The organism is Sphaerotilus hippei (assembly GCF_003201595.1).
Taxonomy (GTDB): Bacteria; Pseudomonadota; Gammaproteobacteria; order Burkholderiales; family Burkholderiaceae_C; genus Sphaerotilus; species Sphaerotilus hippei.
On sequence record NZ_QJJS01000003.1, the window covers coordinates 105075 to 161734 of the forward strand.

The 56660-nt window shown below is 71.2% G+C and carries 48 protein-coding genes and 2 tRNA genes (1 of these 50 only partly in view); 33 read left to right on the plus strand and 17 right to left on the minus strand.

Annotated features, from left to right (window positions below):
* Window positions 1–267: 267 nt before the first annotated feature.
* A complete protein-coding gene (locus C7444_RS04235) occupies window positions 268–1419 on the minus strand; it encodes an acyltransferase family protein (RefSeq protein WP_170130626.1) in 1152 nt (383 codons plus the stop codon).
* Between the two features lie 186 nt (window positions 1420–1605).
* On the opposite strand from C7444_RS04235, the gene C7444_RS04240 reads away from it, so the two are divergent.
* Together C7444_RS04240 and C7444_RS04245 are read left to right on the plus strand one after the other, a co-directional pair.
* A complete protein-coding gene (locus C7444_RS04240) occupies window positions 1606–2694 on the plus strand; it encodes a patatin-like phospholipase family protein (protein WP_110399592.1) in 1089 nt (362 codons plus the stop codon).
* Between the two features lie 48 nt (window positions 2695–2742).
* Window positions 2743–3687, plus strand: a complete 945-nt coding sequence (locus tag C7444_RS04245; protein ID WP_245909404.1) for an alpha/beta hydrolase — start codon at window positions 2743–2745, stop codon at window positions 3685–3687.
* A gap of 39 nt (window positions 3688–3726) precedes the next feature.
* Here the strand turns inward: C7444_RS04245 and C7444_RS04250 are convergent, their stop codons facing one another.
* The 3 genes from C7444_RS04250 to ygfZ all read right to left on the minus strand — a co-directional run bounded on the left by C7444_RS04250 (window position 3727) and on the right by ygfZ (window position 6067).
* On the minus strand, window positions 3727–4728 hold the full coding sequence (locus tag C7444_RS04250; RefSeq protein ID WP_110399594.1) for an NRDE family protein: 1002 nt from the start codon (window positions 4726–4728) through the stop codon (window positions 3727–3729).
* 69 nt (window positions 4729–4797) lie between these two features.
* Entirely contained in the window at window positions 4798–5112 is a 315-nt protein-coding gene (locus C7444_RS04255) for a DUF4936 family protein (protein ID WP_110399595.1), read from the minus strand.
* A 4-nt stretch (window positions 5113–5116) separates the two neighbouring features.
* A complete protein-coding gene (ygfZ, locus tag C7444_RS04260; RefSeq protein WP_110399596.1) occupies window positions 5117–6067 on the minus strand; it encodes a CAF17-like 4Fe-4S cluster assembly/insertion protein YgfZ in 951 nt (316 codons plus the stop codon).
* A 100-nt stretch (window positions 6068–6167) separates the two neighbouring features.
* Here ygfZ and mltG point away from each other — a divergent pair, with 100 nt between their 5' ends.
* The 17 genes from mltG (at window position 6168) to C7444_RS04345 (ending at window position 28804) form a co-directional block, all read left to right on the plus strand.
* A complete protein-coding gene (gene mltG / locus C7444_RS04265) occupies window positions 6168–7148 on the plus strand; it encodes an endolytic transglycosylase MltG (RefSeq protein ID WP_375136908.1) in 981 nt (326 codons plus the stop codon).
* A gap of 11 nt (window positions 7149–7159) precedes the next feature.
* Complete coding sequence (gene tmk, locus C7444_RS04270; RefSeq protein ID WP_110399597.1) at window positions 7160–7798, plus strand: dTMP kinase; 639 nt, start codon at window positions 7160–7162, stop codon at window positions 7796–7798.
* Complete coding sequence (gene holB / locus C7444_RS04275; RefSeq protein ID WP_110399598.1) at window positions 7792–8877, plus strand: DNA polymerase III subunit delta'; 1086 nt, start codon at window positions 7792–7794, stop codon at window positions 8875–8877. The genes tmk and holB overlap by 7 nt, the downstream gene beginning before the upstream one ends.
* Window positions 8878–8887: 10 nt before the next feature.
* Window positions 8888–9265, plus strand: coding sequence for a PilZ domain-containing protein (locus C7444_RS04280; protein ID WP_110399788.1), 378 nt, complete (start codon window positions 8888–8890; stop codon window positions 9263–9265).
* 14 nt (window positions 9266–9279) lie between these two features.
* Entirely contained in the window at window positions 9280–10059 is a 780-nt protein-coding gene (locus tag C7444_RS04285) for a TatD family hydrolase (protein WP_110399599.1), read from the plus strand.
* 243 nt (window positions 10060–10302) lie between these two features.
* The gene (locus tag C7444_RS04290; RefSeq protein ID WP_110399600.1) at window positions 10303–10527 is read left to right on the plus strand and encodes a hypothetical protein; all 225 of its coding nucleotides are present in this window, start codon (window positions 10303–10305) and stop codon (window positions 10525–10527) included.
* 202 nt (window positions 10528–10729) lie between these two features.
* Complete coding sequence (def, locus tag C7444_RS04295; RefSeq protein ID WP_110399601.1) at window positions 10730–11263, plus strand: peptide deformylase; 534 nt, start codon at window positions 10730–10732, stop codon at window positions 11261–11263.
* 188 nt (window positions 11264–11451) lie between these two features.
* Window positions 11452–13710 carry an arginine/lysine/ornithine decarboxylase gene (locus C7444_RS04300; RefSeq protein WP_110399602.1) on the plus strand — a complete coding sequence of 753 codons (2259 nt, stop codon included), beginning with the start codon at window positions 11452–11454 and terminating at the stop codon, window positions 13708–13710.
* Between the two features lie 140 nt (window positions 13711–13850).
* Window positions 13851–15530 (plus strand): alpha-amylase family glycosyl hydrolase, encoded by a 1680-nt coding sequence (locus C7444_RS04305; RefSeq protein ID WP_110399603.1) that lies wholly within the window; start codon window positions 13851–13853, stop codon window positions 15528–15530.
* A gap of 40 nt (window positions 15531–15570) precedes the next feature.
* The gene (gene glgB, locus C7444_RS04310) at window positions 15571–17865 is read left to right on the plus strand and encodes a 1,4-alpha-glucan branching protein GlgB (protein ID WP_110399604.1); all 2295 of its coding nucleotides are present in this window, start codon (window positions 15571–15573) and stop codon (window positions 17863–17865) included.
* A complete protein-coding gene (glgX, locus tag C7444_RS04315; RefSeq protein ID WP_110399605.1) occupies window positions 17862–20087 on the plus strand; it encodes a glycogen debranching protein GlgX in 2226 nt (741 codons plus the stop codon). The genes glgB and glgX overlap by 4 nt, the downstream gene beginning before the upstream one ends.
* Before the next feature lie 16 nt (window positions 20088–20103).
* Window positions 20104–21741: an alpha-D-glucose phosphate-specific phosphoglucomutase gene (locus C7444_RS04320; protein WP_110399606.1), complete on the plus strand. Its 1638-nt coding sequence runs from the start codon at window positions 20104–20106 to the stop codon at window positions 21739–21741.
* 41 nt (window positions 21742–21782) lie between these two features.
* Window positions 21783–23057: a glucose-1-phosphate adenylyltransferase gene (gene glgC, locus C7444_RS04325; RefSeq protein ID WP_110399607.1), complete on the plus strand. Its 1275-nt coding sequence runs from the start codon at window positions 21783–21785 to the stop codon at window positions 23055–23057.
* A 14-nt stretch (window positions 23058–23071) separates the two neighbouring features.
* The gene (gene glgA, locus C7444_RS04330; protein WP_110399608.1) at window positions 23072–24526 is read left to right on the plus strand and encodes a glycogen synthase GlgA; all 1455 of its coding nucleotides are present in this window, start codon (window positions 23072–23074) and stop codon (window positions 24524–24526) included.
* A 67-nt stretch (window positions 24527–24593) separates the two neighbouring features.
* Window positions 24594–27086, plus strand: coding sequence for a glycogen/starch/alpha-glucan phosphorylase (locus C7444_RS04335; RefSeq protein ID WP_110399609.1), 2493 nt, complete (start codon window positions 24594–24596; stop codon window positions 27084–27086).
* A gap of 95 nt (window positions 27087–27181) precedes the next feature.
* Complete coding sequence (locus tag C7444_RS04340) at window positions 27182–28303, plus strand: hypothetical protein (protein WP_110399610.1); 1122 nt, start codon at window positions 27182–27184, stop codon at window positions 28301–28303.
* Window positions 28304–28360: 57 nt separating this feature from the next.
* Window positions 28361–28804, plus strand: a complete 444-nt coding sequence (locus C7444_RS04345; RefSeq protein WP_110399611.1) for a PaaI family thioesterase — start codon at window positions 28361–28363, stop codon at window positions 28802–28804.
* 8 nt (window positions 28805–28812) lie between these two features.
* On the opposite strand, the gene C7444_RS04350 is transcribed toward C7444_RS04345, so the two are convergent.
* Together C7444_RS04350 and C7444_RS20180 are read right to left on the minus strand one after the other, a co-directional pair.
* On the minus strand, window positions 28813–29394 hold the full coding sequence (locus C7444_RS04350; protein WP_110399612.1) for an EF-hand domain-containing protein: 582 nt from the start codon (window positions 29392–29394) through the stop codon (window positions 28813–28815).
* Between the two features lie 100 nt (window positions 29395–29494).
* Window positions 29495–29932 (minus strand): VanZ family protein, encoded by a 438-nt coding sequence (locus C7444_RS20180; RefSeq protein WP_170130627.1) that lies wholly within the window; start codon window positions 29930–29932, stop codon window positions 29495–29497.
* A 352-nt stretch (window positions 29933–30284) separates the two neighbouring features.
* Here C7444_RS20180 and C7444_RS04360 point away from each other — a divergent pair, with 352 nt between their 5' ends.
* Window positions 30285–34055 carry a PAS domain S-box protein gene (locus tag C7444_RS04360; RefSeq protein ID WP_110399613.1) on the plus strand — a complete coding sequence of 1257 codons (3771 nt, stop codon included), beginning with the start codon at window positions 30285–30287 and terminating at the stop codon, window positions 34053–34055.
* A gap of 34 nt (window positions 34056–34089) precedes the next feature.
* Here C7444_RS04360 and C7444_RS04365 read toward each other — a convergent pair whose 3' ends face one another.
* Window positions 34090–35376, minus strand: a complete 1287-nt coding sequence (locus C7444_RS04365) for a sensor histidine kinase (protein ID WP_375136909.1) — start codon at window positions 35374–35376, stop codon at window positions 34090–34092.
* Window positions 35377–35542: 166 nt separating this feature from the next.
* The gene (gene ompR, locus C7444_RS04370; protein ID WP_110399614.1) at window positions 35543–36277 is read right to left on the minus strand and encodes an osmolarity response regulator transcription factor OmpR; all 735 of its coding nucleotides are present in this window, start codon (window positions 36275–36277) and stop codon (window positions 35543–35545) included.
* 182 nt (window positions 36278–36459) lie between these two features.
* Between ompR and C7444_RS04375 the strand changes: the two genes are divergently transcribed.
* Window positions 36460–37203, plus strand: a complete 744-nt coding sequence (locus C7444_RS04375; RefSeq protein ID WP_245909407.1) for an SIMPL domain-containing protein — start codon at window positions 36460–36462, stop codon at window positions 37201–37203.
* Window positions 37204–37227: 24 nt separating this feature from the next.
* On the opposite strand, the gene C7444_RS04380 is transcribed toward C7444_RS04375, so the two are convergent.
* Window positions 37228–37998 (minus strand): 3-hydroxybutyrate dehydrogenase, encoded by a 771-nt coding sequence (locus C7444_RS04380; RefSeq protein ID WP_110399615.1) that lies wholly within the window; start codon window positions 37996–37998, stop codon window positions 37228–37230.
* Between the two features lie 82 nt (window positions 37999–38080).
* Here C7444_RS04380 and C7444_RS04385 point away from each other — a divergent pair, with 82 nt between their 5' ends.
* From C7444_RS04385 to phaR, 5 genes are all read left to right on the plus strand, one after another.
* Window positions 38081–38983 (plus strand): alpha/beta fold hydrolase, encoded by a 903-nt coding sequence (locus tag C7444_RS04385; protein WP_110399616.1) that lies wholly within the window; start codon window positions 38081–38083, stop codon window positions 38981–38983.
* A gap of 10 nt (window positions 38984–38993) precedes the next feature.
* Window positions 38994–41276 (plus strand): RelA/SpoT family protein, encoded by a 2283-nt coding sequence (locus C7444_RS04390; RefSeq protein WP_110399617.1) that lies wholly within the window; start codon window positions 38994–38996, stop codon window positions 41274–41276.
* Between the two features lie 51 nt (window positions 41277–41327).
* Window positions 41328–41404: transfer RNA gene (locus C7444_RS04395), tRNA-Val, on the plus strand.
* A gap of 11 nt (window positions 41405–41415) precedes the next feature.
* A tRNA-Val gene (locus C7444_RS04400) sits at window positions 41416–41492 on the plus strand.
* 151 nt (window positions 41493–41643) lie between these two features.
* The gene (phaR, locus tag C7444_RS04405; protein ID WP_110399618.1) at window positions 41644–42210 is read left to right on the plus strand and encodes a polyhydroxyalkanoate synthesis repressor PhaR; all 567 of its coding nucleotides are present in this window, start codon (window positions 41644–41646) and stop codon (window positions 42208–42210) included.
* 22 nt (window positions 42211–42232) lie between these two features.
* On the opposite strand, the gene C7444_RS04410 is transcribed toward phaR, so the two are convergent.
* Window positions 42233–42907: an arylesterase gene (locus C7444_RS04410; RefSeq protein ID WP_245909408.1), complete on the minus strand. Its 675-nt coding sequence runs from the start codon at window positions 42905–42907 to the stop codon at window positions 42233–42235.
* Between C7444_RS04410 and C7444_RS04415 the strand changes: the two genes are divergently transcribed.
* Both C7444_RS04415 and rlmB read left to right on the plus strand, forming a co-directional pair.
* On the plus strand, window positions 42906–43574 hold the full coding sequence (locus C7444_RS04415; RefSeq protein WP_110399620.1) for an ABC transporter ATP-binding protein: 669 nt from the start codon (window positions 42906–42908) through the stop codon (window positions 43572–43574). The genes C7444_RS04410 and C7444_RS04415 overlap by 2 nt on opposite strands.
* A gap of 31 nt (window positions 43575–43605) precedes the next feature.
* Window positions 43606–44379 carry a 23S rRNA (guanosine(2251)-2'-O)-methyltransferase RlmB gene (gene rlmB, locus C7444_RS04420; RefSeq protein WP_110399621.1) on the plus strand — a complete coding sequence of 258 codons (774 nt, stop codon included), beginning with the start codon at window positions 43606–43608 and terminating at the stop codon, window positions 44377–44379.
* 21 nt (window positions 44380–44400) lie between these two features.
* On the opposite strand, the gene C7444_RS04425 is transcribed toward rlmB, so the two are convergent.
* From C7444_RS04425 to selD, 3 genes are all read right to left on the minus strand, one after another.
* The gene (locus C7444_RS04425) at window positions 44401–45591 is read right to left on the minus strand and encodes an MFS transporter (RefSeq protein ID WP_110399622.1); all 1191 of its coding nucleotides are present in this window, start codon (window positions 45589–45591) and stop codon (window positions 44401–44403) included.
* Window positions 45588–46598, minus strand: a complete 1011-nt coding sequence (locus C7444_RS04430; protein ID WP_110399623.1) for a D-2-hydroxyacid dehydrogenase family protein — start codon at window positions 46596–46598, stop codon at window positions 45588–45590. Before C7444_RS04430 ends, C7444_RS04425 begins: the two co-directional genes overlap by 4 nt.
* Before the next feature lie 154 nt (window positions 46599–46752).
* A complete protein-coding gene (gene selD, locus C7444_RS04435; RefSeq protein WP_110399624.1) occupies window positions 46753–47820 on the minus strand; it encodes a selenide, water dikinase SelD in 1068 nt (355 codons plus the stop codon).
* 131 nt (window positions 47821–47951) lie between these two features.
* On the opposite strand from selD, the gene C7444_RS04440 reads away from it, so the two are divergent.
* The 5 genes from C7444_RS04440 to C7444_RS04460 all read left to right on the plus strand — a co-directional run bounded on the left by C7444_RS04440 (window position 47952) and on the right by C7444_RS04460 (window position 52321).
* Window positions 47952–48803 carry a putative selenate ABC transporter substrate-binding protein gene (locus C7444_RS04440; RefSeq protein WP_245909409.1) on the plus strand — a complete coding sequence of 284 codons (852 nt, stop codon included), beginning with the start codon at window positions 47952–47954 and terminating at the stop codon, window positions 48801–48803.
* 19 nt (window positions 48804–48822) lie between these two features.
* Entirely contained in the window at window positions 48823–49659 is an 837-nt protein-coding gene (locus C7444_RS04445) for a phosphonate ABC transporter ATP-binding protein (RefSeq protein WP_110399626.1), read from the plus strand.
* Between the two features lie 11 nt (window positions 49660–49670).
* Complete coding sequence (locus C7444_RS04450) at window positions 49671–50498, plus strand: PhnE/PtxC family ABC transporter permease (RefSeq protein ID WP_110399627.1); 828 nt, start codon at window positions 49671–49673, stop codon at window positions 50496–50498.
* On the plus strand, window positions 50495–51316 hold the full coding sequence (phnE, locus tag C7444_RS04455; protein WP_110399628.1) for a phosphonate ABC transporter, permease protein PhnE: 822 nt from the start codon (window positions 50495–50497) through the stop codon (window positions 51314–51316). Before C7444_RS04450 ends, phnE begins: the two co-directional genes overlap by 4 nt.
* 90 nt (window positions 51317–51406) lie before the next feature.
* Window positions 51407–52321 carry a GGDEF domain-containing protein gene (locus C7444_RS04460; protein ID WP_146219349.1) on the plus strand — a complete coding sequence of 305 codons (915 nt, stop codon included), beginning with the start codon at window positions 51407–51409 and terminating at the stop codon, window positions 52319–52321.
* A gap of 27 nt (window positions 52322–52348) precedes the next feature.
* On the opposite strand, the gene C7444_RS04465 is transcribed toward C7444_RS04460, so the two are convergent.
* The 4 genes in view from C7444_RS04465 to C7444_RS04480 are tightly spaced (at most 52 nt apart) and all read right to left on the minus strand, a layout consistent with a single transcriptional unit that may run on beyond the window.
* Complete coding sequence (locus tag C7444_RS04465; protein ID WP_110399630.1) at window positions 52349–53827, minus strand: NAD-dependent succinate-semialdehyde dehydrogenase; 1479 nt, start codon at window positions 53825–53827, stop codon at window positions 52349–52351.
* 52 nt (window positions 53828–53879) lie between these two features.
* Window positions 53880–54821, minus strand: a complete 942-nt coding sequence (gene speB, locus C7444_RS04470; protein ID WP_110399792.1) for an agmatinase — start codon at window positions 54819–54821, stop codon at window positions 53880–53882.
* Complete coding sequence (locus C7444_RS04475) at window positions 54818–55651, minus strand: ABC transporter permease (protein ID WP_110399631.1); 834 nt, start codon at window positions 55649–55651, stop codon at window positions 54818–54820. The genes speB and C7444_RS04475 overlap by 4 nt, the downstream gene beginning before the upstream one ends.
* 10 nt (window positions 55652–55661) lie before the next feature.
* Window positions 55662–56660, minus strand: partial view of an ABC transporter permease gene (locus C7444_RS04480; protein WP_110399632.1) — the 3' portion only. The gene runs 243 nt beyond the window's last position; the window shows 999 of its 1242 coding nt (coding positions 244–1242); its start codon lies beyond the right edge, outside the window; its stop codon occupies window positions 55662–55664.

Below are 56660 nucleotides of genomic sequence, written 5' to 3' on the forward strand. Positions count from 1 at the left end.
CGCAGCAGCCCCATGATCAGGAAACCGCTCAGCACGAAGAAGGTGTAGACCGCCGCATCCCCGATGTACGTGCCCGTCAGCGCCGTGTGGTGCACGATCACCGCCAGCGCGCTGATTCCCCTCAGTCCGTCGAAGCCCTTGATGTGTTGCGCCGGGCCGGTCTTGCTTCCCATCGATGCCTGCCTTTGGAGGTTGCAGTCGCTACCGGCTCGAGATGCAGCACCCCAGGCCGTCCACGGAATCTGTCGGCCTGTGCAGGGTCCGGGATCAACCCGGCGACGATCGAAGCGAATCGGTCGAGGCCCTTGCATCAGCGCTCAGTCTCGCCATGATGCCACCCTTGGCACGCGCGACGGGGCGTTCGATCCAATGCATCGACATCGCGGCGAGCACGGTCGAGCCGATCAGCGTCATGATGAAGTTCGCGCTGGCCAGGTGGCTGTGGATCCAGCCGGTGTGCTCGAGCACATACTGGTTCCACTGGATCAGCGGAAAGTGGAAGACGTAGAGCGCATAGGAGATCTGGCCGGCGTACCGCAGCGGTCGCATTTCCAGCATTCGCACCAGATGAGCGTCCTGGAAGTTGGCGATGGTCCACAGGAATCCGCCATACAGCACGATCGAGGCGACGATCATCAGATTGGCGGGCACCGGCAGATACCGGCTCCACAGGCCGTTGCCGGCCTGCGGCATCAGCGAGGTGACGACGATCACGGCCAGCAGCAGGTAGATCACCGCATTGCCGACGAATCCCGAGGCCGCCGGTGACCGGCTGCGGCGCCCGGCCATGCTGATCAGGCAGCCGCCGAGAATGTAGGCAAACCCGACCATCGGCATGGTGTAGGGGGTGATCTCGCTGTCGGTGTGGGAGAACACGAAGTTGTACGTGATCACGCACGAGACCATCGCGGCCACGATCACGCGCAGGTGGTAGCGGGCCGGCACGGCGAGAAACAGCAGGCCGAAGATCAGGTAGAACTGCTGCTCGACCGCCAGGCTCCAGACATGGGTGAACGATCCCCATTCCTTGCTGACCAGGCCGATGTGGAAATTCTGCAGGTAGGTGGCATACCAGCCCGCATGGGCGGTCAGGTCCTGGTGGATGCCCAGCCCCCAGCCCAGCACCAGCATCACCGCCAGCGCCAGGTAATAGACCGGAAAGATCCGCAGTGCCCGGCCCAGCCAGAATTTCTTCAACTCCGCCATCACGCTCGTCTGCAGGGCCTCGATCTGCATGCGGCTCTTCTGCAGCAGCCCCATGATCAGGAAACCGCTCAGCACGAAGAAGGTGTAGACCGCCGCATCCCCGATGTACGTGCCCGTCAGCGCCGTGTGGTGCACGATCACCGCCAGCGCGCTGATTCCCCTCAGTCCGTCGAAGCCCTTGATGCGCTGGCCGGGGGTGCTCTTGTTTTCCATGAATGCGTGACTTCTGTGCGTTGGGACGGTAGGGCATGGCGTGCCACGCGACATGGTGCGCGGTCAGCACGGGTTCGACAAGTCTGCAGTCGGGGGATCGGCGCATCAGTCGGGTCGATCGGTCTTATCTCTCGCGATCGGGCGCCCGTTCCGTCGTCATCACGCAACCCGCTAGCATGCGCTCCCATGCACGCTTTGCAGATACACGCCGGCCCCCGCGCCCTGGAATCCATCCGCCACCAGGGGCTGCGGCCCCAGGACATCCGGGCCGTGCCCGCGGCGGCAGGCGGCCCGAAGGGGCTGGTCCTGAACCCGCTGGACCGTTACCTGTTCGCCCACTGGCTGCGCGGCCGGGGACCGTCGGTGCATCTGGTCGGGGCCAGCGTGGGCGCCTGGCGCATGGCCTGCGCGATGCTGGACGAGCCGGACGCCGCGCTGCGCCGGCTGGCCGTGGACTACGTCGCCGAAAGCTACGACCCGCCCACCGGCGAGCGCCAGAGCGCCGGCAACATCAGCCGCCGCTTCGCGGTCCTGCTCGAGCGGCATTTCGGCGGACAGCAGGCGCAGGTGCTCCAGCACCCGCGCCTGCGCCTGCATGTGCTGGCCAGCCGGGGCCGGCGCTGCCTGCGCCGCGAGCACCGGCTGCTGATGCCCCTGGGCGGTGCGGCCGCCTGGGTCGCCAACGCCGTGGACCGGCGTCACCTCGGGGGCTGGCTGGAGCGTGTGGTGTTCTCCGATCCCCGCGAGCCCCTGCCCCTGAAGCTCGAGGACCTGCCGACCGAGGAGGTCGCGCTCGAGGCCGCCAACCTGATGCCCGCCATCCTGGCCAGCGGCTCGATCCCGTTCTGGCTGCGTGCGGTGACGTCCATTCCCGGCGCGCCCGACGGTGCCTACTGGGACGGCGGGCTGACCGATTACCAGTTCCACTGGCCCTGGTCGCGCATCGAGGCCAACCGCGACGGCGCCGGCCTGGTGCTGTATCCGCATTTCCAGCCCTCGCTGGTGCCGGGCTGGCTGGACAAGCCGTTCCGGCAGCGGCACCGCATGACGCCGGGGCTGGACAACGTGATCGTGCTCAGCCCGCGGGCGGACTGGATCGCCCGCCTGCCCGGGGGCAAGCTGCCCGACCGGCAGGACTTCAAGCGTTACGCCAGCGCGCCCGCGCAGCGCATGCAGGCCTGGCGCGCCGCCATCCAGGCCAGCGAGCAGCTGGCCGACGAATGGCACGAGTGGCTGCAGCAGGGCTGCCCGCTCGACGACGTGCAGCCGCTCTGAACGGCGCACCTCCCGCTCTTTCCCTCTTCCCCTGCTGTCGATCTGTCCATGCCCACCAGAGAACTGACCCCGGCCATGCGTGAACTGCTGGCGCGCATGCGCCGGGTCCGCCGCCCGGCCTTCCACCAGCTGACGCCGCAACAGGCGCGTGCGGCCTACGAGCTCGCGGCCGAGGTGCTGGAGCCCCCGCGTGCCGCGCTGGCCCGCGTCGAGGATTTCGAGCTGCCGGTCGCGCCCGGCGCGGGCCGCCGGGCGCGTCTGTATGCCCCCGCGAACGGCCCGTTGCCGGTGCTGCTCTACCTGCACGGGGGCGGCTTCACCATCGGCGGGCTGGAGACGCACGACAGCCTGTGCCGCCAGCTGTCGCTGCGCAGCGGGGCGGCGGTGGTCGCGCTCGACTACCGGCTGGCTCCGGAGCACCGCTTTCCGGCGGCCGTCGACGACAGCTGGGCGGCGCTGCACTGGCTGGCGGGGGAGGGGGCGGCCCGGCTGGGCCTGGACGGCGCCCGGCTGGCGGTCGGTGGCGACAGCGCCGGCGGCACGCTGGCCGCGGTCGCCGCCCTGCATGCCCGCGATGTCGGCCTGCCGCTGGCCCTGCAGGTGCTGATCACGCCGGGCACGACGGCGCACGCGGACACGCCCTCGCACGCACGCTACGCCGAGGGCTTCCTGCTCGAGAGCGAGGCGATCCGCTGGTTCTTCGATCACTACATCGACCGCGAGCAGCGCGGCGACTGGCGTTTCGCGCCGCTGCTGGCCGACGACCTGGAGGGCGTGGCCCCGGCCTGGGTCGGCCTGGCCGAATGTGATCCGCTGGTCGACGAAGGCCTGGCCTATGCCGACCGGCTGCGCCTGGCCGGCGTGCCGGTGGCGCTCGAGCTCTGGCGCGGCGTGACCCACGACTTCATCAAGCTCGGCCGGGCGCTGCCCGAGGCCGCCCAGGCCCAGGCTGCCATCGCCCTGGCGCTGCGCGAGGCGCTGGGCCTGGACTGAACGGCCGGCCGCGTGTGGCGTGGCGTGATGTGCTGTCGCTCAGGGGCTGCGCACCCGGGCCGGCTTGATCAGGCTGCGCACCCGCGGGCGCACCAGCCGTGTCGCGGCGCTGCCCGTCGGCTGCGCCGCTGCCCGCGCGGGCGCCGGTGCGGTGTCGCTGGACTCGCTCACCGGGGAGTTGACGCTGCCCGCCGCGGCCGCGACAGGCACGGCGACGGGCTGCACCTCGTAGCGGGGCGGCCAGTCGCGCAGCGTGGCCCGGCGCATCAGCGCCATGCCCGAGTCCGCCGCGAAGGTGCGCTCCCAGACGTGGGTCACCAGCGTGCGGCCGACCCGCTCGGTGACCAGCACGGTCGAGCAGCGTGTGCCGTAGCGGCCGTCGGCGGTGCGAACGAAGACCGGCGCGAGCTCGCGTTCCAGCGCCAGCGGCACCCCGGTGGACGGCAGTTCGTCGTCGGGCGCCCCTTCGCGGCAGGCGAGCGCGGCCAGCAGCCGCATCGCCAGCGCCTCGGCGCCGGGCTCGGCCGGGTCCTCCAGCGCCGCCGCCAGGTCCGCCTTGAGGCGGCGCACCTTGGGCCACGGCTCGTCGAAATGACCGTTGGACAGACCGAACAGGCCCTTGTCCAGCCGCCGCGCGTAACCGTGGCGGTTCGACATCCAGTGGCATTCACCCCGGCTGAAATCCGCGGTGATCAGGTTGAAGCCGTTGTGGCCGCTGAGCGAGGCATGCACCCAATAGCGGTCGGGCGGCTGCTCGCCGGTGAGCCAGCGGGTGACCAGCGAGCCGCGCGTGGGCGCCTTCGGGTCGTTGCGCACCGGGTCGCGGATGTTGGTCAGCAGCGCCAGCCGGCCGCGCGGGCTCAGGCCCAGCCAGGTGCCGCCGGCGGCCAGGTCCCGTCCGGACAGGATCTCAGGGCCCTGCGCCTCGGGGGTCCACCAGCCCAGGCGGGCGGCCGGGCGGTCGAAGAATTCATCACGGTTGGCCGCCAGGACCAGGGGAAAACGGCGGCTGAGGTCCAGTGCAATCGCGGCCAGGCACATCTCGGGGTACGCATCGCTCCAGGGGACAGGGGGCGCCCGCTCGGGGCGGCACGGGCGCCGATTGTGACCTCAGCGCCCGAAACCCTCCAGATGGCGATCCCCGAGCCGGGCCGAGGGCAGCGCCGCCGTGGCCTCGATCAGCGCGGCCAGCCGCAGCGGGTCCAGGCCGTCGGGGTGGCTGTAGATCTCCATCCACGTCAGCGGGGCCCGTTCGTCCGTGGCGGGGCCGGCCGGCCCGATCGGCACGCGCTGCAGCCGGCGGGCGTGCAGCCCGGGCCAGCGCCGCTTCAGCGCCTGCTGCGCCGCATCGACCTCGAGGCCCGCCGCGCTGGCCTGGTCGGCCGGCACGCGGTAGTAGACATAAAGCTCCAGTCCGGTGCCCACCGTCTCAGGTCGCCTGTTCGTGGGGCAGGGCGTAGGGCAGCGGGCGGGTGCTCAGCAGCGGGCCGTCGGCGCTGCCCAGGTGCAGCGTGCCGGAGCCGGTCACCGCGATCTTCAGTTCGGCCAGCGCCAGGTGGCCGCCATCGGGCTGGGGCGCGGACAGCGCGACCACGCCGGCCGGCTGGCCCGGGTCGCCGCTCCAGACCACGTCCTGGCCGGGCTGCATCACGCTGTCGCCGGCGAGCAGGAAGGCGCGGCGCTTGAGCTTGCCCAGGTACTGGCTGCGCGCGACCACCTCCTGGCCGGGGTAGCAGCCCTTCTTGAAGTCGACGCCACCGACCAGCTCGTAGTTCAGCATCTGCGGCACGAACTGGCCGCTGGTGGCCGCGACCACCGGGGCCACGCCGGAGGCCACCTCGAGCCAGCGCCAGTGCGCGGGCTCGAGCGCCGGCAGGCCGGCCAGCACCAGCCCGGCCCGGGCCACCGGTCCGAGCCAGAGCGCCCGGGCCACGCCGGCGGCGTCGGGCAGGCCGATGAGCATGGCGCCATCCTCCAGGTCCAGCTTGCCCCAGGGCGCCAGCGCCTGCGCGCCCAGGTGGGCGAGCGCGTCCGCACCGACGATGCCCAGCGTGGCCAGCTCGGCCGTCGCGTCGTCGAGCCTGGCCTGGGCGCGCATCACGAACATCGACAGGCGCTTGAGCGCGGCGGGCAGCACGTCGGACTGGCAGGACAGCCAGAGCGTTTCCCCGCCTTGCCGGGCGTAGATGAAACTCGCGAGCATGCGGCCCTGCGCACTGCAGTACGCGCCCAGCCGGGCGTGCGACGCATCCAGGCGGCTCACGTCGTTGCTCAGCTGTCCATGCAGGAAGGTGGCGGCGTCGGCCCCCTGGGCACGCAGGACGCTGCGATCGTCGAGACGGCAGGCCCCGCCGGGGCCGGAGTAGGCGATGTGGTTCATGGGCTCATTATCATCACCGGCTGTGCAGCGGTGGCGTGGTCGGGTATCCAGCTTGAAAAGACAGAAAACTCAGAGACGTGGGCGCTGGTGGCGCCGGGCGCTGGTGGCGTCGATCCTGCTGGCGGCCGGCCTGGCCGGGGCCGCGTACTGGTGGCTCGAGCAGCCGCTGGAGCTGGCCGCGCCGACGGTCGAGGTCGACGTGCAACCGGGCCAGACGCCGCGCCAGCTGGCCCAGGCGCTGACGGACGGCGGCGTGCGCACCCGGCCCGTCCTGCTCTACCAGTGGTTCCGCTGGTCGGGGGACGCCCGCCGCATCCGCGCGGGCAGCTATGAATTCGAGCGGGGCATCACGCCCGCGGCGCTGCTGCGCAAGCTGGTGGCCGGTGACGAGACGCTGGCGCGGGTGCGTTTCATCGAAGGCTGGACCTTCCGGCAGATGCGTGCCGAGCTGAACCGCTCGACCGACCTGCGCCCGGAGAGCGCGACGATGGACGACGCCGCGCTGATGGCCGCGCTGGGCTCGCCCGGGCGGCTGCCCGAGGGCCAGTTTTACCCGGATACCTACACCTATTCACGCGGCAGCAGCGACCTGGCCCTGCTGCGCCGGGCCCACGAGGCGATGCGTCGCCGGCTGGCCGAGGCCTGGGCGCAGCGCACCGAGGATCACCCCATCCAGACCGAGCAGGACCTGCTGGTGCTGGCGTCGATCGTCGAGAAGGAGACCGGCCGGGCCGAGGACCGGGGCCGGGTGGCCGCGGTGTTCCTGAACCGGCTGCGCCTGGGCATGCCGCTGCAGACCGATCCGACCGTGATCTACGGCCTGGGCGAGCGCTTCGACGGCAACCTGCGCCGCATCGACCTGCAGACCGACACCCCGTTCAACACCTACACCCGCACCGGCCTGCCGCCCACGCCCATCGCGATGCCCGGCGCGGCCGCGCTGCGCGCGGTCATGCAGCCCGACCGCAGCCGGGCGCTGTACTTCGTCGCCCGGGGCGACGGCAGCAGCGAATTCAGCGACAACCTGGCCGACCACAACCGGGCCGTCGAGCGCTACCAGCGCTCCGGCCGACAACGATGAGCGATGCGAGCATGAACCCCACACCGTCCCCGACCGGTCCCGCCGGCTGCTTCATCACGGTCGAGGGCATCGACGGGGCGGGCAAGACCAGCCATGTCGAGGCGCTGGCGCAGCGCTGGATCACCCGCGGCCTCGAGGTCGTGCGCACCCGCGAGCCCGGAGGCACCGAGCTGGCCGAGGCGTTGCGCGCGCTGGTGCTGGCCCGGCCGATGGATGCGCTGACCGAAGCGCTGCTGGTGTTCGCCGCCCGGCGTGACCACCTGGTCCGGGTGATCGAGCCCGCGCTGGCGCGCGGGGCGGTGGTGCTGTGCGACCGCTACACCGACGCCACCTTCGCCTACCAGGGCGGTGGCCGCGGCTTCGACCTGGCGGTGCTGACGCAGCTGGAGTCCTGGGTGCAGCAGGGCCGCCAGCCCGACCTGACGCTGTGGTTCGACCTGCCCCCGGCGGTGGCCGCGGCCCGCCGCGCCGCCGCGCGGGTGCCCGACCGCTTCGAGGCCGAGCCGCTCGCCTTCTTCGAGGCCGTGGCGGCGGGCTACCAGCGCCGTTTTGCCCAGGCCGGTGCACGCGTGGCCCGGCTGGACGCCTCGCTGACCCCGGGCGAGGTCGCCGCCCAGATCGCCGCGGCGCTGGAGGCCCGGTCATGGTGAGCGCGGTGCGAGCGGTGCGGGCGCCGTCGCTGCCGCCGACCCGCCACGGCCTGCTGCCCTGGCTGCGGCCGGAGCTGTCGCGCGCGCTGCGTGACCAGCAGGGCCATGCGCTGCTGGTGCACGGCCCCGAGGGAGTCGGGCAGATGGAGTTCGCACTGGCGCTGGCGCAGGCCTGGCTGTGCGAGACCGACGCGGCCGCGCGCCCCGATGGCCTGGCCTGCGGGCGGTGCCCGTCGTGCCATCTGGTCGACGAGCGCAGCCACCCCGACCTGAGGCTGATCGTGCCCGACGCGCTGAAGGCCGAGGCCGGGCTGTCGGCCGACGACGGCAGCGACGACGAGGGCCGCAAGCGCAAGCCCAGCCGCGAGATCCGGGTCGAGCAGATCCGCGCCGCGCTGGAGTTCAGCGCGCTGACCGCCGGGCGCTCGCGCCACAAGGTCATGGTGCTGCACCCGGCCGAGGCGCTGAACGCGGTGGCGGCCAACGCGCTGCTGAAGACGCTGGAGGAGCCGCCCGGCGGCCTGCGCTTCGTGCTGAGCTGCGGCGCGCCCGAAGCCCTGCTGCCGACGATCCGCAGCCGCTGCCAGGATCTGCGCCTGCGGGTGCCCGAGCGTGAGGTGGCGCTGGCCTGGCTGCAGGACCAGGGGCTGGAGCAGGCCGCCGTGCTGCTCGATGCCAGCGGCCTGCAGCCGCTGCAGGCCCTGGCGCTGGCCCGTCAGGGCCTGGGCGCCGACGTGTGGCTGGGCTTTCCGGCGGCCGCCCGCGCCGGCGTGCTCGAGGCCACCACCAGCTGGACCGTGCCGCTGCTGATCGACGCGCTGCACAAGCTCTGCCACGACAGCCTGATGGTCACGCTGGGCCAGTCGCCGCGCTTCTTCGCGCATGGCGCGCCGGTGCCGGCGGGCTCGGTCGGGCGCCTGACGGCCTGGTCGGCGCGGCTGCGTGACCGCGCCCGGCAGGCCGAGCACCCGTGGAGCGCCGGCCTGGCGTTCGAGGCGCTGATGATCGAGGCCCGGCAGCAGCTCGGCGGCGTGCCGGCGCGTGGCGGTGGTCAAGCCGGGCCGCGGCCGGGCCGATAAACTCGAAACCATGAACGAACCCATCTCGCGCCTTCCCACGACCTCCAGTGCACGGCCCAGCGTCATCCAGCTGGTGTTCCGCGAGAAGGGGGCGCTCTATGCCGCCTACGTGCCGCTGTTCGCCGAAGGCGGGCTGTTCGTGCCGACCAACCGCGAATACCGCCTCGGCGAGGACCTCTACCTGCTGCTGACCCTGCCCGACGACCCGCAGCGCTATCCGGTGGCGGGCAAGGTGGCGTGGATCACGCCGGCCAATGCCTCGGGCGGGCGCACCCAGGGCGTGGCCGTGCGGTTTCCGGTCGACGAGAAGACCCGCGCGCTGCGCATCCGCATCGAGGAGATGCTCGGCACCTCCATCCAGTCCTCCAAGCCGACCCAGACCATCTGAGCCCGGCGTCCGCCATGTACATCGATTCCCACTGCCACCTCAACTTCCCCGAACTGCAGGCCCGCCTGCCCGAGATCCTGGCCGACATGCAGACCGCCCGGGTCGACCGGGCCATCGTCATCTGCACCACGCTCGAGGAGTGGGAGCCGGTGCGTGACCTGGCCCGCGCGCACGCCAATCTGTGGTCCACGGTGGGGGTGCACCCCGACAACGAAGGGGTGCGGGAGCCGACCGTCGAGGACCTGGTCGAGCGGGGCCGCGAGGCCCGGGTGGTCGCCATCGGCGAGACCGGGCTGGACTACTACCGCCTGGGCGAGCGCAGCATCGCCGACATGGAGTGGCAGCGCGAGCGCCTGCGGGTGCATGTGCGCGCGGCCCGCCTCCTGGGCAAGCCGCTGGTGATCCACACCCGCAGCGCCAGCGCCGACACGCTGGCCATCCTGCGCGAGGAGGGGGCCGAGGCCGTCGGCGGTGTCTTCCACTGCTTCACCGAGACCGCCGAGGTCGCCGCCGCGGCGCTGGACATGGGCTTCCACCTCTCGTTTTCCGGCATCCTGACCTTCCGCAACGCGGTCGACCTGAAGGCGGTGGCCGCCCAGGTGCCGCTCGAGCGCTGCCTGATCGAGACCGACAGCCCCTACCTGGCGCCGGCGCCGCACCGCGGCAAGACCAACACGCCCGCGCTGGTGCCGCTGGTGGCCGCCGAGCTGGCGCGCCTCAAGGGCCTGGATGTGCACGAAGTCGCACGGGTGACCACGGCCAACTGCGAGCGCCTGTTCGGCCTGTCGGCCTGAAGCCGACACCCGGTGTCAGGCGCCGCCTGACACCGGCGGGCGCAGGCAAGTCGATGATTCGTATCGACTTCATTTCGCCTTCGTGTCTGCCCGGGAGGGCGCGCCGGGGTCTGGCAGGGGGTCTGGCGCTGACAGTGTGTCAGACAAAATCTGACAGCTTTTTCCGTTTCAGGCCCACTTCAGTTTCTGGCAGGCGGCTCCTACAGTGCGTCCATCGACAACAAGGACACACGGAGCAGCACCATGAAAACCCAGCAGATCACCAACCCTTTTGCACTGATGATGGACCCGCAGGCCGTGCTGTTCGCGGTGGAGCACTCCGATCGCCTGCAGCGCCTGAAGCGACGTGTCTGCCGCCCGCTCGACAAGCCGATGATCCCGCACGCGCTCAGCGAGATCGAGGCGTTCGACCAGGGCATCGACGAAGAGGTCGGCCAGACCGTCTACGGCGACACGCTGGCGTCCTGATCACCGGATCTCGCGGCCGCGCGCGTTCGCCCCGCGCCAGCTGCGCATCGTCCTGACTTGCCCCGCCCGGATCACCGCCAGCCGTGAAGACGCCGGCTGCGCCCGCGGGGGGATTGCGTGCATCGGCCCCGGCCCCGTGCGTCCAGGCATGGAAGAATGCCGGCGTTCACCCCGCTGCTGGGGGATGCGGAGACCACACCCGATGACGATCAGGACCTTGCTGAAGATGGGCGACCCCCGGCTGCTGCTGCAGGCCCGGCCGGTGCAGCGCTTCGCCACCGACGAGTTGCGCGCCCTGATCACCGACATGGAAGACACGATGGCCGCCGCCGCGGGCGCCGGCCTGGCCGCGCCGCAGATCGGGGTGGATCTGGCCGTGGTGATCTTCGGTGGCGGGACGAGCGCCCGTTACCCCGACGCGCCGCTGGTGCCACGCACCGTACTGATCAACCCGCGCATCGAGCCGCTGTCCGACGCGCAGGAGGACGGCTGGGAAGGCTGCCTGTCCGTGCCCGGCCTGCGTGGTGTCGTGCCGCGCTGGCGGCACATCCGCTACCAGGGGTTCGACGAGCAGGGCCGGCCCGTCGACCGGGAGGCCGAAGGCTTCCACGCCCGGGTGGTGCAGCACGAGTGTGACCACCTGCAGGGAGTGCTCTACCCGATGCGGGTGCGCGACTTCAGCCGCTTCGGCTACACCGACGTGCTGTTCCCCGGCCTGGACGACGCGGACGACTGAGTCCCGCGTCCCGCACCTGCGCGGGCCCGATCCGGTCCGGCCTCCCCATCGGTCTCGCCGCCGCGGGTGGCAGGCGCCTGCGGCCCTGCCGTCGCGGCCACCGGCCGTGCTGACCCGGCACGGACACACGCAAGCCCTACACTTCGCCCTTCGATTTTTTCCGTCCCTCTTTTCCCGGAGCCGCCGCGATGCAGCGCTTTCATTTCCCCATCGTCATCATCGACGAGGACTTCCGCTCGGAGAACACCTCCGGCCTGGGCATCCGCGCACTCGCACAGGCCATCGAGAAAGAGGGCTTCGAGGTGCTGGGGGCGACCAGCTACGGCGACCTGAGCCAGTTCGCCCAGCAGCAGAGCCGCGCCGGCGCCTTCATCCTGTCGATCGACGACGAGGAGTTCACGCCCGGCCCCGAGCTCGACCCGGCGGTGCTGAACCTGCGCAAGTTCATCGAGGAGATCCGCTTCCGCAACACGGACATCCCGATCTACATCTACGGCGAGACGCGCACCTCGCAGCACATCCCCAACGACATCCTGCGCGAGCTGCACGGCTTCATCCACATGTTCGAGGACACGCCGGAGTTCGTGGCGCGCCACATCATCCGCGAGTCCAAGAGCTACCTCGACGGGCTGGCGCCGCCGTTCTTCAAGGAGCTGATGGACTATGCGCAGGACGGCTCCTACAGCTGGCACTGCCCGGGCCACTCCGGCGGCGTCGCGTTCCTGAAGAGCCCGGTGGGCCAGATGTTCCACCAGTTCTTCGGCGAGAACATGCTGCGCGCGGACGTCTGCAATGCCGTGGAAGAACTCGGCCAGCTGCTCGACCACACCGGCCCGGTGGCGCAGAGCGAGCGCAACGCCGCGCGCATCTTCAACGCCGACCACTGCTTCTTCGTCACCAACGGCACGTCCACGTCCAACAAGATGGTCTGGCACCACACGGTGGCGCCGGGCGACGTGGTGGTGGTCGACCGCAACTGCCACAAGTCCATCCTGCACGCGATCATCATGACCGGGGCCATCCCGGTGTTCATGACGCCCACGCGCAACCACTACGGCATCATCGGCCCGATCCCGCAGAGCGAGTTCAGCCGCGAGGCCATCGAGGCCAAGATCGCGCGCAACCCGCTGCTCGCCGGCGTCGACCCCGCGACGGTCAAGCCGCGCATCATGACGCTGACGCAGAGCACCTACGACGGCGTGCTCTACAACACCGAGACGATCAAGGGCATGCTCGACGGCTGGATCGACACGCTGCACTTCGACGAGGCGTGGCTGCCGCACGCGGCCTTCCACAGCTTCTACGGCAGCTACCACGCGATGGGCAAGAACCGCTCGCGGCCGAAGGAGGCGCTGGTCTATGCCACGCAGTCGACCCACAAGCTGCTGGCCGGCCTGAGCCAGGCCTCGCAGGTGCTGGTGCAGGACGCGCAGAACCAGAAGCTCGACCGCCACCTCTTCAACGAGGCCTACCTGATGCACAGCTCCACCAGCCCGCAGTACGCGATCATCGCCTCGTGCGATGTCGCCGCGGCGATGATGGAGCCCCCGGGCGGCACCGCGCTGGTCGAGGAAAGCATCAAGGAGGCGCTCGACTTCCGCCGCGCGATGCGCAAGGTCGAGGACGAGTTCGGCCTGGACTGGTGGTTCAAGGTCTGGGGCCCCGAGGCGCTGGTCAGCGAGGGCATGGGCCGCGCGGACGGCTGGATCCTCGAGGCCAACGAGACCTGGCACGGCTTCGGCGACCTGGCGCCGGGCTTCAACATGCTCGACCCGATCAAGTCGACCATCATCACGCCCGGCCTGAACATGTCGGGGGCCTTCGACAAGACCGGCATCCCGGCGTCCATCGTCACCAAGTTCCTGGCCGAGCATGGCGTGGTGGTCGAGAAGACCGGCCTCTACAGCTTCTTCATCATGTTCACCATCGGCATCACCAAGGGCCGCTGGAACACGATGCTGACCGCGCTGCAGCAGTTCAAGGACGACTACGATCGCAACCAGCCGATCTGGCGCGTGCTGCCGGAGTTCGCGGCCAAGTACCCGGTCTACGAGCGCATGGGGCTGCGTGACCTGTGCCAGTCCATCCACGAGGCCTACGCCGAGGGCGACATCGCCCGCCTGACTACCGACGTCTACCTGTCGGACCTGCAGCCGGCGATGAAGCCCAGCGACGCCTACGCCTACATCGCCCACCGCAAGACCGAGCGCGTGGAGATCGACCAGCTCGAGGGGCGCATCACCACCTCGCTGCTGACGCCGTATCCGCCGGGCATCCCGCTGCTGATCCCGGGCGAGGTGTTCAACAAGCGCATCTGCGACTACCTGCGCTTCACCCGCCAGTTCAACGAGCGTTTCCCGGGCTTCCACACCGACGTGCACGGCCTGGTCGAGGAGGACCTGGGCAACGGCCGGCACCGCTACTACGTGGACTGCGTCAAGCAGTGACACCCGCCCGCAGGCCCCGACCGGGCCGATGAGCCGGCGCCCCTCCATCGAGGGGCGTTTTTGTTTCAGGCTGGCGCGCCGGATGACGGATTCGGTCAGGTTACATGGCACTATCCGTTCAAACTGGAAACGGATGGCGCATGCAGCAGACGAAGGACTGGTGGCGGGGGGCGGTGATCTACCAGATCTATCCGCGCAGTTTCATGGACAGCAACGGTGACGGCATCGGCGACCTGCCGGGCATCACCGCCCGGCTGGAGCATGTGGCCTCGCTCGGGGTGGACGCGATCTGGATCTCGCCCTTCTTCCGCAGTCCGATGAAGGACTTCGGCTACGACGTCTCCGATTACCGCGACGTCGATCCGATCTTCGGCACGCTGGCCGACTTCGACCAGCTGCTGGCGCGGGCGCACCAGCTGGGCCTGCGCATCCTGATCGACCAGGTGCTGTCGCACACCTCGGACCAGCACGCCTGGTTCCAGCAGAGCCGGCTCAGCCGCGACAACCCCAGGAGCGACTGGTACGTCTGGGCCGATGCCCGGCCGGACGGCACGCCGCCCAACAACTGGCTGAGCGTCTTCGGCGGCTCGGCCTGGCAGTGGGACGCACGCCGGCGCCAGTACTACCTGCACAGCTTCCTGGCGAGCCAGCCCGACCTGAACTTCCACTGCCCGGCCGTGCAGGAGGCGCTGCTCGGCGAGGTGCGCTTCTGGTGCGAGAAGGGCGTCGACGGCTTCCGCTTCGATGCCTGCAACCACCAGGTGCACGACGCGCTGCTGCGTGACAACCCGCCGGTCGACGCCAGCGACGGCCCGGTCAGCACCGTGCAGGCCGACAACCCCTACGCGATGCAGCGCCACCTGCACGACAAGAGCCAGCCGGAGAACCTGCTCTTCCTCGAGCGGGTGCGCGCGGTGCTCGACGAGTTCGGCGCCAGCAGCATCGGCGAGGTCGGCGACGAGCAGGCGCCGCCGCTGATGGCGCTCTACACCGAGGCCGGCCGGCGCCTGCACATGGCCTACAGCTTCAGCCTGCTGACCCGCGACGGCTCGGCCGCCCATGTGCGCCGCGAGGTCGGCACGCTCGAGCGCGAGATCGCGCGGACCGGCGGCTGGGGCTGCTGGGCGCTGTCCAACCACGACGTGCCGCGCATCGCCACCCGCTGGTCGGCCGACGGCACGCTCGACGCCCGCCGCAGCCGGCTGCTGCTGGCCATGCTGCTGGGCCTGCGCGGCAGCGTCTGCCTCTACCAGGGCGAGGAGCTCGGCCTGCCGGAGGCGCAGGTGCCCTACGAGCTGCTGCAGGATCCCTACGGCCTGGCCTTCTGGCCCGAGTTCAAGGGCCGCGACGGCTGCCGCACGCCGATGCCCTGGCAGGCGGATGCCGCACAGGCGGGCTTCACCACCGGCCGGCCCTGGCTGCCGGTGAGTGCGGCGCACCAGGCGCTGGCCGTCGACCTGCAGGAGGCCGATCCCGACTCGATGCTGCAGGCCAGCCGCGCGCTGCTGGCCTGGCGACGCAGCCGCCCGGAACTGGTGGGCGGGGCGATGCAGCTGGTCGACCTGCCCGAGCCGCTGCTCGCGCTGGAGCGCTCGGTGCCCCCAGACCAGGACGGCGGCCGGTGCTGGCTGGTGTTCAACCTGGGCGACGAGGCGCGGCAGGTCGCGCTGCCGGCGCCGTGGGCCGGCGAGATCGCCGCCGGTCTGCAGGTCGCGCCGATCTGGCCGGCCGGATGGCCTGAAGCGCAGCAGGGCTGCTGCGACGGCAGCACACTGACGCTGCCACCTCTTGGTGCCTGGCTGGTCACGGTACGCATGTGAAAATGACAATGGGTCCTGGTGGGCCCATGGATGGATGTAGATGGCTACCCAGCGCGATTCAGATTCCGCCGCTTCTCCGGCAACCCGGCCCCCCGTGGTCCATCCCGCCCATGCCACGAGGGCCTGGCTGGACCAGGCGGTGCTGCGTGCGCTGCAGTCCGCGCGCCATGGCGACGCGTTCGCCGTGCTCGGCCTGCAGCGCCTCGTGGCCACCGAGGAGCTCGCCGGCCTGGCGCAGCTGAGGGCGCTGCGCTGTTTCCTGCCCGGCGTGGTGTCGGTGGCCCTGGTCGCGGTCGACGGCACCTGGCTGGCCGACCTGCAGCGCCAGCCCGACAGCGACCTGTTCGTGCTGGTGCTGTCGGACGTGCCCGACGGCTTCGAGTACCGCCTGGCCATCGACTGGGGCGCGGGCCGGACCGCCCCGACGCTGGACCCCTACAGCTGCGCACCGCTGCTCCTCGAGATGGACGTCTGGCTGCTGGCCCAGGGCACGCACCACCGGCCCTACGAGTGGCTGGGGGCGCACCTGGTGCGGGTGCAGGGCGTCGATGGCACCCGCTTCGCCGTCTGGGCGCCGCAGGCCCAGCGGGTGTCGGTGGTGGGCGACTTCAACCAGTGGGACGGCCGGCGCCACCCGATGCGCCTGCGCCACGAGTGTGGCGTCTGGGAGATCTTCCTGCCGCAGGTGGGCGAGGGCGACACCTACCAGTTCGAGGTGCTGGGCTGCGACGACCAGGTCCACCTGAAGTCCGATCCGTTCGCCTTCCGCGCCCAGCTGCGACCGCAGCGGGCCTCGGTGGTGCAGCGCCTGCTGCCCGGCCTGGCCAGCAGCGAGCAGCGCCGCGCGGCCAATGCGCTCGATGCACCGGTCAGCATCTACGAGGTCCACCTGGGCTCGTGGCGGCGTTCGCCCGACGGCGCCTGGCTGGGTTACCGCGAGCTGGCCCGCCAGCTGGTGGCCTATGCGGTCGACATGGGCTTCACCCACCTCGAGCTGCTGCCGCTGCACGAGTACCCGTTCGACGGCTCCTGGGGCTACCAGCCGGTCGGCCTGTACGCGCCGACCTCGCGCTTCGGCAACCCGTGGGAGTTCCGTGCCCTGGTCGAGGCCGCGCATGCCGCCGGCCTGGGCGTGATCCTCGACTGGGTGCCGGCCCATTTCCCCAGCGACGAGCATGGCCTGGCCCGCTTCGACGGCAGCCACCTCTACGAGCACGCCGATCCGCGCGAAGGTTTCCACCAGGACTGGAACACGCTGATCTACAACTACGGCCGCTCCGAGGTGCGCAACTACCTGGTGGGCAATGCGCTGTACTGGATCGAGCGCTTCGGCATCGACGGCCTGCGCGTGGACGCGGTGGCCTCGATGCTCTACCGCGACTACAGCCGCGAGCACGGCCAGTGGATCCCGAACCGCCATGGCGGGCGCGAGAACCTCGAGGCCATCGAGTTCCTGCGCCGCATGAACCATGTCGTGGGCGTGCAGCGCCCCGAGGCGATCACGGTGGCCGAGGAGTCGACCTCCTTCCCGCTGGTGTCGCGTCCGCCCACCCCCGACCTGCAGGCCGGCGGCCTGGGCTTCCACTACAAGTGGAACATGGGCTGGATGAACGACACGCTGGCCTATTTCGCCCGTGACCCGGTGTTCCGCCAGCACCACCACGACCAGATCCGCTTCTCGCTGATGTATGCGTTCAGCGAGAACTTCGTGCTGCCGCTCTCGCACGACGAGGTGGTGCACGGCAAGGGTTCGCTGATCCGCAAGATGCCCGGCGACGACTGGCAGAAGTTCGCCAACCTGCGGGCGATGTACGGCCTGATGTGGGCCCACCCGGGCAAGAAGCTGCTCTTCATGGGCTGCGAGTTCGCCCAGTGGGACGAGTGGAACGCCGACGCCAGCCTGCACTGGCACCTGCTCGAGCAGGCGCCGCACGCGGGCATCCAGCGCCTGGTGCGCGCGCTCAACCACCTGATGCGGCGCACGCCCGCGCTGCACGAGCTCGACACCCAGCCCGCCGGCTTCGAGTGGATCAGCCACGACGATGCCGAGCACTCCGTGCTGGTGTTCCAGCGCCGCGACCGGCAGGGCCGGGCGGTGGTGGTGGTATGCAACCTGACGCCGGTGGTGCGCCACGGCTGGCGCATCGGCGTGCCCGACGAGGGCGCCTGGAGCGAGGCGATCAACACCGATGCCGCCGAGTTCGGCGGCAGCGACGTGCGCAACGGCACGCTCGACAGCGAGGCGCTGAGCTGGCATGGCCAGCCGCACTCGATCGTCATGACGCTGCCCCCGCTGGCCACGGTGGTGCTGGCCCTGGGTGATGGTGCACCATGACCGCGACCTCGACTTGTCGTGCGCCGCAGCGGCCGGCGGGTGTCGGCGCGGCCGAAGTCCTGCCGGCGGGCCGACCGTGGCCACTGGGCGCCAGCCGGCGTGATGGCGGCCTGAACCTCGCGCTGTGGGCGCCCGACGCCACCGGCGCGTGGCTGTGCGTGTTCGATGACGCGGGCCGGACCGAGCAGGCCTGCTGGCGCCTGCAGGCCTGCACCGACGGGGTCTGGCACGGCTGGCTGCCGCTGGACGCCGAGGCCTCGCTGGTCTACGGCTGGCGGGTCGACGGCCCCTGGGATCCTGCGCGGGGCCACCGCCACAACCCCGCCCGCGTGCTGCTCGACCCGCATGCGCACGAGGTGGTCGGCGCCTATGCCGGCGACCTCGAGCGCTCGCTCGGGCACCTGGACATCGATCCGTCCTGCCTCGATCCGCAGGACAACGCCGACGTGGCGCTGAAGGCCCGCGTGCGCCCGCAGGCTCGCGTGCCGGCGCCGATGGGCTCGGGCCCGCGGGTGGCGCGGCCGCTGCACGCCTGGTCCGACACCGTGCTGTGCGAGGTGCACCTGAAAGGCGCCAGCCGGCTGCATCCCGACGTGCCTGCCGAGCTGCAGGGCACCTACCGCGGCCTGTCGCACCCGGCGCTGCTGGCGCACTGGCGTCGCCTGGGCGTGACCACGCTGAGCCTGCTGCCGCTGCACGCGCGCGCCGACGAGGCCCGGCTGCAGCGCCTGGGGCTGAGCAACTACTGGGGCTACAGCAGCATCGGCTTCCTCGCGCCCGAACCCCGTTATGCGAGCCAGCCCGAGCAGGCGCTCGACGAGGTGGTGGCCATGGTCGACGAGCTGCACGCGGGCGGCCTGGAGGTCGTGCTCGACGTCGTCTTCAACCACAGCGCCGAGACCGACGAGGCCGGCCCGACGCTGAGCCTGCGGGGCCTGGCCAACCGCGGCTACTACCGGCTCGATCCGGCCCGCCCGTCGCACTACCTGAACTGGACCGGCTGCGGCAACTGCCTCGACCTGAGCCAGCCGCGCGTGCTGCAGCTGGTGCTCGACTCGCTGCGCCACTGGGTGCAGGTGATCGGCGTCGACGGCTTCCGCTTCGATCTGGCCCCGATCCTGGGCCGGCGCGCCGACGGCGTGTTCGATCCGCACCACGCGTTCTTCGCCGCGGTGCTGGCCGACCCGGTGCTCGCCGGGGTCAAGCTGATCGCCGAGCCCTGGGACCTCGGGCCGGGCGGCTACCAGCTGGGCAGCTTCCCGCCCGGCTGGGCCGAGTGGAACGACCAGTTCCGCGACACGATGCGCAGCTGGTGGCTGCGGGGTGCGGGCGACCGGGGCGTGTTCGTGCACCGCTTCGCCGCGTCGAGCACGCAGTTCCACCACAGCGGCCGCGCGCCCGCGGCCAGCGTCAACTTCATCACCGCGCACGACGGCTTCACGCTGCGGGACCTGGTCAGCTACGACCACAAGCACAACCACCTCAACGGCGAGCACAACCGCGACGGCCACCACCACAACAGCAGCTGGAACTGCGGCGTGGAAGGCCCGACGGTGCGCGCCGACGTGCTCGCGCTGCGCGCCGACCTGCAGCGCGCGCTGCTGGCCTCGCTGCTGCTGTCGCAGGGCACGCCCATGCTGCTGGCCGGCGACGAGCTGGGCCACAGCCAGCACGGCAACAACAACGCCTACTGCCAGGACAACCCGACCACCTGGCTGAACTGGACCGGCGCCGATGCGCCGCTGGGCAGCTTCGTCGCCCGCCTGCTGACGCTGCGCCGTGCCGTGCCGGCGCTGCGCCAGCCCCGCTGGCTGCGCGGCACGCCCGATGCCGACGGTCTGGTCGACGTGTGCTGGTGGCACCCGCAGGGCCGCCCGCTGCACGACGCCGACTGGTCCGACCGCCACGACCGGGCGCTGGGCATCTGGCTGTGCGCGCCCCCGGCCGCCGAGGCCGGTGAGGACGATGACACGCCCGACGGCGTGCTGCTGCTGGTCAACCCCGACGCGCAGCCGCGCGAGTTCCGCCTGCCCGACGGGGCGTGGCATGCCGTGCTGTGCTCGGCTGTGGCGAGCGACACCGACCCGGCGGCGGGCGGTGTCGAGCCCTGTCCGCCCCTGCTGAAGGTGCCGGCACGATGCCTGCAGGTGCTGTCCACGCCCGCGACGGCGCGCCGGCTGGCCCGCTGGCCTGCATGGGCCCATTTTTCCAACGTCTCCTGACTTGCACGAGTCCCGCATGAAGATCCTGAGCGTCCCCACGACCCCGTTTGCCGGACAGCGTCCCGGCACCTCCGGCCTGCGCAAGAAGGTCACCGTCTTCCAGCAGCCGAACTACCTGGAGAACTTCGTCCAGGCGCTGTTCGACGTGCTGCCCGACAAGGCCGGCCAGACGCTGGTGCTCGGTGGCGACGGGCGTTTCCACAACCGGGTCGCGGTGCAGACCATCCTGCGCATGGCCGCGGCCAACGGCTTCGGCAAGGTGCTGGTGGGCCGGGGCGCGCTGATGTCGACCCCGGCGGTCAGCGCGGTGATCCGCAAGCACGGCGCCTATGGCGGCATCGTGCTGTCGGCCAGCCACAACCCGGGCGGCCCGGACGGCGACTTCGGCATCAAGTACAACATCGGCAACGGCGGCCCGGCCCCCGAGGCGGTGACCGAGGCGATCTACGCCCGCACCGGCACGCTGTCGGCCTACCTCACGCTCGAGGGCGCGCCCGAGGTCGATCTCGAGACGCCGGGCGCCGGCACGCTGGGTGGCATGCAGGTCGAGGTGATCGACTCGGTGCTCGATTACGCCGAGCTGATGCAGTCGCTGTTCGACTTTGACGCGATGCGGGCCTGGTTCGCCCGGGGCCACCGCATGCGTTTCGACGCGATGTGCGCCGCGGCCGGCCCCTACGCCCATGCCGTGCTCGAAGGACTGCTGGGGGCCCCGGCCGGCACGGTGGTCAACGGCGTGCCGCTGGAGGACTTCGGCGGCCATCACCCCGATCCGAACCCGGCCCACGCGACCGAGCTGATCGCGGCGATGGAGGCGGCCGACGCTCCCGACTTCGGCGCCGCCTCCGACGGCGATGCCGACCGCAACATGATCCTGGGCCGGCGCTTCGTCGTCACCCCGTCGGACAGCCTGGCGGTGATGGCCGCCCACGCGACCCGGGTGCCCGGCTACCGCGCGGGCCTGGCCGGCATCGCGCGTTCGATGCCGACCTCCTGCGCGGCCGACGCGGTCGCGAAGGCGCTGGGCGTGCCCTGCTTCGAGACGCCCACCGGCTGGAAATTCTTCGGCAACCTGCTCGATGCCGGCAAGGTCACCCTCTGCGGCGAAGAGAGCTATGGCACCGGCTCGACCCATGTGCGAGAGAAGGACGGCCTGTGGGCCGTGCTGTACTGGCTCAACCTGCTGGCCGTCACCGGCGAGTCGGTCGAACAGCTGGTGCGCTCGCACTGGGCCCGTTTCGGCCGCCACTACTATTCGCGCCACGACTGGGAGGGCGTGCCCGTCGAGCGGGCCGATGCGCTGATGGCCGCGCTGCGCGAGCAGCTGCCGGCGCTGGCCGGGCGCACGCTGGCCCCGGGCCTGGTGCTGAGCCAGGCCGACGATTTCGCCTACACCGATCCGGTCGATGGCTCGGTCTCCGCGCGCCAGGGCGTGCGGCTGATCTTCGAGGGCGGCTCGCGCATCGTCCTGCGCCTGTCGGGCACCGGCACCGAAGGCGCCACGCTGCGGGTCTACCTCGAACGCTACGAGGCCGATCCCGCCCGCCACGACCTGCCGGCCCAGGATGCGCTGGCCGATCTGATCCGCGTCGCCGACGAGGTGGCGCGCATCCGCGAGCTCAGCGGCCTGGAACGCCCGGCCGTCATCACCTGATTTCCCGCCGCACGCCGACAACATCCGAAAAAGGAGACCTCATGAACTACGCACAACCCGCGCAGAGCCGTGCACTGGCCCGCCGCACCCTGGCCCTCGTGCTGGCCGGGGGCCGAGGTTCCCGCCTGAAGGACCTGACCGATCGCCGCGCCAAGCCCGCGGTGCACTTCGGCGGCAAGTTCCGCATCATCGACTTCGCGCTGTCGAACTGCCTGAACTCGGGCATGCGCCGCATCGGCGTCATCACCCAGTACAAGTCGCACTCGTTGCTGCGCCACATCCAGCGTGGCTGGAGCTTCATGCGCAACGAGCTCAACGAGTTCGTCGACCTGCTGCCGGCCCAGCAGCGCGTGGATGAAGAAAGCTGGTACCGCGGCACGGCCGACGCGATCTACCAGAACCTCGACATCATCCGCAACTCGCGCCCGCCCGAGTACATCGTCGTGCTGGCCGGCGACCACATCTACAAGATGGACTACTCCATCATGCTGGCCGACCACGTCGCCAGCGGCCGGGGCGTGACGGTGGGCTGCATCGAGGTGCCGCGCCAGGAGGCCCACGCCTTCGGCGTGATGGCCGTCGACGAGAACCGCCACATCACCGCCTTCGTCGAGAAGCCGGCCGACCCGCCGGCGATGATCGACGACCCGGAGATGTCGCTCGCCAGCATGGGCATCTACGTGTTCACGGCCGACTACCTCTACCAGCTGCTCGAGGAGGACGCCAACGATCCCGAGTCCGAGCACGACTTCGGCAAGAACCTGATCCCGCGGGCCGTGTCCACCGGACAGGCGCTGGCCCACCCGTTCTCGATGTCGGCCATCGCCAACCCGCCGTACTCGCGCGCCTACTGGCGCGACGTGGGCACGGTCGATGCGTACTGGGCTGCCAACCTCGATCTCGCGTCGACCACGCCCGAGCTCAACATGTACGACCGCGACTGGCCGATCTGGACCTACCAGGAACAGCTGGCGCCGGCCAAGTTCGTGCATGACGAAGAAGGGCGCCGGGGCGAGGCGATCAACAGCCTGGTCTCGGGCGGCTGCATCGTCTCCGGAGCGACGGTGCGCAACTCGGTGCTGTTCTCCAACGTGCTGGTGCGCTCCTACTCCGAGGTCGAGCAGGCGGTGGTGCTGCCCGACGTGCAGATCGGGCGCAACTGCCGCCTGAAGAAGGTGGTGATCGATCGGCGCTGCAAGCTGCCCGAGGGCCTGGTCATCGGCGAGGACCCGGTGCTCGACGCGCAGCGCTTCTTCCGCACCGACAATGGTGTGGTCCTGGTGACGCGCAAGATGCTTGCGGCACTTGACACTTGATGAAGGATTGAACGATGCGGGTGCTGCAGGTCTGTGCGGAGATCTTTCCGTTGCTGAAGACGGGGGGCCTGGCCGACGTCGCCGGGGCGCTGCCCCGGGCGATGAAGGCGCTGGGGGTGGACATGCGGGTGCTGCTGCCCGGCTTCGACGCGTTCCTCGCGGGACTCGAGGAAGCCGTGCCGGTGGCCGAGTTCGTCACGCCCTTCAGCACCGAGCCGGTCCGCCTGCTCTACGGCTGGATGCCGGCCTGCGACACCAACGCCTACCTCATCGAGGCCCCGGGGCTCTACCAGCGCCCCGGGGGCCCGTATGCCGATGCCTCGCAGCATCCGTATGCGGACAACCACCTGCGCTTCGCGCTGCTGGGCTGGATGGCCGCCCGCTTGGCCGAAGGACTGGACAGCTACTGGCGCCCTGACGTGGTGCATGCGCACGACTGGCATGCCGCATTGGCGCCTGCCTATGTGCGCGAGGTGTCCGACCGCCAGCGCTACCGGGTCGCCGCCACCGTCTACACGGTGCACAACCTGGCCTACCAGGGCATGTTCGGCGCCGCGCTGTTCGACACGCTGGCCCTGCCGCCGTCGTACTGGGGCGTGCGCGGGATCGAGTTCCACGGCCAGATCAGCTTCATGAAGGGCGGCCTGTACTTCGCCGACCGCCTCACCACCGTCAGCCCGACCTACGCCCGCGAGATCCAGGGGCCGGAGCAGGGCTGCGGCCTCGACGGCCTGCTGCGTGACCGGGCCCACGAGCTCAGCGGCGTGCTCAACGGGGTGGACGACCTGGTCTGGAACCCCGCCACCGACCGGCTGCTGCCCCACACCTACAACACCCGCCGGCTGATCGGCAAGGCCCGCTGCAAGGCCACGCTGCAGGCCGAGCTGGGCCTGCAGGAGGATCCGCTGGCCACCCTGTTGTGCATCGTCAGCCGGCTGACCGAGCAGAAGGGCCTGCACCTGGTGCTGCAGGCCGTGCCGGGGCTGATCGAGCGGGGTGCCCAGGTGGCGCTGCTGGGCAGCGGTGACGCCGGCATGGAAGCCGCGTTCCGGGCCCTGGCGGCGGCCCACCCCGACCGGGTGTCCGTGCGCATCGGCTACGACGAGCAGTTCGCCCACCGCCTGATCGCCGGCAGCGACGTCATCATGGTTCCCTCCCGCTACGAGCCCTGCGGCCTGACCCAGCTCTACGGCCTGAAGTACGGCACGCTGCCGCTGGTGCGGCGCGTGGGCGGCCTGGCCGACACCGTCAACGACACCCGCCTGGAGACGCTCGACACCGACGCCACCGGCTTCGTGTTCGACGACTTCCATGTCGGCGCGCTGCTGCACGGCGCCGACCGGGCCATCGCGCTGCACCGGCGCAAGGCCGACTGGCAGCTGGTGCAGAAGCGCGCCATGACCCAGCCCTGCGACTGGAGCGTGGCCGCACACCGCTACCTCGAGGTCTACCAGCAGGCCTTGGGCTGAGCTGAGCTGAGCGCACGCCCGGCCCGATCTCCCTCACCACACGACCCCACACCTGAGCCGAAGACCCATGGACCTGACCCAGTTCGAGCACCAGTACGATCACCTCGCCCGCGACGTGGGCGCCTTCAAGCGCTCCATCTCCAACAAGCTGATGTACACGGTCGGCAAGGACCCCGTCTCGGCCCGCTCGGAGGACTGGCTGCACGCCGTGTCCTACGCCGTGCGCGACCACCTCGTCGAGCGCTGGATGAAGACCACGCGCGCCCAGTACGAGCAGGACGTCAAGCGGGTCTACTACCTCTCGATGGAGTTCCTGATCGGGCGCACCTTCACCAACGCCATCCTGGCGCTGGAGCTGATGCCCACCATCCGCCAGGCGCTGGCCGAGCTCGACGTCGACGCCGACACGCTGTTCGACCTCGAGCCCGACGCGGCCCTGGGCAACGGCGGCCTGGGCCGGCTGGCGGCGTGTTTCCTCGACTCCATGGCCACGCTGGGCGTGCCGGGCTTCGGCTACGGCATCCGCTACGACTACGGCATGTTCCGCCAGAACATCATCGACGGGCGCCAGGTCGAGTCGCCCGACTACTGGCTCAAGCAGGGCAACCCCTGGGAGTTCCCGCGCCCCGAGGTGCAGTTCCGCGTGCGCTTCGGCGGCCACCTCGAGCACAGCGGGCAGGGCGCCGACGCCCGCGTGCGCTGGGTCGGCACCGATGACGTGCTGGCGATGGCCTACGACACCATCATCCCGGGCTACGGCACCGAGGCGACCAACACGCTGCGCCTGTGGTCGGCCAAGGCGACCGAGGAGATGGACCTGCGCGCCTTCAACCAGGGCAACTACTTCGGTGCGGTCGAGGGCAAGAACCACTCCGAGAACGTCTCCCGGGTGCTCTATCCGGACGACTCCACGCTGTCGGGGCGCGAGCTGCGCCTGCGCCAGGAGTACTTCTTCGTCTCGGCCAGCCTGCAGGACCTGGTGCGCCGCTACCTGCGCACCCACACCGGCTTCGAGGCGCTGCCCGACAAGGTCAGCGTGCACATGAACGACACGCACCCGGTGCTGGCGATTCCAGAGCTGATGCGCATCCTGATCGACGAGCACCAGCGCCCGTGGGCCGAAGCCTGGGCGCTGTGCCAGAAGGTCTTCAGCTACACCAACCACACGCTGATGCACGAGGCGCTCGAGACCTGGCCGATCGAGCTGTTCGGCCGCGTGCTGCCGCGCCACCTGCGCATCATCTTCGACATCAACGCGTTCTTCCTCACCGAGGTCGCCAAGACCCACGGCCAGGACGCCGAGCTGATGCGCCGCCTGTCGCTGATCGACGAGTCCGGCGAGCGCCGCGTGCGCATGGCCTACCTGGCCGTCGTCGCCAGCCACTCGATCAATGGCGTGTCCGCGCTGCACTCCGAGCTGATGAAGGACTCGATCTTCGCGGACTTCGCCCGGCTCTGGCCCGAGCGCTTCAACAACAAGACCAACGGCGTCACGCCGCGCCGCTGGCTGGCCCAGGCCAATCCCGGCCTGGCCACGCTGCTCGACCAGCGCCTGGGCCGCGGCTGGCGTCGCCACCTCGACCAGCTCGAGGGCCTGCGCCACGCGGTCGACCTGCCGGGTTTCCTGGGGGCCTTCCGCAAGATCAAGCGCCAGAACAAGGAGCGCCTGGCCGCCTACGTGCTCAAGCAGCTGGCCATCCGGCTCCATCCCGATGCGCTGTTCGACGTCCAGGTCAAGCGCATCCACGAGTACAAGCGCCAGCTGCTCAACGTGCTGCACGTGGTCACGCGCTACCAGCGCATCCTGGCCAACCCCGACGCGCAGTGGGTGCCGCGCGTGGTGGTCTTCGCCGGAAAGGCCGCGTCAGCCTATCACATGGCCAAGCTGGTCATCAAGCTGATCAACGACGTCGCCCGCACCGTCAACAACGACCCACGCATCGGCGACAAGCTCAAGGTGGTGTTCATCCCCAACTACAGCGTCAGCCTGGCCGAGATCATCATGCCCGCGGCCGACCTGTCCGAACAGATCTCCACCGCCGGCACCGAGGCCTCGGGCACCGGCAACATGAAGTTCGCCCTCAACGGCGCGCTGACCATCGGCACGCTCGACGGCGCCAACGTCGAGATGCGCGAGCACGTCGGCGACGAGAACATCTTCATCTTCGGCAAGACCACGCCCGAGGTGGCCGAGATCCGCGCCCAGGGCTACCAGCCGCGCGCGATCTACGACCGCAACCCCGAGCTGCAGGCGGTGCTCGACGCCATCCGCGACGGCATGTTCAGCCCGGACGAGCCCGGCCGTTACCAGCAGATCTTCGACACGCTGGTGAACTGGGGCGACCACTACCTGCTGCTGGCCGACTACGAAAGCTACGTCGACACCCAGACCCGCGTGGACACGCTCTACCGCAACGCCGACGACTGGACCCGCCGCGCCGTGCTCAACGTCGCGGGCATGGGCGAGTTCTCCTCCGACCGCACCATCGCCCAGTACGCCCACGAGATCTGGCATTCCCGGCCCGTCATCGTCGGCCCGGGCCACGCCCCGGCGCCCTGACCCGGCGAGTCGCTGCCCGCGCAGAATCCCGGTCGGCGCCGCGGCTGCAGATCGGGGTTCGGATGAAGGTGACGAAGGTCATTCGTGGAGGGGCGATGCGGGGATCCGCGGGTCGCTGTTGGTGGGCCGGGCTGCTGGCCTGCGCACTGTCCGGTGCGGTCCAGGCCCGGTCGCTGGAGGGCTGTGCCGCGCCGGCGTCGCCGGACTGCCTGTTCGCCTTCCAGCCGGCGGGCTCGGCCCGGACAGTGCGTTTCTTCGGCTCCATCGATCCGGCCGATGCGGCCCGGCGCGATCCGCCCACGCAGGCCTACATCGTCGTGCACGGGCATGCGCGTGACGCGGCGCGCATCTTCGATGCGACCTGGTCGGTGCTGCAGCGGGCCGGTCGTGCGCGGACCGCCGTGCTGGTCGCGCCGCTGTTCCAGGTGTCGGCGGATGCCGACACCCGCTGCCAGACCCGGGGCGGGCCTCCGGCGCAGGCGGGTGATCTGCTGTGGAGCTGCAGCAGCTGGATCGATGGCGGCCGGGCCGTCGATGCCGGTCTCGGCTCGTTCGAGGTGCTCGACGCGCTGGTCGAGCACCTGCAGTCGACCTGGCCCAGCATCACCCGGGTCACGATCGCCGGATTTTCCGCGGGGGCGCAACTGGTCCAGCGCCACGTCGGCCTGTCCAGGCGCGTCGACGACGGATCGCTGCAGCGCCGCCATGTCGTGGCCTCGCCCGGCACCTGGCTGTATCTCGATGACCAGCGGCCGCAGCCCCGCCGGGACGGCGAGCCGGCCGTGTGGGACGCCTGCGTCGAGCCGGCAGGCTCCGACGCCTCCTGCCAGATCCATTTCACCCGACCGGTCACCGACTGTGCCGGCTTCAACGCCTGGAAGCACGGCCTGGAGGGCCTGCCCGCATGGACGTCGACGGACGAGCCCGCGGTGGTGGCGGCCCGATACGCCGCGGCCTCGGTGCGCTACCTGGTCGGTGCGGCGGACCGCCAGGCAGGTCCTGGCGCGTTTCACCCGATGCCCGATCGCGGCTGTGCTGCCATGCTGCAGGGACCCGACCGGCTGCGGCGGGCCCTGGCCTACGTGCAGCACGAGAACGAGACCCGGTCGCCGCGGCCGCCGCGCCACCTGTCGGTGGTGCCGGGCTGCGGACACGACGTGCGCTGCGTGTTCGGTTCGCCGCAAGGCGCGGCGGCCCTGCTCGATGAAGGTCCGTAGGGCGCCGGTCGATGTTCCACCAGGCCGTCGAAGGCGGCCACCACCTCGAGGATCACCATGGCATCTGACACCCCGGCCCCTGCGGACGTCGAGCAACGACTGCGGTCCAGCTTCGAGCGCCAGCGCCTGATGGCCACGCTGGGCGCCCGCCTGACCCGGGTCGAAGCCGGCGAGGTGTGCATCGAGATGCCGTTCGACCCCGCGCATTCGCAGCAGCATGGTCATGTGCACGCCGGGGCGATCACCAGCATCGTGGACAGCGCCTGCGGTTATGCGGCGCTGTCGCTGATGCCGGCGGACCGGGAGGTGGTCAGCGTCGAGTTCAAGGTGAATTTCGTCAGCCCGGCCCGGGGCAGCCACTTCGTCGCGGTCGGCAAGGTCGTCAAGGCCGGCCGCACCATCACCGTGTGCACCGGCGAGGTCTGGGCGCTGGAGGGCGAGCGCAGCAAGACGGTGGCCGTCATGCAGGCGACGATGATCGCGGTGTCCCCCGCCGATTGAGGGCGCGCTCACGCGGCCATCAGGTCCACCGTCTCGTAGGTCTGCACGGCCTCGCGGGCCTGGGCCGTGACGCTGGTGCCCGTCGCCTGCGAGGCGCTGGCGGCCTGGGCGGCGTCGTAGTCCGCCTGTTCCTGCGGGCTGACGGTGCCGTCCCGGTTGGTGTCGGCCGGGTCGTCGGCGGTGCTCGAGCTGCCGGACGGCGGTGGCGGGCCGCCTCCGCCGGCAGGGGGCGGGCGGGGGCCGGACGGGGCCTGGGCGGCGGCGCCCGCGGGGGGCTGTGGCGGGGTCGTGGCCGCGGTGAACTCGCTTTCGGTGACCTGGCCGTCCTGGTCGACGTCGAGCTGCTGGAAGAGCGCCTCGACGTCTTCGTCGCTGGCGGCGGTGGCCGTGTCCTGCGACGCCAGGCTGCTGCCGGCCGCCGAGATGCTGACGACGGCGGAGGCGAGGTCGGCCTGGGTGAAGTAGCCCTTCTGGTCCGCGTCGATCTGCCGGAAGGCGTCGGCGGGGTCAGGCCGGGGCGGTGGCGGCCGCACGGTCGCGGCGGCCGTGCTGGTGCTGGTGGTGCTGCTGCTGGACAGCGAGGTGATCATGGAGCGCTCCTGCTTCGGATCCGGGGTCAGGGCCGGTGTGCGGCCGTTCCTCCGGGATGTCGACGCGGCCGGACTCCGGCTTGATGCGCGACATGCTTCTTTACGCGATCGGACGGGGCCCGCTCGGCCGACCCAGCGCACGAATGGCACGGTTCACGCCCCACAGGATCAGCAGGCCCAGCACGATGCCCACGGCATCGGCGACCAGGTCCTGCCCGTCGGCCGAGCGGCCGGGCACGAAGCTCTGCGCGATCTCGATCCAGGCGCCGAACAGCATCAGCGTGGCGCTCAGGGTGGCGAGGTGGCGCTTGCAGAGCGTGCGCGCCAGGGCCCCGGCAAAGGCCAGCGCGGTGAACGCGGCCATGTGGTTGAGCTTGTCCCAGCCGAGGTTGGCTTCCTGGGGCGGATGGGGCGCCAGCGCCAGCCAGGTGATGACGACGAGCAGCAGCAGCAGCAGCACGCGCCAGACGCGGCGGGCGTGGTCGTCACCGGCGAACAGGCGGGCGGGTCGCCAGGGGGAAGGGGTCCGAGGGGTCACGGGCGGGGTACTCTGAACGGAGGACGGGGGCCGCGACGCAGGTGCCGCGGCGACGGCGCGATTCTGCCTGCAGGGTGGGGCGCCGGCCGGTGGCCGGTCCGCATCGTGTCGACTTGTGCCGGCGCCGGCCCGCCGGGCGGCGGGGCCGTCGCATGCCCCGGGGGGGATCGCGGCGATAATCGACGATTGAGCCGGCGCAGGCGCCGGCCCCCCTCCAACAGGGCTTCCGGTGCACAGGTGCGGCAGCGAGGGGCCCGCAACCAGTGGTGCAGGCGTGGCTCCTCCAGATGTTCCCGGCGCGGCGGATCGTGCCCGCGCGGCCCCTTGGCGCGAGGGTGGCCTTGGGTGGTGGATGGCCGGGCTGGTGCTGCTGCTGGTGGCGCTGATCGTGCCGGCGCTGGGCGATGGCGCCGACCGCCTGCTGCGCGCGCTGCTGACGGCGGCGCTGCTGCTGGCCGGCGGCCTCGGCGTGGCCTTGATGCGCTCCTGGCGACGCGAGTCCTCCACGCGGCAGCAGCAGGCCGAGACCCGCGCGCTGCTGGAGCAGAGCCAGCGCTGGTTCCAGTCCACCTTCGAGCAGGCCGCCATCGGCATCGCGCTGGTGTCGCCGCAGGGGCACTGGCTGCGGATCAACCAGAAGCTGTGCGACCTGCTGGGCTATCGCCTCGACGACCTGATGCCGCTGCGCTTCCAGGACGTGACCCATCCCGACGACCTGTCGGGCAACCTGGCCGAGTTCCGGCGCCTGCTCGAGGGCCGCGACGGCGAGTCGATGGCCGTGGAGAAACGTTATCTGCGCCGCGACGGCAGCACGCTGCGGGCCCACCTGACGGTCACGCTGGTGCGCGGGCAGGACGGCACGCCCGACCACCTGATCGCCGTCATCGAGGACATCGAGGCGCGCAAGCGCGCCGAGGCCACCCGCGAGCTCTATGCCGAGGCGCTGCGCCAGGCCTCGCAGCCGCTGCTGCTGATCGACACGGATTTCCGCATCACCTACGTCAACCAGGCCTTCATCGACCTGTTCGGCTACAGCGCCGAGGCGCTGGCCGGCCGGCACGTGAGCGCCCTGGTGCCACCCACCGACGAGGCCCGTCAGGCCCAGGTCGCGGCGCTGGAACAGCTGCGCGTGACCGGGCGTTTCTCGGGCACGCTGGAGCGGCAGGTCGCCGACGGCAGCCGGCTGCATGTCGCGGCCAACATCGCGGCCATCCGCGACGACCAGGGGACGCTGCTCGGCTGGGTCGGCGGCTACCTCGACCTGCGGCCGCTGCGCGAGACCGAAGCCCTGCTGCGCCGGATGGCGCAGGCGGTCGAGCAGAGCCCGGCCAGCATCATCATCACCGACCTCGACGCGCGCATCGAGTACGTCAACGACGCCTTCGTGCGCCAGACCGGCTACCGCCGCGAGCAGGCGATCGGCCGCAACCCGAGCCTGCTGCAGTCCGGGCGCACGCCGCCCGGGACCTACCGGCAGCTCTGGCAGACCCTGGGCCGGGGCGAGCCCTGGAAGGGCGAGTTCATCGGCCGGCGCCAGGACGGCCGCGAGTACATCCAGTCGGCCCTCATCGTGCCGCTGCACGACGAGCAGGGCCGCATCACCCACTACGTGTCGGCGCAGGAGGACATCAGCGAGCGCATCCAGTTCGAGGCCGAGCTGGCGCGCCACCGTGAACACCTCGAGGAGATGGTCACGCAGCGCACCACCGAGCTCGAGGCGGCCAACCGCTGCCTGGCCGACCAGCAGGCGCTGGTGCGCACGGTGGCCGACGCGGTGCCCGGCCTGATCAGCCACTGGGGCCCGGACCTGCGCTGCCGTTTCGCCAACGCGGCCTGCATGGCCTGGCGGGGCCGTCGTCCCGAGCAGATCCCGGGCATGACGATCCAGGAGCTGCTCGGGTCGGACCTGCAGGCGCTCGACGAGCCCGGCCTCCAGGCCTCGCTGCAGGGGCAGCGCCAGCAGTTCCAGCAGGCGCTGGTCCGGGCCGATGGCTCGGTCCGCCACATGCTGACCGACCTCATCCCGGAGCTCGTCGACGGCCGGGTCACCGGCGTCAACGTGGTGGTCTCCGACGTCACCGAGCTCAAGCAGGCCGAACTGCGCCTGGCCGCGCTCAACGAGGAGCTGGCCCGGCGCGCCGAACAGGCCGAGGCGGCCACGCGCGCCAAGAGCGCCTTCCTGGCCAACATGAGCCACGAGATCCGCACGCCGATGAACGCGATCATCGGCCTGGCGCACCTGATGGCCCGCGACACCCGCGATGCGCTGCAGCGCGAGCGCCTGGGCAAGGTCGACAGCGCGGCCAAGCACCTGCTGCAGGTGATCAACAACATCCTCGACCTGTCCAAGATCGACGCGGGCAAGCTGACGCTGGAGCACATCGAGTTCTCGCTCGACGAGCTGCTGGCCCGGGTGTTCGAGATGGTCAGCGAGCGGGCGGGCGAGAAGGGGCTCGAGCTCATCGTCGACACCGACCACCTGCCACGGCGGCTGCGGGGTGATCCGACCCGCCTGTCGCAGTCGCTGATCAACCTGATGGGCAATGCGGTGAAGTTCACCGAGCAGGGCTGGATCCGCCTGCGGGGCGAGCTGCTGGCCGAGGACCACCAGCGCCTGCAGGTGCGCTTCGAGGTCCAGGACACCGGCGAGGGCATCGCCTCCGATCGCCAGGCCACGCTGTTCGAGGCCTTCGAGCAGGCCGACAGCTCGATGACCCGCCGCCACGGCGGCACCGGTCTGGGGCTGGCCCTGACCCGCCACCTGGCGCGCATGATGGACGGCGAGATCGGCGTGAGCAGCCAGCCCGGCGCCGGCAGCACCTTCTGGTTCACCGCCTGGCTGGGGCGGGCGAGCGAGGCCGGCGAGCGCGCCGCGCCGATCCCGCTGCGCGGCCTGCGGGCGCTGCTGGTCGATGACCTGCCCGAGGCGCTGGCGGCGCTGTGCGATCGCCTGGAGCAGCTCGGCCTGACGGTCGACGCGGTGAGCAGCGGGCAGGCCGCGCTGGCCCGCGTGCAGGCCGAGATGGAGCAGGGCCGGCCCTACGACGTGCTGCTGGTCGACTGGCGCATGGAGCCGCTCGACGGCATCGAGACGCTGCAGCAGCTGCGCGGCCTGCTGGGTGGCGGCCTGCCGCCCAGCATCCTGGTCACCGCCTTCAACAACCCGATCATGTGGCAGCAGGCGCGCGGGGTGCAGTACGACGCCGTGCTGGTCAAGCCGATCACCGCCTCGGCCCTGCACGACACGCTGATGCGCCTGCTGCGCAAGAAGGGCGCGACCTGGTCGTCCGGCGCCGTCGAGCCCAGCCAGGCCCATGACCTGCTGCTCTCGCGCCACGGCGGCCAGCGGGTGCTGCTGGTCGAGGACAACCCGATCAACCTGGAGGTCGCCTACGAGCTGCTGAACTCGGCCGGGCTGGTGGTCGAGGCGGCCGAGGATGGCGCCCGGGCGGTCGAGCTGGCCCTGTCGCGCCCCTACGACCTGGTGCTGATGGACGTGCAGATGCCCGTGATGGACGGCCTGGCGGCCACACGCGCCATCCGCCTGCGTGCCGGCCAGAGCCTGCCGATCGTGGCGATGACGGCCAACGCCTTCAGCGACGACCGCGTGATGTGCCTGGAGGCGGGCATGAACGACCACGTGGCCAAGCCGGTCGACCCCGAGCTGCTCTATTCGACGCTGCTGCGCTGGCTGCCGCTGCGGGGCGGGCAGCTGCTGATCGAGCCGCCAGCGGTGGAGTCGGGCCTGTCGCTCGAGCAGCGCCTGGCCGCCGTCGATGGGCTGGACCTGTCCGGTGCGCTGCACAACGTCGGCGGCCGCATGCCGGCGCTGGAGCGGGTGCTGGGGCGTTTCGTCGGCAACTACCGGCTGGGCGTGCCGGCGCTGGCGCAATCGGGGCCGCCCGATCCGCTGCCGGCGTGGCGCGAGGCCTGCCACTCGCTGCGCGGCGCCTGGGCCACGCTGGGCAGCCATCCGCTGCAGCAGGAGCTCGCCACGTTCGAGGCGGACCTGCAGCACGCGGGGGCGGCCGACGTCGCGGCGCTGGCCGCGCGCGCGGGCCGGATCCACGAGGGGCTGCTGAACTTCGTCGACCGGCTGGCGCGGGCCCTGGCCGGCCGCTGAGCGGCGCTCAGGCCGGCGGCCCGGACCCCGGGCGTCACAGCGCCCGGCGCAGCTTCACGTAGGCCACCAGCCCGCCGCCGCTGGCGTTGGCCAGCTCGAACTGGCCGCCCATGCGGGTGACGGTCTTGTCGACGATGGCCAGGCCGAGGCCGGCGCCGGTGCTGCTGGTGTGGGTGCGGGCCTTGTCGCCGCGGAAGAACGGGGTCGTCAGCTGGGTCAGGTGCTGCGGGCTGACCCCGGGACCCTCGTCGCGCACCGAGACGATGACCCATTCGGCCGTGCGGGCGTAGGTCACCGAGACCCGGGCCACGCCGTCGTCGGACTGCGCGTAGCGGCGGGCGTTCTCGAACAGGTTGGCGAACACCCGGTCGAGGTCGGTCTCGTCGCCCAGCACCCGCACGTCGGTGGTGACACGCGCGATGACCTTGAGCTGGTCGTTGGTGACCCGGCGGATCACGGTGTCGAGCAGCACCGCCAGCACGACCGGCGCGAGCTTGACCTCGGTCGGCCGGGCGTAGTCCATGAACTTGTCGATGATGGCGTCGAGCTGGTCGATGTCGGCGGCCATGTTGCGGCGCGCCTCCTCGTCGGCCACGCTCATCTCGGTCTCCAGGCGGATGCGCGCCAGCGGCGTGCGCAGGTCGTGCGAGATGCCCGCGAGCATCACCGCGCGGTCGTCCTCGATCTTGGCGAGCTCGCGGGCCATGCGGTTGAAGCCGCGGTTGACCTCGCGGATCTCGCGGGTGGTGGTCTCCTCGTCCAGGCGCGAGGTGTACTCGCCGTCGCGGATGCGGCTGGCCGCGTGCGAGAGCTGGCGCAGCGGGCGGTTGATCAGCCCGGCGATCAGCGCCGAGCCGGCCAGCGTCAGCAGGAAGGTCAGGCTCATCACCGCGAAGTAGGTCTTGCCGGTGATGGCCGGCTGGACCCGGCCCTTGTCGGCCTGCAGCCAGTAGTTGTCGGTCTCGATCAGGAAGCCGACCCACAGCCCCGGCATGCCGTTGACGCTGCTGGCCACCACCGTCTGCGGGCCCAGCCGGCTGCGCAGCTCGGCGCCCACGGTGCGGGTGAAGCGGTCGACCTCGAAGGGCACGTAGCGGTCGTTGGGTTCACGCGGCTGCAGCTTGACGGCCTCCTGGTCGGCGATGTTCTTGACCAGCGCGACGCGGTTGAGCTGGTCGGTGTAGCGCAGCGCCGCACGCGACAGGTTGACCAGGCTGGCGATCTGCTGCGCGGCCTGCACGCCGCGCGGCTCGAGCTCGAGGTAGCGCAGCGTGTAGACCCAGCCGAAGATGCCCACGCCCAGCATCAGCGACAGCAGCATGAAGGTGCGCCAGAACAGGCTGAGCGGGAAGTGCTGCCGCGCCAGCGTGTGCCATGTCGCCGCCAGCACGCCCGGCGGCGGCAGGGCAGGCCGGGAAGGATCGGGAACGGTGGTGCTGGACAGGGACATGGAGGCGCGCGGGCGGGGTGTCGTCAGGCGCGGGGGCTCAGGCCGCGCCGTCCGGCACGAACACGTAACCCACGCCCCAGACGGTCTGGATGTAGCGAGGCTGCGAAGGATCGGGTTCGATCATCTTGCGCAGTCGGGAGACCTGCACGTCGAGGCTGCGGTCGAAAGGCTCGAATTCTCGCCCACGCGCGAGCTGGGCCAGCTTGTCGCGGCTCAGCGGCTGGCGCGGGTGGCGCACCAGCGCCTTCAGCATCGAGAATTCGCCGGTGGTCAGCGAGATCACCTCGCCGTCGCGGGTCAGGCGGCGCAGGCCGAGATCGAACTCGAACGGGCCGAAGACGACGCTCTGGGCGTCCCGTGACGGCGCCCCCGGAGCCTCGACCATCGGCCGGCGGCGCAGCACGGCGTGGATGCGGGCGAGCAGCTCGCGCGGGTTGAACGGCTTGGGCAGGTAGTCGTCGGCCCCCACCTCGAGCCCGACGATGCGGTCCACGTCCTCGACCTTGGCCGTCAGCATGATGATCGGGGTGCTGTCGTTGGCGGCCCGCAGGCGGCGGCAGATCGACAGGCCGTCCTCGCCCGGCAGCATCAGGTCCAGCACGATGAGGTCGACCGTCTCGCGCGTCAGGATGCGGTTGAGGGCCTTGGCATCTTCCGCCAGCAGCACTTCGAAGCCCTCCTGGGTCAGGTAGCGGCGCAGCAGATCGCGGATGCGGGCGTCGTCGTCGACGACGGCGATGCGGTCGGTGCGCTGGGCGTTGGCGGTGGTCATCGGGCCTCCAAATTTGTAACAGCCGCGATTGTGACCAAACGCGCACGCCAATTTTGCCGCGCCTTGCTCGTTGTTACATTTCTTGCCTGCAGAGTCCCCATGTGTCGACCTGTGCCGGACCTGCGGCGTTGAGGAGGGCCGGGGGCCGGTCTGCCCCGGACCTTTTCAAGGAGGATGAGACGATGAACACCCGACGATCGAATGGTGCCCGTGCCGTGGTGACGGCCATGCTGGGCGCCGGCCTGCTGCTCGCCGCCCCCTGGGGGCGGGCGGCCGACCCCGGGGCGAGCGCGCCGCGCGAGCAGGTGGTCAACCTCGGCGCGAGCAGCACGATCGAGGTCGAACCCGACGTGCTGATGGTCACGCTGCAGGCGGTGCGCGACGGCACGGAGGCGGCTGCGGTGCAGTCGCAGCTCAAGCAGGTGCTGGGCGCGGCGCTCGACGAGGCGCGCCGGCAGGCGGCCGCGGGGCGCATGGAGGTCAGCACCGGCACCTTCCAGCTCTCGCCGCGCTACGGCAAGGACGGGCGCATCTCCGGCTGGGTCGGCCAGGCCGAGCTGCTGCTGCAGGGCAGCGACGGCGAGCGGGTGGCGGCCACCGCGGGACGGCTCGCCGGGCTCAACGTGGTGTCGACCGGCTACGGCCTGTCGCGTGAACTGCGCGAACGCCACGAGCGCCAGCTGACCGCCCAGGCCGTGGCGCGTTTCCGCACCCGCGCCGGCGAGGTGGCCAAGGCCTTCGGCGCCACGAACTACGAACTGCGCGAGGTCAGCGTCGACAGCGGCGGCGAGCAGCCCGGCCGGCCGATGGTGGTGATGGCGATGCGGGCCAAGGGCGCGGCCGCCGAGGCCGCGCCGATGCCCACCGAAGCCGGCCGGATGACGCTGAGCGCGACGGTGCAGGGCAGCGTGCGGCTGCTGCCCTGAAGCCTGCGGCTCTGGCTTTCACCTTCACTGCGCGGTCCAGCCGCCGTCGACGTTCCAGGCTACGCCGCGGATGTTGTTGCCCGCCGGCGAGCTCAGGAAGACGGCCAGTTCACCCAGCTCCTCGGGCGTGGTGAACTGCAGCGACGGCTGCTTTTCTCCGAGCAGCCGGCGGGTGGCTTCGGCCACGTCGACGCCTTCGGCCGCGGCCCGGGCGTCGACCTGCTTCTGCACCAGCGGCGTCAGCACCCAGCCCGGGCAGATCGCGTTGCAGGTCACGCCGGTGGTGGCGTTCTCCAGCGCGGTCACCTTGGTCAGGCCGACGACCCCGTGCTTGGCGGCCACGTAGGCCGATTTCTGCGCCGAGCCGACCAGGCCGTGCACCGACGCGACGTTGATGATGCGGCCCCAGTTGCGCGCCTGCATGCCCGGCAGCGCCAGGCGGGTGGTGTGGAAGGCCGAGCTGAGGTTGATCGCGATCACCGCGTCCCAGCGCTCGACCGGAAAGTCCTCGACGGTCGCCACGTGCTGGATGCCGGCGTTGTTGACCAGGATGTCGACGCCGCCGAACTCGGCCTGGGCGTAGGCCATCATGGCCTCGATCTCGGCGGGCTTGCTCATGTCGGCGCCGTGGTAGCCGACCTGGACGCCGAGCGCCTCGACCTGCGCGCGTGGGGCCTGCACGTCCCCGAAGCCGTTGAGCACGATGTTGGCGCCCTGGCGGGCCAGGCTCAGGGCGATGCCCAGGCCGATGCCACTGGTGGATCCGGTCACGAGTGCGGTCTTGCCTGCGAGCATGAAATCTCCTGCGTGGGTTGGGTAGGATGGAGGCATTATCAGACGCGCAGGATGGCCTGCGCTGACCGCTGCCGACGCCCTCATGCAAGAACCTTCGCTGCACCACGTCTCCTGCCTCGATGCTCGCGGCCTGCACCGCATGGCCTACTGGGAGTGGGGCGCGCGGGACAACCCCCGCGTGCTGATGTGCGTGCACGGACTGACCCGGCAGGGGCGTGACTTCGACGTGCTGGCGCGGCGCCTGAGCGCCGACTGGCGCGTGATCTGCCCGGACGTCGTCGGCCGTGGCCGCTCCGACTGGCTGGCCGATCCGTCGGGCTACCAGATCCCGTCCTACGTGGCCGACATGGTGACGCTGGTGGCCCGGCTCGGCGTCGAGCAGGTCGCCTGGGTGGGCACCTCGATGGGCGGGCTGATCGGCATGGTGCTGGCCTCGCTGCCGGGCACGCCGATCGGCACGCTGGTGGTCAACGACGTCGGCCCGGCCATCGAGTACGCGGCGCTGCAGCGCATCGGCCTGTACCTGGGTCACAAGGTGGTCTTCCCGGATGAGCAGGTCGCGGTGCAGGCGCTGTCGGCGATCTCCAGCACCTTCGGGCCGCACACGCCCGAGCAGTGGCTGGCCCTGTGCCGCCCGCTGCTCAAGGCGGTGCCGGGTGGTTTCGAGCTGCGCTACGACCCGGGCATCGCCGGGCCGTTCCAGGCCGTCACGCCCGAGCTGGCGGCCGTGGGCGAAGCCCTGATGTGGCAGGCCTACGACCGCATCACCTGCCCGACGCTGCTGCTGCGCGGCGCGCAGTCCGACCTGCTGTCCGTGGCCACCGCCGAGGCCATGACCCGGCGCGGTCCCCGTGCCCGGCTGGTGTCCTTCGACGGCGTGGGCCATGCGCCCACGCTGGTCGCCGAGGACCAGCAGCAGGTGGTCGAGTCCTTCCTGTCGAGCTGGCAGCCGGCGCCCCGCGTGGCGCCGACGTCGTCCGACTGAGGAGGCCCGCATGCGGACATCGGGCCTCGATCCCGCCGAGGCGGCTGCGCCCATCGTGCTGCTGGCCGACGGCCAGAGCGTCGGCTCGCCCGACGTGACCATCGCCGAGGAGCACGACCGCCTGCGGCGCGCGCGTGCCTTCGCCGAGCCGCTGCTGCTCGGTCGCCACTTCGACACCGGGGAGGACGCGCAGGCCCACGCCGACGGCGTGGCCTCGATCCTGGAGTCGGTCGGTGCGGCGCCGTCGATGCGTGCGGCCGTCTACCTGGTCTACGCGGGCGACTTCCTGACCGAACCCGAGGAGGTCGTCACCCAGGCCTTCGGTGCGCCCTATGCCAGCCTGGTCACCCACACCCGCAAGCTGGTGCAGATCCAGCGCAATGCGCTCGACGCCTGGGCCGACCTGACCGACCGCGAGGCCCAGGCCCGCCAGCTCGAGCGGGTGCGCAAGATGCTGCTGGCCTTCTCGCGCGACCTGCGGGTGGTGCTGCTGCGCCTGGCCTCGCGGCTGCAGACGCTGCGCCATTACGCGGCCACCAAGCAGCCCTGCCCGCAGGCGCTGGCCCGCGAGGCCCAGCAGGTGTTCGCGCCGCTGGCCAGCCGGCTGGGCATCTGGCAGATCAAGTGGGAGCTGGAGGACCTGGCCTTCCGCTTCCTGCAGCCCGACGACTACAAGCGCATCGCCCGCCTGCTCGACGAAAAGCGCGTCGAGCGCGAGGCCCGCATCGAGGCCGCCCGCCAGCGCGTGCTGGCGGCGCTGGCCCACCACGGCCTGAAGGCCCAGGTGCAGGGCCGCCCCAAGCACATCTACAGCATCTGGAAGAAGATGCAGGGCAAGAAGCTGCCCTTCGAGCGGGTGCTGGACCAGCGGGCGATGCGGGTGATCGTCGCTTCGGTGGAGGACTGTTATGCCGCGCTCAGCCGCATCCACGAGCTCTGGACGCCGCTGCCCGACGAATTCGACGACTACATCGCCCGACCCAAGAGCAACGGCTACCAGTCGCTGCACACGGTGGTGCTCGACGACGAGGCCCGGCCGCTCGAGATCCAGATCCGCACCCAGGCCATGCACGACCATGCCGAGAGCGGCGTGGCGGCGCACTGGGCCTACAAGGAGGCGGGCACGCGCGGCTACGCCGGGGTCAGTGCCGCCGGTGATTTCGAGGAGCGGGTCGCCCTGGCCCGGCGCGAGGTGCTGCAGCAGCTGCTGGCCTGGGAGCGCGACCTTGCCGGCCAGGGGCGCGACAGCCCGCCGCCAGAGGCCGGCGCCGCGGGGCAGGGCTGGTTCGAGGACCGCATCTACGTGTTCACGCCGCAGGCGGCGGTGATCGAGCTGCCCGCCGGGGCGACGCCGGTCGACTTCGCCTACCTGCTGCACACCGACCTGGGCCACCGCTGCCGCGGCGCGCGGGTCGACGGGGTGCTGGTGCCGCTCCACACGCCGCTGCGCAGCGGCCAGACCATCGAGGTGATCGCCGCCAAGGAGGGCGGTCCGTCGCTGGACTGGCTCAACCCGCAGCTGGGTTACCTGCAGAGCCAGCGCTCGCGGGCCAAGGCCCGTGCCTGGTTCAATGCCCGGGCCCTGAACGAGACGATCACCCGCGGCCGCGAGGCGGTCGACAAGCTGCTGGCCCGCGAAGGGCGCACCTCCGTCAAGCTCGATGACCTGGCCGCCCAGCTGGGCTTCCGGAGTGCCGAGGCGCTGTTCGAGGTGGTCGGCAAGGACGAGTACTCGCTGCGCAACATCGAGGCGCTGCTGCGCCCGGCGCCCGCCGAGGTCGAGCCCGGGCTGCCGCCGCTGCGGCCTTCGCGCGGCACGCCGGGCCGCGGCTCCGTGCTGGTGGTCGGCGTGGACTCGCTGCTGACCCAGCTGGCCCACTGCTGCCGGCCGGCGCCACCGGACGGCATCGGTGGCTACGTGACCCGCGGCAAGGGGGTGGCCGTGCACCGGCTGAACTGCAGCAACTACCGCCAGCTCTGCGCCCGGCACCCGGAACGCACGCTGCCGGTGACCTGGGACGCCTCGGGCGCGGCCGCCGGTGGCGCGACCCCGGAGCGGGCGCTGTATCCCGTCGACGTGATGGTCACCGCCAGCGACCGGCAGGCGCTGCTGCGCGACATCTCCGAGGTCTTCGCCAAGGAGAAGGTCAACATGGTCGGCGCCCAGACCCGCTCGGTGCACGGCGTCGCCTACATGACCTTCACCGTCGAGGTGACGGACGCCTCGCGCCTGTCCCAGGTGCTGCGGCAGGTGGCCGCGGTGCCCGGCGTTCACGATGCCAAAAGAAAATAATCAGAAAGTGCTGGTGTTTTTGGAAATGCGTGCCATAATAGAAAGCTCTTCAGGCGCATAGCTCAGTTGGTTAGAGCACCACCTTGACATGGTGGGGGTCGTTGGTTCGAATCCAATTGCGCCTACCAGAAGACCTTGCAGGCACATAGCTCAGTTGGTTAGAGCACCACCTTGACATGGTGGGGGTCGTTGGTTCGAATCCAATTGTGCCTACCAGAACATCGGTCACAGAACGGCGCTGGCAGCGATGCCAGCGCCGTTTTTGTATGGTGGGTCCGTCGCGGGTGCAAACCCCAGCCGGCCCCCGTGGGGAGGCCTGCCTAGAATGGGTCGTCACACGCCGTCCAGCTGTATCAGGAGTTCCCACATGGTTTCGTCACGCCGCGACAACGCGGAAACGGCAGCGGCCCCCGAAGCGGGCCTGCGCATCCTCAAGAAGTATCCGAACCGGCGCCTCTACGACACCCGCACCAGCAGCTACATCACGCTGGCCGACGTCAAGCAGATGGTGCTGGGTGCGGAGGTCTTCGAGGTGCGTGATGCCAAGACGGCCGAGGACCTGACGCGCAGCATCCTGCTGCAGATCATCCTGGAGGAGGAGACCGGTGGCATGCCGATGTTCTCGACCCAGATGCTCGCGCAGATCATCCGCTTCTACGGCCACACCATGCAGGGCGTGATGGGGCAGTACCTGGAGAGCAATCTGCAGAGCTTCGTCGATCTGCAGAAACGTTTCGCCGAGCAGACGGTGCCGTTCTCCCCCGAGGCCTGGAGCCAGTTCCTGACCGGCCAGAGCCCGGTCATGGGCGGGCTGATGTCGACCTACGTCGACCAGTCCAAGCAACTGCTGACGCAGATGCAGGAGATGCAGAAGCAGGCCGGCACGCTGTTCCCGGGCATGCCGGGCTTCACGCCGCCGACGGGCAAGCGCTGAGTCCGGCGCGGCCGGCCGGTCCTCAGCGCGCGCTCAGCAGCCAGGGTCGCAGCACCGGCCAGACGTTGTCGAGCAGGCGAGGGTGGGCCGCCGCGTTCGGATGGATGCGGTCGGCCTGGAACCACTTCAGCGGGTCCGGATCCTCGGACAGGCCGGCCAGCAGGAAGGGCACCAGCGCCGTGCCCTCGGCCTGGGCCACCTTGGCGAACAGCCCCGAGAACTCCTGGCCGTACTGCGCACCGTAGTTCGGCGGCATCTGCATGCCCACCAGCAGCACGCGGGCCCGGGCGGCCTTGGCCTCGCGCGCCATCGCCGCCAGATTGGCCTGGGTGGTCTGCAGCGGCATGCCCCGCAGCGCGTCGTTGCCCCCGAGCTCGATCACCACGTGGGTCGGCTGATGGCGCGCCAGCGCGGCCGCCAGCCGGGCCCGCCCGCCCGCGGTCGTGTCGCCGCTGATGCTGGCGTTGATCACCTCGGCATCGATCTTCTGCTGCGCCAGGCGGGCCTGCAGCAGCGCCACCCAGCCCGTGCCGCGCGGCAGGCCGTATTCCGCCGACAGGCTGTCTCCGACCACCAGCACGCGCCGCGGCGCGGCCGCCGCGGCCGGCGGTCCGGCAAGACCGGCCGCAGCGGCGGCCAGCGCAAGCGCGATACAGTGCCTGCGATTCAACAAGGCGCCCTGGCGGCGGGAGAGCATGGTCAGTTCCATCATCGAGGTCGATCGGGTCAGCAAGCAGGTGGAGGATGCGACGGGTCTGCTCACGATACTGCAAGGCGTCGAGTTCTCGCTGGCGCCGCAGGAGTCGGTGGCCATCGTCGGGGCTTCCGGTTCGGGCAAGAGCACGCTGCTGGGCATCCTCGCGGGCCTGGACGTGCCCAGCAGCGGCACCGTGCGCATCGGTGGACAGGATCTGTTCGCGCTCGACGAGGATGCCCGGGCGGCCCTGCGGGGCGCACGCATCGGCTTCGTGTTCCAGAGCTTCCAGCTGATGGGCCACCTGACCGCGCTCGAGAACGTGATGCTGCCCCTCGAGCTGCAGGGCGAGCCGCGCGCGCGCGAGCTGGCCACCGAGATGCTCGGCCGCGTCGGCCTGGCTCAGCGCCTGCGCCACTACCCCAAGCTGATGTCGGGCGGCGAGCAGCAGCGGGTCGCGCTGGCGCGGGCCTTCGTCATGCGCCCGGACCTGCTGCTGGCCGACGAGCCCACCGGCAGCCTCGACCACGCCACCGGCGAGTCGGTGATGCAGCTGATGTTCGAGCTCAACCGCGAGGCCGGCACGACCCTGGTGCTGGTGACCCACGATCCGGCCATCGCCGCACGGTGCGACCGGCAGATCCGCATCGAGGCCGGCCGGATGGTCTGAGCACGCCAGCGACCCGCTACCATCGAGGGCTATGTCAGGAAATCTGCTCTTCGGCTTCCATGCCGTCACCGTGCGGCTCAAGACCGCCCCCCAGTCCGTGCGCGAGCTGCACATCGACGCCAGCCGTCGTGATGCCCGCATGCGCCAGTTCCTCGAGCGTGCCGCCGCCCACGGCGTGCGCGTGATCGAGAGCGACGACGAACGCCTGTCGCGCCTGGCCGGCAATACCCGCCACCAGGGGGTGGTCGCGAAGGTCGAGGTGCTCGCCCGCTCGCAGTCGCTGGATGACCAGCTCGACACCGTCGAGGGCCCGCCGCTGGTGCTGGTGCTCGACGGCGTGACCGATCCGCACAACCTCGGCGCCTGTCTGCGCGTGGCCGACGGCTCGGGGGCTCATGCGGTGATCGCCCCCAAGGACCATGCGGTCGGCGTCAACGCGACGGTCGCCAAGGTGGCCAGCGGCGCGGCCGAGACGGTGCCCTATTTCATGGTCACCAACCTGGCCCGCACGCTGGGCGAGCTGCAGGAGCGCTCGATCTGGGTGATCGGCACCAGCGAGGACGCCGAGAAGACCATCTACGACGTCGACCTGACCGGGCCGGTGGCGCTGGTGCTGGGCGCCGAAGGCCCCGGCATGCGCCAGCTCACGCGCAAGACCTGCGACGAGCTGGTGCGCATCCCGATGCACGGGGCGGTGGAGAGCCTCAACGTGTCAGTGGCCTCCGCGGTCTGCCTCTACGAGGCCCTGCGCCAGCGGCGCCACGTCCGGACGGCCACGAAGCCCGAGGCCCCCGAGGCCGGCTGAGCGAAGGCCCGGGCCGGTCGCTCAGACCGGCCCGCTGCGCTGGCGCCGGGCGGCCCAGGTGCTGATCGCCAGCGCCAGCAGCATCCAGCCCAGGCCGGCCCAGTGCAGGCGGGCGAACGGGTCGGGCTCGGCCGGTGAGCCCAGCAGCAGGCCGCCGCTGACCGCGCCCACCGCCTGGCCCAGGTAGATGGCCGAGGTGTTCATCGCCATCAGCGCCGGCGCCAGCGCGGGCGCGCTCAGGCCCAGCCGGGCCTGCTGGCCCGAGTTGCTGGCAAAACCGGCCAGCGCCCAGGGCAGCAGCACCAGCGCCAGCGTGGCCACTTGCCGGCCCAGCGGCCACAGCAGCAGCGACACCGCCATGCCCGCCAGCGACCAGCCGACCAGGCGGGCCGCGCCGAAGCGGTCGACATGGCGCGACAGCAGCACGTTGCCCAGCAGCCCGAAGGCCCCGAACCACATGAACAGCAGGCTGACCTCGACCGCGCTGGCACCCAGCACCTGGCGGTAGTAGGGCGCCAGGTAGCTGAACACCGTGAACTGTCCGGCGCCCGCCAGCGCGGTGACCGCCACCGTGGCCATCAGCACCGGGTGGGTCAGCGCCCCGCGCCATTGCGCCCGCGACACCTGCGGCGGCTTCACCCCGTCCGGGATGACCCGCCAGACCCAGGTGGCCGCCACGACCGACAGCAGCGTCACCAGCCCGAAGGCCCAGCGCCAGCCCAGCGTCTCGCCGATGTAGCTGTGCATCGGCATGCCCAGCACGGCGGCCAGCGACCAGCCCAGGAAGACCGTGGTGATCGCCTTGCCACGCTGGCCGGGCTCGGCCATGTGGCCGATGGTCGCCGCGGCCTGCGGCGTGAACACCGCCGCGCCGAGCGTGGCCAGCGCGCGCAGCGGCAGCAGCGTGGCGAAGTCGGGGGCGAAGGCGCACAGCAGGTGGCCCAGCGCGTAGGCCAGCAGCGTCCAGGTCAGCAGCCGGCGGCGGTCGAAGCGGCCCAGCAGCGCCGCCAGCAGCGGGGCACCGAAACACATCGTCGCCGCCCCGGCGCTGATGAGCTGGCCGCCCAGCGCCACCGGGATGCCCAGCGAGCGCACCAGGTCGTTGAGCGAGCCGGCCACCACCATCACGCCGCAGCCGATCGCGAAATTGCCCGACAGCAGCGCGGCCCGGCAGGCCAGCGGGCTCGCGGCAGCCGCCGTGCCCGCGCTCATGCGCGGTGCAGCTTCAGCGCGTCCGGGTTGACGATGTGGGTGGGCTGGCCAGCCAGGTAGTTGGCCACGTTGCTGAACGCGGCCTCGTAGTAGCGCTCGTAGCTGTCGAGCTCGACATAGCCGATGTGGGGCGTGCAGACCGCGTTCTCCAGCCGCAGCAGCGGGTGGCCCTGCAGGATGGGCTCGCTCTCGAAGACGTCGACCGCGGCCATGCCGGGGTGGCCGCGGTTGAGCCCGGCCACCAGCGCGCTCTCGTCGACCAGCTCGGCCCGCGAGGTGTTGACGAACAGCGAGGTCGGCTTCATGCGCGACAGGTCGTCCATCGTGATCATGCCGCGGGTCGCCTCGTTCAGGCGCAGGTGCAGCGACAGCACGTCCGAGGAGGCGAAGAAGCCCTCGCGGCTGTCCGAGGCCAGGTAACCGTCGGCGACGGCCCGCTCGCGCGAGCTCGCGCTGCCCCAGACCTGCACCGTCATGCCGAAGGCCTTGCCGTAGCCGGCGACGATCTGGCCGATGCGTCCGTAGCCCCAGATGCCCAGCGTCTTGCCGCGCAGCACGTTGCCCAGACCGAAGTTCGCCGGCATCGAGCTGGCCTTCAGGCCCGACTGCTGCCAGGCGCCGTGCTTGAGGTTGCCGATGTACTGCGGCAGGCGGCGCATCGCGGCCATCACCAGCGCCCAGGTCAGCTCGGCGGGCGCCACCGGCGAGCCCACCCCTTCGGCCACCGCGATGCCCAGGCGGGTGCAGGCCTCGACGTCGATGTGGGCGCCGACCCGCCCGGTCTGCGAGATCAGCTTGACCTTGGGCAGCTTCTCGAGCAGCGCACGCGGCAGGTGCGTGCGCTCCCGGTTCAGCACCAGGATCTCGGCATCCTTGAGCCGCACCGCCAGCTGGCCCGTGCCCTTGACCGTGTTGGTGAAGACCTTGAGGGTGTGCGACTCCAGCAGCTGCGCGCAGGAGAGCTTGCGCACCGCGTCCTGGTAGTCGTCAAGAATGATGATGTTCATGGTGGATCAGCTGCAAGCCGTTGATTCGGTCGTGTTATGGGTGTCGTGCGCAGTGCGTCGGCAGCGGCATTCGACGCCGGTCGGGGGGCGTCGGGGCGGGCGTTCTCTCGAGGCCGATTATCGGCGCTGCCGCCGCCCCGGTCCCGGCCCGCCCTCAGCCCACCGTCAGCCGTGCCGGCCCGTCGCCTCGCGGCCTGACCTCGCCGACCACCGCGGCGGCCTCGAAGCCGTGGCGCCGGAAGGTGGCCAGCACCTCGTCGACCGTGTCCGGGGCGCAGGCCACGAGCAGGCCGCCGCTGGTCTGCGGGTCGGTCAGCAGCGCGCGGCAGGTGTCGGTGGTCTCGGCCGGCAGCGCCACCTCGGCGCCGTAGCCGGCCCAGTTGCGCCCGGAGGCCCCGGTGACCAGGCCTGCGCGGGCCAGCGTGTCCACGCCGTCGAGCAGCGGCACGCGCGACCAGTCGAGGTGCACGTCGCACTGCGCGCCGCGGGCCATCTCGAGCGCATGGCCGGCCAGGCCGAAGCCGGTGACGTCGGTCATCGCGTGCACGCCGGGCAGGGCGGCCAGGTCGGGGCCGGGGGTGTTGAGCCGGGTGGTGGTGGCGATCATGAGTTCGTAGCCGGCCGCGTCGAGGCGGCCCTTCTTCAGCGCGGCCGACATCACGCCGACCCCCAGCGGCTTGCCCAGCACCAGCACGTCGCCCGGGCGGGCATCGGCGTTGCGCTTGACGCGCCCCGGGTGGATCAGGCCGAGCGCCACCAGGCCGTAGATCGCCTCCACCGAGTCGATGGTGTGGCCCCCGGCGATCGGGATGCCCGCGGCGCGACACACCGAGGCCCCGCCCTCGAGCACCCGGCCGATCGTGGCCGGCGACAGCACGCTGATGGGCATGCCCACCAGCGCCAGCGCCAGGATGGGTCGCCCGCCCATGGCGTAGACGTCGCTGATCGCGTTGGTGGCGGCGATGCGGCCGAAGTCGAAGGGGTCGTCGACGATGGGCATGAAGAAGTCGGTGGTCGCGATCAGCGCCTGCTCGTCGTTGAGGCGGTAGACGGCGGCGTCGTCGGCGGTCTCGATGCCCACCATCAGCTCGGGCGGGATGGGCATGGCGGCCGTGCCCCTGAGGATCTCCGACAGCACGCCCGGGGCGATCTTGCAGCCGCAGCCCCCGCCATGCGACAGCGAGGTCAGTTTCGGTTCCGTGGCAGGGGCGCGGGGGGTCATGGCGGTCTCCGGGGTCAGGTGCAGCGTGCGCGATGGCGTGATGTCACCCCGCGCGAGGCCGCACAGGTTACATTGCGGCGCTGTTTTTCCCACCGACCTGTCGATCGACGAGGACCCCGATGCGCCACCCGATGCCTGCCCGTGCCCTGAAGACCCTGCTGACCTGTGCCCTGCTGGGGTTCACCGCCTTCAGCCAGGCCCAGCAGGTGCTGCGCCTGACGGCCATCCCGGACGAGTCGCCCACCGAGCTGGCGCGCAAGGCCGCGCCGCTGGTCAAGTACCTCGAGAGCCGGCTGGCGATGAAGGTCGAGTACACGCCGGTGACCGACTACGCCGCCTCGGTCGAGGCGCTGGTCAACAAGAAGGTCGACATGGCCTGGTTCGGCGGCTTCACCTTCGTGCAGGCGCATGTGCGCTCGGGCGGCAAGGTGATCCCGCTGGTGCAGCGCGAGGAGGACGAGAAGTTCAAGTCCGTCTTCATCAGCGGTGACCCGACCGTGCAGGCGCTGGCCGACCTGAAGGGCAAGGACGTCAGCTTCGGCTCGCAGAGCTCGACCTCGGGCCACCTGATGCCGCGCCACTTCCTGCTGCAGTCTCGCATCGATCCGGACAAGGACTTCCGCCGTGTCGCCTACAGCGGTGCGCACGACGCGACCATCGCGGCCGTGGCTTCGGGCAAGGTGCAGGCCGGGGCGCTGAACATCTCGGTGTGGACCAAGTTCGTCGCCGACGGCAAGGTCGACACCGGCAAGGTGCGCGTGATCTACACGACGCCGGCCTACTACGACTACAACTGGACGGTGCACGCCGACATGCCGGTGGCGCTGCGCGACAAGATCACCCAGGCGATGCTGGCCCTGAGCCGCGACACCGCCGAGGGCAAGGAGGTGCTCGAGGTGCAGCGTGCGACCCGCTTCGTGCCCACCCGCGCCGAGAACTACAAGGGCATCGAGGCCGCCGCCCGCAGCGCCGGCCTGCTCTGAGCGCAGGCGGGTCCGTCCGGTGAAGCTGCAACTGGAGGCCGTCTCGGCCGCCCACCCCGCCGCGCGGCCCGGTGCCGCGCCGGCGCTGCGGGCCATCGACCTGACGGTGCAGGCGGGTGAGGCGGTGGCGGTCATCGGCCCGTCGGGCGCGGGCAAGACCAGCCTGCTGCAGGTGATGGCCTGCGCGCTGCCGCCCCGCGAGGGCCGGCTGCGGCTCGACGGGCAGGACCCGTGGGCCTTGCCCCGTGCGGCGCTGCAGCGGCTGCGCGGCCGGCTCTTCCTCGCGCCGCAGGTGCCGCCGCTGCCCCCGCGCCAGCGGGTGGTGACCGCGGTGCTGGCGGGCCGGCTGCCGGCGATGGGCCTGTGGGCCAGCCTGCGTTCCCTGGTGCACCCGGACGACCTGCCGGGGGCGCAGGCGGCACTCGAGTCCTTCGGCCTGGCCGACAAGCTGTTCGACCGGGTCGACCGGCTGTCCGGTGGCGAGCGCCAGCGGGTCGGCCTGGCGCGCACCCTGGTGGCACCGGCCTCGCTGTGGCTGATCGACGAGCCGCTGTCCGCGCTCGACCCGACGCGGGCGGAGCAGGCCATCGCGGCGCTGATCGACCGCGCCCGCGAGCGGGGGGCGACGCTGGTGGCCTCGCTGCACCAGGTCGACGTGGCGCTGTCGCGCTTTCCCCGGGTGGTCGGCCTGCGCGACGGCGTCTTGGCCTTCGACCTGCCGGCCACGCAGGTCAGCCCCGAGCACCTCGCGCAGCTGTATGCCCGCCACGAGCACGAGCTGCTGCCGGGGCGGCCGGCCGCGGCCGATGTCCCGCCGCCCCGGTCCCCGGCCCCGGTGGGCATGCTCTGCCGATGAGGCCCGAGCGCATGTGCGCCACGGCAGCGGCCCGGCGCGACCCCGCGTGGATCGGCAGGCTGTGCTGGAGCGTGGTCGCGCTGGTGCTGGTCTGGCCGCTGGTGCAGGCCACCGAGTTCCACCCCTGGGTGCTGCTGCAGCCCGACAACCTGCGGGTCACCGGCCAGTTCCTGGGCGGCTTCTTCCCGCCTTCGGTCGAGCCGGGTTTCCTGGCGCTGGTGGCCCGCGAGACCTGGCGCACCGTGGCCATCGCCACCGCGGGCATCAGCCTGGCGCTGCTGCTGGCGATCCCGCTGGCCCTGGTGACCACGCGCATGCTGTCGATCTCGGCGCTGTCGGGGCGCATGGCCACGCTGCCGGCGCTGCTGCGCCTGGGGGTGCGTGCGCTGCTGATCGTGCTGCGCAGCATCCCGGAGCTGGTCTGGGCGCTGGTCTTCGTGCGGGTCGTCGGGCTGGGGCCCACCTCGGGCGTGCTGGCCATCGCGCTGACCTATGGCGGCATGCTGGGCAAGGTCTATGGCGAGATCCTCGAGAGTGGCGAGGCCCATCCGACCGAGGCGCTGCTGCGCAACGGCTGCGGCCGGCTGCAGGCCTTCTTCCACGGGCTGCTGCCGCAGAACGCCGCCGAGCTGACCTCCTACACCGTCTACCGCTGGGAATGCGCGATCCGCTCGTCGGTGGTGCTGGGCTTCGTCGGCGCCGGCGGGCTGGGCCAGCAGATGGACGGCTCGATGAAGATGTTCAACGGTGGCGAGGTCGCCACGATGCTGCTGGTCTTCGTCGCGCTGGTGGCGCTGGCCGACCGCACCAGCGGCTGGCTGAGGCGCTCGCTCGGATGAGCCGCCCGCCCGCACCTTCGCCCGCGCTGCCGCCGCGTCCGACCGGTGGGCGCCGCCAGGCGGTGGCCTTCCTGCTGGGGCTGGGGCTGCTGGTGATCGGCAGCTTCCTGTCGCTGGACCTGCAGTGGGCGCAGTTCCTGTCGCTCGAGGCCGCCCGCAGCATGGGCCGCTTCGTCGGCGAGTTCTTTCCGCCCGACCTCGGCCCGGCCTTCCTGGTCCGGGTCGGCCGCGGTGCGGTCGAGACGCTGGCGATGTCGGCCTTCGGCACCGTGCTGGCGGCGCTGGCCGGCCTGGTGCTGGCCACGTCGGCCAGCCGCCTGCACCCCGGCGACCGCGCCCTGCTGCGCACGCCGGCGCGCTGGCTGCTGAACCTGCTGCGCTCCATCCCCGAGCTGGTCTGGGCCACGCTGCTGCTGATCTCGGCCGGACTGGGGCCGTTCGCCGGCACGCTGGCCCTGGCGCTGCACACCACCGGCGTGCTGGGGCGGCTCTTCGCCGAGGCGATCGAGAACGCGCCGCCCGAGCCGGGTGATGCGCTGCGCACCCAGGGCGTGGGCGCGGGCCGGGTGTTCTTCCACGCGACGCTGCCCCAGGTGCTGCCTCAGCTGATGAGCTACACGCTCTACCGCTGGGAGAACAACATCCGCGCGGCCACCGTGCTGGGCGTGGTCGGGGCCGGCGGGCTGGGGCAGCTGCTGATGTTCCACATGGGCCTGTTCCACATGGGCAAGACCGCCACGGTGCTCGGCGCGATGCTGCTGCTGGTGCTGCTGGTCGACCTGGCCAGCCATGCGGCACGCCGGATGCTGACCCGTTGAGGGCCCGGTAACGGCGGTACTTTCGGTTCAAATCCGCGTCACGGCGTGAAATAGCTGGCGCATCATGCGGTCATGGTGGCGCTCAACAACATGACAGCATCTCTTTCCATCCTGCAAATCGGCTCCTTCGAGCTCACCCAGGCGAACTCCGCGTTCGGCCCCGGCCAGTGGCAGCACTGCGCTGACCTGGCCGCCGCCCAGGCGGTGCTCGCCGAGACCACGCCCGATGCCCTGCTGGTGCATTGCGCCGACGCCCAGGCGCTCGAGGAACTGCTGGCCTGGCCGGCGCTGTCGCAGGCCTCGCTCGACAGCGGGGTGGTGGTGATCGCCCCCGCCCCGACGCCGGGCATGGCCAGCCGCCTGCTGCAGGCGGGCGTGCAGGACATCGTGGCCCGCTCGCAGGCCGACCCCGACCTGCTGATGCGCACGCTGTGGATGGCCGCGCAGCGCAAGCAGGCCGAACAGCACCTGCGCCGCGCCTGGTCGATCGACCTGGCCACCGGCCTGCCCAACCAGGCCCAGCTGGTGGACCTGCTCGGACAGCTCTGCGCGCTGCGCGAGCGCGAGCCGGCGCACATGGCGCTGCTGGTGCTGCGCATCGAGGGGCTGTCGAGCGCGCAATCCCACATGGGGGCCGAGATGGCCCGGGCGCTGCGCCGCAAGATCGCCGTGCGCCTGCGCGCCGGCGTGCGCTCCAGCGATCTGGTCTGCGCGCTGGGCAACGACGCCTACGCCGTGCTGCTGCCCCGCACCGAATCCGACAACGATGCCCGCCGGGTGGCGACCAAGCTGAGCCAGCTGGTCACGCAGCCCTACACCGCGGGTGGTCAGGCGGCGGTGGTCTCGGTGGCCACCGGCCTGAGCCACTACCCGACCGACGGCCGCACGGCCGAGGACCTGCTGCGCCGCGCGCTGTCGTCGGCCGCGCTGCAGCGCGGCGCCGGACGCACCAGCCTGGGCCGCCAGGTCGAGCGCGCCGGCGCGCCGGCCGCCAACGACGACTGATGCCGGGCCCCGGGCCCGGCCACGGGCTCAGCGCAGGATGTCGCCCAGGCAGAGGTACTTCATCTCGACGTAGTCCTCGATGCCGTGGCGCGAGCCTTCGCGCCCCAGGCCCGACTGCTTGACGCCGCCGAACGGCACCTCGGCCACCGAGATCAGCCCGGTGTTGACCCCGACCATGCCCGACTCCAGCGCTTCGCCGACCCGGAAGATGCGGCCGATGTCGCGGCTGTAGAAATAGGCCGCCAGGCCGAACTCGGTGGCATTGGCCTGCTCGATGGCGTCGGCCTCGGTGGTGAAGCGGAACACAGGCGCGACCGGGCCGAAGGTCTCCTCCCGGGCGCACAGCATGTCGGCCGTCACGTCGGCGAGCACCGTCGGCGTGAAGAAGCGCTCGCCCTGGCGGGCCCCGCCCACCACCACGCGTGCGCCCTTGCCGACGGCGTCCGCCACATGGCTCTCGACCTTGGCCAGCGCCTGGCCGTCGATCATCGGGCCCTGGTTCACGCCCGCCTCGAAGCCGTTGCCGACCTGGATGCCGGCGACCTTGGCGGCCAGCTTCTCCACGAACCGGTCGTAGACGCCGTCCTGCACATAGAGGCGGTTGGCGCAGACGCAGGTCTGGCCGGCGTTGCGGTACTTGCTGATCATCGCGCCCTCGACGGCGCTGTCCAGGTCGGCGTCGTCGAAGACGATGAAGGGCGCGTTGCCGCCCAGCTCCAGGCTGAGCTTCTTGACCGTGGGCGCGCACTGCTTCATCAGGATGCGGCCGACCTCGGTCGAACCGGTGAAGCTCAGGTGGCGCACCGTGTCGGAGGCGCACAGCACGTCGCCGATCGCGATCGAGCCGTCGCTGTCGGACGTGATCACGTTGAGCACCCCGGCGGGCATGCCCGCGCGCAGCGCCAGTTCGGCGCAGGCCAGCGCCGACAGCGGCGTCTGCTCGGCCGGCTTGATGATGACCGGGCAGCCCGCGGCCAGCGCCGGAGCCACCTTGCGCGTGATCATCGCGATCGGGAAGTTCCAGGGCGTGATCGCCGCGCACACGCCGATGGGCTGCTTGATGACCAGGAAACGCTTGTTGGCGTCGGTGCTCGGGATGGTCTCGCCGTAGACGCGCTTGCCTTCCTCGGCAAACCACTCGAGGAAGCTCGCGCCGTAGATCACCTCGCCGCGGGCCTCGGCCAGCGGCTTGCCCTGCTCGGCGGTCATGATGCGGGCCAGGTCGTCGGCGTGCTGGTTGAGCAGCTGGAACCACTTCATCAGGATGGCGCCGCGCTCCTTGGCGGTCTTGGCGCGCCAGGCCGGCCAGGCGGCGCGGGCCGCGGCGATCGCCGCCCCGGCCTCGGCCGCACCCAGCAGCGCGACGTCGGCCAGATGGCGGCCGGTGGCCGGGTCGGTGACGTCGAAGCGGGCCGTGCCGGCGATCCAGGCACCGTCGATCAGCGCATCGGTCTTGAGCAGCGACGGATCCTGCAGGGCGGACAGGGGGGAGGTGGACTCGGACATGGGGGACGTTCTCCGTGGGGTCTTGGGGGGTGCGCAGCGGCCGCGCAGGGCCTCAGCGCAGCGGGACGCCGGGCATCACGCACAGCATCTCATAGAGCAGGTTGGCCGCCAGCAGCGCGGTGTTGCCGCTGGTGTCGTAGGGCGGCGAGACCTCGACCAGGTCGGCGCCGACGAGGTTCAGCCCGCGGCAGCCGCGCACGATCTCCAGCGCCTGGGGCACGGTCAGCCCACCGATCTCCGGCGTGCCGGTGCCCCCGGCGTAGGCCGGATCGATGCCGTCGATGTCGAAGCTGAGGTAACACGGGGTCGTCCCGACGAGCGTGCGCACGCGTGCCATCAGCGGGGCCAGCGACTGCCACCAGACCTCGTGCGCCGGCACGATCGTGAAACCCTGGCGGCGCGGCCAGTCGAAGTCGTCGGCGGCGTAGCCGGTGCCGCGCAGGCCGATCTGCCAGACCTTGTCGCCCTGCAGCAGGCCTTCTTCCACCGCGCGGCGGAAGGGCGTGCCGTGGGCGATGCGCTCGCCGAACATGTCGTCGTTGACGTCGGCATGGGCGTCGACGTGGATCAGCGCGACCGGGCCGTGGCGCTCGGCCACCGCCCGCAGGATCGGCAGCGCGATCGTGTGGTCGCCGCCCAGCGTCAGCGGCCGGCAGCCGTGGCCGAGCACCTCCCGGTAGAAGGCCGTGATGATCGGCAGCGACTTTTCCAGCGAGTAGGTGTTGATCGGCACGTCGCCCAGATCGGCCACCTGCAGCGCGTCGAAGGGCGCCGCGCCGGTGGCCATGTTGTAGGGCCGGATCAGCGAGGACTCGGCGCGGATCTGGCGCGGGCCGAAGCGGGCGCCCGGGCGGTTGGAGGTGCCGATGTCCAGCGGCACGCCGATGAAGGCGGCATCGAGGCCGGCCGCGCTGTCGGCCGTCGGCAGGCGCATCATCGTCGCCGGGCCGCCGAAACGCGGCATGGTGTTGCCGCCCAGGGGCTGGTTCTTCATCGCCGCCGTCCCCGGATCCATTCCAGCGCCAGCATCAGCGTGGTGGTGAACAGCGTCAGCAGCGTGGCCACGGCCGCGATGGTCGGGCTGATGTTCTCGCGGATGCCGGTGAACATCTGGCGCGGCAGCGTGACCTGCTCGGGGCCGGCCACGAACAGCGTGACCACGACCTCGTCGAACGAGGTGGCGAAGGCGAACAGCGCGCCCGAGATCACGCCCGGGGCGATCACCGGCAGCGTGACGCGGAAGAAGGTCTGCACCGGACCGGCGCCCAGGCTGAGCGAGGCGCGCACCAGGTTGTGGTTGAAGCCCTGCAGCGTGGCCAGCACGGTGGTCAGCACGAAGGGCGCCCCCAGCGCGGCGTGCACGATGATCAGCCCGAGGTAGCTGTCGGCCAGCCCGATGCGGGCGAAGAACAGGTAGCAGGCCACGCCGACCACCACGATGGGCACGACCATCGGCGCGATCAGCAGGCTCATCAGCAGGCCCTTGCCGGGAAAGCTCACCCGCGCCAGCCCGACCGCGGCCAGCGTGCCGAGCACCGTGGCCAGCAGCGTCGCCGCCGGCGCGACGATGAAGCTGTTCTTCGCGGCCCGGCCCCATTCGGGCGAGGAGAACAGGTTGTCATACCACTGCAGCGACCAGCCCGGCATCGGGTAGGCCAGGAAGGAGCTCGAGGAGAGCGACAGCGGCACGATCACCAGGATCGGCAGCAGCAGGAAGCCCAGCAGGCCCACGCACAGGCCGCGCATGGCCCACCAGCCGAGCTTGTCGGCCAGCGTCGCGTAGGCGGGGAACTGGGGTTTCAGGGCGGACGGCAGCAGATTCATCGTGGACCCCTCAGCCCAGGCTCAGTTCGGATTTGACGACGCGGCGGTAGACCGCGTAGAGCACCAGCGTGGCCGCCAGCAGCACCGCGCCCAGCGCGCAGGCCATGCCCCAGTTCACCTCGACGTTGGTGTACTGGGCGATGTAGTAGGACAGCATCTGGTCGTCCGCCCCGCCCAGCAGCGCCGGCGTCACGTAGTAGCCGATGCTCAGGATGAAGACCAGCAGCGAGCCCGCGCCGATGCCCGGCCAGGTCTGCGGCACGTAGACGCGGAAGAAGGCGGCCAGCGGTGCGCTGCCCAGGCTGACGGCCGCGCGCAGATAGGTCGGCGGCACCGACTTCATCACGCTGTAGAGCGGCAGGATCATGAAGGGCAGCAGGATGTGCACCATCGCGATGATCACGCCGGTGCGGTTGAACAGCAGCGCCAGCGGCTCCTCGATCAGGCCCATGCCCACCAGGGCCGAGTTGACCAGGCCTTCGCGCTGCAGCAGCACGATCCAGGCGGCCACGCGCACCAGGATGGAGGTCCAGAACGGCACCAGCACCAGGATCATCAGCACGTTGGCCTGACGGGCCTGCAGCGTGGAGAGCCAGTAGGCCAGCGGGTAGGCCAGCAGCAGGCAGATCAGCGTGACGACGGCGCTGATGTTGAAGGTGCGCAGCAGGATCTTGCCGAAGACGGCCCGCTCGGGCTCGACGGCGTGGATCTCGCCGGCCTCGTCGCGGTGCAGGTCGACGGCGGTCAGCAGGTAGTCGGGCGTCCAGCGGCTCGAGTTCTTGGCGATCGCGTGCCAGTACTTCAGGTCGGCCCAGCGGGCGTCGACCGCCAGCAGGCGTTGCTTGACCTGCTCCGGGCTCAGGCCGGCCTCGAAGGACGGCAGCGCGCGGTAGGTGGACATCACCAGCGAGCGTGCGCCGGCGACCTCGGTGTTGAGCCGGCGCGCCAGCGCGCCGGCCTGGGCGGTCTCGGGCAGGGCCGACAGGTCCTGCGCCAGCGCCGCGTAGGC

Excerpts from the sequence above, each read along its gene's own strand:
- ompR (WP_110399614.1), bottom strand. The coding sequence starts at position 36,277 with ATGACCACCGCCAACGCCCAGCGCACCGACCGCATCGCCGTCGTCGAC.
- C7444_RS04465 (WP_110399630.1), bottom strand. The coding sequence starts at position 53,827 with ATGTCCGAGTCCACCTCCCCCCTGTCCGCCCTGCAGGATCCGTCGCTG.
- C7444_RS04350 (WP_110399612.1), bottom strand. The coding sequence starts at position 29,394 with ATGATCACCTCGCTGTCCAGCAGCAGCACCACCAGCACCAGCACGGCC.
- C7444_RS04345 (WP_110399611.1), top strand. The coding sequence starts at position 28,361 with ATGGCATCTGACACCCCGGCCCCTGCGGACGTCGAGCAACGACTGCGG.
- C7444_RS04290 (WP_110399600.1), top strand. The coding sequence starts at position 10,303 with ATGAAAACCCAGCAGATCACCAACCCTTTTGCACTGATGATGGACCCG.
- C7444_RS04285 (WP_110399599.1), top strand. The coding sequence starts at position 9,280 with ATGTACATCGATTCCCACTGCCACCTCAACTTCCCCGAACTGCAGGCC.
- def (WP_110399601.1), top strand. The coding sequence starts at position 10,730 with ATGACGATCAGGACCTTGCTGAAGATGGGCGACCCCCGGCTGCTGCTG.
- C7444_RS04450 (WP_110399627.1), top strand. The coding sequence starts at position 49,671 with ATGTGCGCCACGGCAGCGGCCCGGCGCGACCCCGCGTGGATCGGCAGG.
- C7444_RS04235 (WP_170130626.1), bottom strand. The coding sequence starts at position 1,419 with ATGGAAAACAAGAGCACCCCCGGCCAGCGCATCAAGGGCTTCGACGGA.
- C7444_RS04240 (WP_110399592.1), top strand. The coding sequence starts at position 1,606 with ATGCACGCTTTGCAGATACACGCCGGCCCCCGCGCCCTGGAATCCATC.
- C7444_RS04365 (WP_375136909.1), bottom strand. The coding sequence starts at position 35,376 with ATGCTGCTGTCGCTGATGCTGGGCGTGGGCATCTTCGGCTGGGTCTAC.
- C7444_RS04375 (WP_245909407.1), top strand. The coding sequence starts at position 36,460 with ATGAACACCCGACGATCGAATGGTGCCCGTGCCGTGGTGACGGCCATG.
- C7444_RS04390 (WP_110399617.1), top strand. The coding sequence starts at position 38,994 with ATGCGGACATCGGGCCTCGATCCCGCCGAGGCGGCTGCGCCCATCGTG.
- selD (WP_110399624.1), bottom strand. The coding sequence starts at position 47,820 with ATGACCCCCCGCGCCCCTGCCACGGAACCGAAACTGACCTCGCTGTCG.
- C7444_RS04360 (WP_110399613.1), top strand. The coding sequence starts at position 30,285 with ATGGCCGGGCTGGTGCTGCTGCTGGTGGCGCTGATCGTGCCGGCGCTG.
- tmk (WP_110399597.1), top strand. The coding sequence starts at position 7,160 with ATGAACCCCACACCGTCCCCGACCGGTCCCGCCGGCTGCTTCATCACG.
- C7444_RS04460 (WP_146219349.1), top strand. The coding sequence starts at position 51,407 with ATGACAGCATCTCTTTCCATCCTGCAAATCGGCTCCTTCGAGCTCACC.
- C7444_RS04425 (WP_110399622.1), bottom strand. The coding sequence starts at position 45,591 with ATGAGCGCGGGCACGGCGGCTGCCGCGAGCCCGCTGGCCTGCCGGGCC.
- C7444_RS04410 (WP_245909408.1), bottom strand. The coding sequence starts at position 42,907 with ATGCTCTCCCGCCGCCAGGGCGCCTTGTTGAATCGCAGGCACTGTATC.
- phnE (WP_110399628.1), top strand. The coding sequence starts at position 50,495 with ATGAGCCGCCCGCCCGCACCTTCGCCCGCGCTGCCGCCGCGTCCGACC.
- C7444_RS04415 (WP_110399620.1), top strand. The coding sequence starts at position 42,906 with ATGGTCAGTTCCATCATCGAGGTCGATCGGGTCAGCAAGCAGGTGGAG.
- speB (WP_110399792.1), bottom strand. The coding sequence starts at position 54,821 with ATGAAGAACCAGCCCCTGGGCGGCAACACCATGCCGCGTTTCGGCGGC.
- C7444_RS04440 (WP_245909409.1), top strand. The coding sequence starts at position 47,952 with ATGCCTGCCCGTGCCCTGAAGACCCTGCTGACCTGTGCCCTGCTGGGG.
- C7444_RS04380 (WP_110399615.1), bottom strand. The coding sequence starts at position 37,998 with ATGCTCGCAGGCAAGACCGCACTCGTGACCGGATCCACCAGTGGCATC.
- C7444_RS04320 (WP_110399606.1), top strand. The coding sequence starts at position 20,104 with ATGAAGATCCTGAGCGTCCCCACGACCCCGTTTGCCGGACAGCGTCCC.
- C7444_RS04385 (WP_110399616.1), top strand. The coding sequence starts at position 38,081 with ATGCAAGAACCTTCGCTGCACCACGTCTCCTGCCTCGATGCTCGCGGC.
- phaR (WP_110399618.1), top strand. The coding sequence starts at position 41,644 with ATGGTTTCGTCACGCCGCGACAACGCGGAAACGGCAGCGGCCCCCGAA.
- rlmB (WP_110399621.1), top strand. The coding sequence starts at position 43,606 with ATGTCAGGAAATCTGCTCTTCGGCTTCCATGCCGTCACCGTGCGGCTC.
- glgA (WP_110399608.1), top strand. The coding sequence starts at position 23,072 with ATGCGGGTGCTGCAGGTCTGTGCGGAGATCTTTCCGTTGCTGAAGACG.
- C7444_RS04250 (WP_110399594.1), bottom strand. The coding sequence starts at position 4,728 with ATGTGCCTGGCCGCGATTGCACTGGACCTCAGCCGCCGTTTTCCCCTG.
- C7444_RS04475 (WP_110399631.1), bottom strand. The coding sequence starts at position 55,651 with ATGAATCTGCTGCCGTCCGCCCTGAAACCCCAGTTCCCCGCCTACGCG.
- C7444_RS04430 (WP_110399623.1), bottom strand. The coding sequence starts at position 46,598 with ATGAACATCATCATTCTTGACGACTACCAGGACGCGGTGCGCAAGCTC.
- glgB (WP_110399604.1), top strand. The coding sequence starts at position 15,571 with ATGGCTACCCAGCGCGATTCAGATTCCGCCGCTTCTCCGGCAACCCGG.
- C7444_RS04280 (WP_110399788.1), top strand. The coding sequence starts at position 8,888 with ATGAACGAACCCATCTCGCGCCTTCCCACGACCTCCAGTGCACGGCCC.
- holB (WP_110399598.1), top strand. The coding sequence starts at position 7,792 with ATGGTGAGCGCGGTGCGAGCGGTGCGGGCGCCGTCGCTGCCGCCGACC.
- C7444_RS04300 (WP_110399602.1), top strand. The coding sequence starts at position 11,452 with ATGCAGCGCTTTCATTTCCCCATCGTCATCATCGACGAGGACTTCCGC.
- C7444_RS04340 (WP_110399610.1), top strand. The coding sequence starts at position 27,182 with ATGCGGGGATCCGCGGGTCGCTGTTGGTGGGCCGGGCTGCTGGCCTGC.
- ygfZ (WP_110399596.1), bottom strand. The coding sequence starts at position 6,067 with ATGAACCACATCGCCTACTCCGGCCCCGGCGGGGCCTGCCGTCTCGAC.
- glgX (WP_110399605.1), top strand. The coding sequence starts at position 17,862 with ATGACCGCGACCTCGACTTGTCGTGCGCCGCAGCGGCCGGCGGGTGTC.
- glgC (WP_110399607.1), top strand. The coding sequence starts at position 21,783 with ATGAACTACGCACAACCCGCGCAGAGCCGTGCACTGGCCCGCCGCACC.
- C7444_RS04245 (WP_245909404.1), top strand. The coding sequence starts at position 2,743 with ATGCCCACCAGAGAACTGACCCCGGCCATGCGTGAACTGCTGGCGCGC.
- C7444_RS04335 (WP_110399609.1), top strand. The coding sequence starts at position 24,594 with ATGGACCTGACCCAGTTCGAGCACCAGTACGATCACCTCGCCCGCGAC.
- C7444_RS04305 (WP_110399603.1), top strand. The coding sequence starts at position 13,851 with ATGCAGCAGACGAAGGACTGGTGGCGGGGGGCGGTGATCTACCAGATC.